The sequence below is a fragment of the Rhodanobacter panaciterrae genome (assembly GCF_014651895.1).
Lineage (GTDB): Bacteria > Pseudomonadota > Gammaproteobacteria > Xanthomonadales > Rhodanobacteraceae > Rhodanobacter > Rhodanobacter panaciterrae.
Genome location: NZ_BMXT01000003.1, coordinates 1 through 55,096, shown reverse-complemented (window position 1 = coordinate 55,096; position 55,096 = coordinate 1). Strand labels below are relative to the sequence as shown.

At 64.3% G+C, this 55,096-nt stretch carries 59 protein-coding genes and 1 tRNA gene (1 of these 60 cut by a window edge); 22 read left to right on the top strand and 38 right to left on the bottom strand.

The window, feature by feature from the left end; translation table 11 throughout:
- The 3 genes from IE071_RS13750 to IE071_RS13740 all read right to left on the bottom strand — a co-directional run.
- Positions 1–287 carry the 5' portion of an efflux RND transporter permease subunit gene (locus IE071_RS13750; RefSeq protein WP_189441963.1) on the bottom strand. 2,842 nt of this gene lie to the left of the window's left edge, so 287 of the gene's 3,129 nt are visible here — the first part of the coding sequence; it begins with the start codon at positions 285–287; the stop codon falls past the left edge of the window.
- Positions 288–464: 177 nt separating this feature from the next.
- Positions 465–3,698 (bottom strand): efflux RND transporter permease subunit, encoded by a 3,234-nt coding sequence (locus tag IE071_RS13745; RefSeq protein WP_189441962.1) that lies wholly within the window; start codon positions 3,696–3,698, stop codon positions 465–467.
- A 96-nt stretch (positions 3,699–3,794) separates the two neighbouring features.
- Entirely contained in the window at positions 3,795–5,060 is a 1,266-nt protein-coding gene (locus IE071_RS13740; protein WP_189441960.1) for an efflux RND transporter periplasmic adaptor subunit, read from the bottom strand.
- A gap of 511 nt (positions 5,061–5,571) precedes the next feature.
- On the opposite strand from IE071_RS13740, the gene IE071_RS13735 reads away from it, so the two are divergent.
- Entirely contained in the window at positions 5,572–6,093 is a 522-nt protein-coding gene (locus IE071_RS13735) for a c-type cytochrome (RefSeq protein WP_189441958.1), read from the top strand.
- A gap of 174 nt (positions 6,094–6,267) precedes the next feature.
- Here IE071_RS13735 and IE071_RS13730 read toward each other — a convergent pair whose 3' ends face one another.
- Positions 6,268–6,861 (bottom strand): acyl carrier protein phosphodiesterase, encoded by a 594-nt coding sequence (locus tag IE071_RS13730; RefSeq protein WP_189441956.1) that lies wholly within the window; start codon positions 6,859–6,861, stop codon positions 6,268–6,270.
- Positions 6,862–6,909: 48 nt separating this feature from the next.
- Here IE071_RS13730 and IE071_RS13725 point away from each other — a divergent pair, with 48 nt between their 5' ends.
- The 4 genes from IE071_RS13725 to IE071_RS13710 are packed head-to-tail and all read left to right on the top strand — an operon-like array spanning position 6,910 to position 10,126.
- Positions 6,910–7,599, top strand: a complete 690-nt coding sequence (locus IE071_RS13725; RefSeq protein ID WP_189441954.1) for an alpha/beta hydrolase — start codon at positions 6,910–6,912, stop codon at positions 7,597–7,599.
- Between the two features lie 55 nt (positions 7,600–7,654).
- Positions 7,655–8,773: a cell division protein ZapE gene (gene zapE / locus IE071_RS13720; RefSeq protein ID WP_189441952.1), complete on the top strand. Its 1,119-nt coding sequence runs from the start codon at positions 7,655–7,657 to the stop codon at positions 8,771–8,773.
- A 55-nt stretch (positions 8,774–8,828) separates the two neighbouring features.
- Positions 8,829–9,221 (top strand): peptidase C13, encoded by a 393-nt coding sequence (locus IE071_RS13715; protein WP_189441950.1) that lies wholly within the window; start codon positions 8,829–8,831, stop codon positions 9,219–9,221.
- 47 nt (positions 9,222–9,268) lie between these two features.
- Positions 9,269–10,126 carry a type 1 glutamine amidotransferase domain-containing protein gene (locus tag IE071_RS13710; protein WP_189441949.1) on the top strand — a complete coding sequence of 286 codons (858 nt, stop codon included), beginning with the start codon at positions 9,269–9,271 and terminating at the stop codon, positions 10,124–10,126.
- 9 nt (positions 10,127–10,135) lie between these two features.
- Here IE071_RS13710 and IE071_RS13705 read toward each other — a convergent pair whose 3' ends face one another.
- The 3 genes from IE071_RS13705 to gpmA form a co-directional block, all read right to left on the bottom strand.
- Positions 10,136–10,696: a CcdC protein domain-containing protein gene (locus tag IE071_RS13705; RefSeq protein WP_189441947.1), complete on the bottom strand. Its 561-nt coding sequence runs from the start codon at positions 10,694–10,696 to the stop codon at positions 10,136–10,138.
- Between the two features lie 97 nt (positions 10,697–10,793).
- Positions 10,794–11,171 carry a cupin domain-containing protein gene (locus IE071_RS13700; protein WP_229792911.1) on the bottom strand — a complete coding sequence of 126 codons (378 nt, stop codon included), beginning with the start codon at positions 11,169–11,171 and terminating at the stop codon, positions 10,794–10,796.
- A gap of 6 nt (positions 11,172–11,177) precedes the next feature.
- Positions 11,178–11,921 carry a 2,3-diphosphoglycerate-dependent phosphoglycerate mutase gene (gene gpmA, locus IE071_RS13695; protein ID WP_189441945.1) on the bottom strand — a complete coding sequence of 248 codons (744 nt, stop codon included), beginning with the start codon at positions 11,919–11,921 and terminating at the stop codon, positions 11,178–11,180.
- 162 nt (positions 11,922–12,083) lie between these two features.
- On the opposite strand from gpmA, the gene IE071_RS13690 reads away from it, so the two are divergent.
- A complete protein-coding gene (locus IE071_RS13690) occupies positions 12,084–12,749 on the top strand; it encodes a DUF4097 family beta strand repeat-containing protein (RefSeq protein ID WP_189441943.1) in 666 nt (221 codons plus the stop codon).
- A gap of 43 nt (positions 12,750–12,792) precedes the next feature.
- On the opposite strand, the gene hemF is transcribed toward IE071_RS13690, so the two are convergent.
- Positions 12,793–13,695: an oxygen-dependent coproporphyrinogen oxidase gene (hemF, locus tag IE071_RS13685; RefSeq protein WP_189441942.1), complete on the bottom strand. Its 903-nt coding sequence runs from the start codon at positions 13,693–13,695 to the stop codon at positions 12,793–12,795.
- Positions 13,696–13,783: 88 nt separating this feature from the next.
- Positions 13,784–14,476, bottom strand: a complete 693-nt coding sequence (locus IE071_RS13680) for a YdcF family protein (RefSeq protein ID WP_189441940.1) — start codon at positions 14,474–14,476, stop codon at positions 13,784–13,786.
- 167 nt (positions 14,477–14,643) lie between these two features.
- Between IE071_RS13680 and IE071_RS13675 the strand changes: the two genes are divergently transcribed.
- Genes IE071_RS13675 through IE071_RS13665 form a run of 3 tightly spaced genes read left to right on the top strand, consistent with a single transcriptional unit; the run spans position 14,644 to position 17,387 of the window.
- Entirely contained in the window at positions 14,644–15,837 is a 1,194-nt protein-coding gene (locus IE071_RS13675) for a beta-ketoacyl-[acyl-carrier-protein] synthase family protein (RefSeq protein ID WP_229792920.1), read from the top strand.
- Positions 15,834–16,622, top strand: coding sequence for a beta-ketoacyl synthase chain length factor (locus tag IE071_RS13670; RefSeq protein WP_189441936.1), 789 nt, complete (start codon positions 15,834–15,836; stop codon positions 16,620–16,622). The genes IE071_RS13675 and IE071_RS13670 overlap by 4 nt, the downstream gene beginning before the upstream one ends.
- Before the next feature lie 15 nt (positions 16,623–16,637).
- Positions 16,638–17,387, top strand: a complete 750-nt coding sequence (locus IE071_RS13665; RefSeq protein ID WP_189441933.1) for a glycosyltransferase family 2 protein — start codon at positions 16,638–16,640, stop codon at positions 17,385–17,387.
- Between the two features lie 20 nt (positions 17,388–17,407).
- On the opposite strand, the gene fabG is transcribed toward IE071_RS13665, so the two are convergent.
- From fabG to IE071_RS13625, 8 genes are all read right to left on the bottom strand, one after another.
- On the bottom strand, positions 17,408–18,145 hold the full coding sequence (fabG, locus tag IE071_RS13660; protein ID WP_189441932.1) for a 3-oxoacyl-ACP reductase FabG: 738 nt from the start codon (positions 18,143–18,145) through the stop codon (positions 17,408–17,410).
- 19 nt (positions 18,146–18,164) lie between these two features.
- Positions 18,165–18,599 carry a hotdog family protein gene (locus tag IE071_RS13655; protein WP_189441930.1) on the bottom strand — a complete coding sequence of 145 codons (435 nt, stop codon included), beginning with the start codon at positions 18,597–18,599 and terminating at the stop codon, positions 18,165–18,167.
- Positions 18,583–20,901, bottom strand: coding sequence for an MMPL family transporter (locus tag IE071_RS13650; RefSeq protein WP_189441929.1), 2,319 nt, complete (start codon positions 20,899–20,901; stop codon positions 18,583–18,585). Before IE071_RS13650 ends, IE071_RS13655 begins: the two co-directional genes overlap by 17 nt.
- A 2-nt stretch (positions 20,902–20,903) precedes the next feature.
- Positions 20,904–21,560: a LolA-related protein gene (locus IE071_RS13645; protein ID WP_189441927.1), complete on the bottom strand. Its 657-nt coding sequence runs from the start codon at positions 21,558–21,560 to the stop codon at positions 20,904–20,906.
- A complete protein-coding gene (locus tag IE071_RS13640) occupies positions 21,487–22,443 on the bottom strand; it encodes a lysophospholipid acyltransferase family protein (RefSeq protein ID WP_189441925.1) in 957 nt (318 codons plus the stop codon). The genes IE071_RS13645 and IE071_RS13640 overlap by 74 nt, the downstream gene beginning before the upstream one ends.
- A complete protein-coding gene (locus tag IE071_RS13635) occupies positions 22,440–22,763 on the bottom strand; it encodes an ApeI family dehydratase (RefSeq protein ID WP_189441924.1) in 324 nt (107 codons plus the stop codon). The genes IE071_RS13640 and IE071_RS13635 overlap by 4 nt, the downstream gene beginning before the upstream one ends.
- Positions 22,760–23,479 (bottom strand): COG4648 family protein, encoded by a 720-nt coding sequence (locus tag IE071_RS13630; protein ID WP_189441922.1) that lies wholly within the window; start codon positions 23,477–23,479, stop codon positions 22,760–22,762. Before IE071_RS13630 ends, IE071_RS13635 begins: the two co-directional genes overlap by 4 nt.
- Positions 23,480–23,579: 100 nt before the next feature.
- Positions 23,580–23,849 (bottom strand): phosphopantetheine-binding protein, encoded by a 270-nt coding sequence (locus tag IE071_RS13625; RefSeq protein ID WP_189441920.1) that lies wholly within the window; start codon positions 23,847–23,849, stop codon positions 23,580–23,582.
- A gap of 92 nt (positions 23,850–23,941) precedes the next feature.
- Here IE071_RS13625 and IE071_RS13620 point away from each other — a divergent pair, with 92 nt between their 5' ends.
- Complete coding sequence (locus IE071_RS13620; protein ID WP_189441919.1) at positions 23,942–24,934, top strand: chorismate transformation FkbO/Hyg5 family protein; 993 nt, start codon at positions 23,942–23,944, stop codon at positions 24,932–24,934.
- Here IE071_RS13620 and IE071_RS13615 read toward each other — a convergent pair.
- The 4 genes from IE071_RS13615 to IE071_RS13600 all read right to left on the bottom strand — a co-directional run bounded on the left by IE071_RS13615 (position 24,925) and on the right by IE071_RS13600 (position 28,319).
- Positions 24,925–25,161, bottom strand: a complete 237-nt coding sequence (locus IE071_RS13615; protein ID WP_189441917.1) for a hypothetical protein — start codon at positions 25,159–25,161, stop codon at positions 24,925–24,927. The genes IE071_RS13620 and IE071_RS13615 overlap by 10 nt on opposite strands.
- 58 nt (positions 25,162–25,219) lie before the next feature.
- A complete protein-coding gene (gene glmU, locus IE071_RS13610) occupies positions 25,220–26,593 on the bottom strand; it encodes a bifunctional UDP-N-acetylglucosamine diphosphorylase/glucosamine-1-phosphate N-acetyltransferase GlmU (RefSeq protein WP_189441915.1) in 1,374 nt (457 codons plus the stop codon).
- Positions 26,594–26,658: 65 nt separating this feature from the next.
- Positions 26,659–27,741, bottom strand: coding sequence for a DUF748 domain-containing protein (locus IE071_RS13605; RefSeq protein ID WP_189441913.1), 1,083 nt, complete (start codon positions 27,739–27,741; stop codon positions 26,659–26,661).
- A gap of 74 nt (positions 27,742–27,815) precedes the next feature.
- Positions 27,816–28,319, bottom strand: coding sequence for an energy transducer TonB (locus tag IE071_RS13600; RefSeq protein ID WP_189441911.1), 504 nt, complete (start codon positions 28,317–28,319; stop codon positions 27,816–27,818).
- Positions 28,320–28,336: 17 nt separating this feature from the next.
- On the opposite strand from IE071_RS13600, the gene IE071_RS13595 reads away from it, so the two are divergent.
- Positions 28,337–28,543: a hypothetical protein gene (locus IE071_RS13595; RefSeq protein ID WP_189441910.1), complete on the top strand. Its 207-nt coding sequence runs from the start codon at positions 28,337–28,339 to the stop codon at positions 28,541–28,543.
- On the opposite strand, the gene IE071_RS13590 is transcribed toward IE071_RS13595, so the two are convergent.
- From IE071_RS13590 to IE071_RS13535, 12 genes are all read right to left on the bottom strand, one after another.
- A complete protein-coding gene (locus tag IE071_RS13590) occupies positions 28,533–28,961 on the bottom strand; it encodes a F0F1 ATP synthase subunit epsilon (RefSeq protein ID WP_077444773.1) in 429 nt (142 codons plus the stop codon). The two genes, IE071_RS13595 and IE071_RS13590, sit on opposite strands and share 11 nt — an antisense overlap.
- 56 nt (positions 28,962–29,017) lie before the next feature.
- The gene (gene atpD, locus IE071_RS13585; protein ID WP_189441908.1) at positions 29,018–30,430 is read right to left on the bottom strand and encodes a F0F1 ATP synthase subunit beta; all 1,413 of its coding nucleotides are present in this window, start codon (positions 30,428–30,430) and stop codon (positions 29,018–29,020) included.
- Positions 30,431–30,508: 78 nt separating this feature from the next.
- Positions 30,509–31,426, bottom strand: coding sequence for a F0F1 ATP synthase subunit gamma (gene atpG / locus IE071_RS13580; protein ID WP_189441906.1), 918 nt, complete (start codon positions 31,424–31,426; stop codon positions 30,509–30,511).
- Between the two features lie 73 nt (positions 31,427–31,499).
- Positions 31,500–33,050, bottom strand: a complete 1,551-nt coding sequence (atpA, locus tag IE071_RS13575) for a F0F1 ATP synthase subunit alpha (RefSeq protein WP_189441903.1) — start codon at positions 33,048–33,050, stop codon at positions 31,500–31,502.
- Positions 33,051–33,111: 61 nt separating this feature from the next.
- Positions 33,112–33,645, bottom strand: a complete 534-nt coding sequence (locus IE071_RS13570; protein WP_189441901.1) for a F0F1 ATP synthase subunit delta — start codon at positions 33,643–33,645, stop codon at positions 33,112–33,114.
- Positions 33,646–33,648: 3 nt separating this feature from the next.
- Positions 33,649–34,119, bottom strand: a complete 471-nt coding sequence (locus IE071_RS13565) for a F0F1 ATP synthase subunit B (RefSeq protein WP_189441899.1) — start codon at positions 34,117–34,119, stop codon at positions 33,649–33,651.
- Between the two features lie 98 nt (positions 34,120–34,217).
- A complete protein-coding gene (gene atpE, locus IE071_RS13560) occupies positions 34,218–34,517 on the bottom strand; it encodes a F0F1 ATP synthase subunit C (RefSeq protein ID WP_072762022.1) in 300 nt (99 codons plus the stop codon).
- 81 nt (positions 34,518–34,598) lie between these two features.
- Positions 34,599–35,417, bottom strand: a complete 819-nt coding sequence (gene atpB, locus IE071_RS13555) for a F0F1 ATP synthase subunit A (RefSeq protein ID WP_189441897.1) — start codon at positions 35,415–35,417, stop codon at positions 34,599–34,601.
- Between the two features lie 3 nt (positions 35,418–35,420).
- Positions 35,421–35,741, bottom strand: coding sequence for an ATP synthase subunit I (locus IE071_RS13550; protein WP_189442089.1), 321 nt, complete (start codon positions 35,739–35,741; stop codon positions 35,421–35,423).
- A 300-nt stretch (positions 35,742–36,041) separates the two neighbouring features.
- A complete protein-coding gene (locus IE071_RS13545; RefSeq protein ID WP_189441895.1) occupies positions 36,042–36,431 on the bottom strand; it encodes a phasin family protein in 390 nt (129 codons plus the stop codon).
- 150 nt (positions 36,432–36,581) lie between these two features.
- Positions 36,582–36,944, bottom strand: coding sequence for a 6-carboxytetrahydropterin synthase QueD (gene queD / locus IE071_RS13540; RefSeq protein ID WP_189441893.1), 363 nt, complete (start codon positions 36,942–36,944; stop codon positions 36,582–36,584).
- A 56-nt stretch (positions 36,945–37,000) separates the two neighbouring features.
- Positions 37,001–37,077 (bottom strand) — tRNA-Met (locus IE071_RS13535).
- A 178-nt stretch (positions 37,078–37,255) separates the two neighbouring features.
- On the opposite strand from IE071_RS13535, the gene IE071_RS13530 reads away from it, so the two are divergent.
- The 8 genes from IE071_RS13530 to IE071_RS13495 all read left to right on the top strand — a co-directional run bounded on the left by IE071_RS13530 (position 37,256) and on the right by IE071_RS13495 (position 42,367).
- Positions 37,256–37,816: an RNA pyrophosphohydrolase gene (locus IE071_RS13530; protein ID WP_189441891.1), complete on the top strand. Its 561-nt coding sequence runs from the start codon at positions 37,256–37,258 to the stop codon at positions 37,814–37,816.
- Between the two features lie 58 nt (positions 37,817–37,874).
- Positions 37,875–38,081, top strand: a complete 207-nt coding sequence (locus IE071_RS13525) for a (2Fe-2S)-binding protein (RefSeq protein ID WP_425503465.1) — start codon at positions 37,875–37,877, stop codon at positions 38,079–38,081.
- Positions 38,082–38,229: 148 nt separating this feature from the next.
- On the top strand, positions 38,230–38,700 hold the full coding sequence (bfr, locus tag IE071_RS13520) for a bacterioferritin (protein WP_189441887.1): 471 nt from the start codon (positions 38,230–38,232) through the stop codon (positions 38,698–38,700).
- Between the two features lie 114 nt (positions 38,701–38,814).
- Positions 38,815–39,567 (top strand): DUF6776 family protein, encoded by a 753-nt coding sequence (locus tag IE071_RS13515; RefSeq protein ID WP_189441886.1) that lies wholly within the window; start codon positions 38,815–38,817, stop codon positions 39,565–39,567.
- Positions 39,554–39,976 (top strand): bactofilin family protein, encoded by a 423-nt coding sequence (locus IE071_RS13510; RefSeq protein ID WP_189441884.1) that lies wholly within the window; start codon positions 39,554–39,556, stop codon positions 39,974–39,976. The genes IE071_RS13515 and IE071_RS13510 overlap by 14 nt, the downstream gene beginning before the upstream one ends.
- A gap of 59 nt (positions 39,977–40,035) precedes the next feature.
- Positions 40,036–40,404: an iron-sulfur cluster insertion protein ErpA gene (gene erpA / locus IE071_RS13505; protein ID WP_189441882.1), complete on the top strand. Its 369-nt coding sequence runs from the start codon at positions 40,036–40,038 to the stop codon at positions 40,402–40,404.
- Between the two features lie 12 nt (positions 40,405–40,416).
- Entirely contained in the window at positions 40,417–41,391 is a 975-nt protein-coding gene (nudC, locus tag IE071_RS13500; RefSeq protein ID WP_189441880.1) for an NAD(+) diphosphatase, read from the top strand.
- Between the two features lie 106 nt (positions 41,392–41,497).
- Positions 41,498–42,367 carry a regulatory signaling modulator protein AmpE gene (locus tag IE071_RS13495; protein ID WP_189441878.1) on the top strand — a complete coding sequence of 290 codons (870 nt, stop codon included), beginning with the start codon at positions 41,498–41,500 and terminating at the stop codon, positions 42,365–42,367.
- Between the two features lie 6 nt (positions 42,368–42,373).
- On the opposite strand, the gene IE071_RS13490 is transcribed toward IE071_RS13495, so the two are convergent.
- Positions 42,374–44,248 carry an MFS transporter gene (locus IE071_RS13490; RefSeq protein ID WP_189441876.1) on the bottom strand — a complete coding sequence of 625 codons (1,875 nt, stop codon included), beginning with the start codon at positions 44,246–44,248 and terminating at the stop codon, positions 42,374–42,376.
- Positions 44,249–44,465: 217 nt separating this feature from the next.
- A complete protein-coding gene (locus IE071_RS13485; RefSeq protein ID WP_189441875.1) occupies positions 44,466–47,537 on the bottom strand; it encodes a TonB-dependent receptor in 3,072 nt (1,023 codons plus the stop codon).
- A gap of 288 nt (positions 47,538–47,825) precedes the next feature.
- On the opposite strand from IE071_RS13485, the gene IE071_RS13480 reads away from it, so the two are divergent.
- On the top strand, positions 47,826–48,386 hold the full coding sequence (locus IE071_RS13480) for a helix-turn-helix domain-containing protein (protein ID WP_189441874.1): 561 nt from the start codon (positions 47,826–47,828) through the stop codon (positions 48,384–48,386).
- A 71-nt stretch (positions 48,387–48,457) separates the two neighbouring features.
- Here the strand turns inward: IE071_RS13480 and glyS are convergent, their stop codons facing one another.
- A complete protein-coding gene (gene glyS / locus IE071_RS13475) occupies positions 48,458–50,605 on the bottom strand; it encodes a glycine--tRNA ligase subunit beta (RefSeq protein WP_189441872.1) in 2,148 nt (715 codons plus the stop codon).
- Positions 50,598–51,509 (bottom strand): glycine--tRNA ligase subunit alpha, encoded by a 912-nt coding sequence (glyQ, locus tag IE071_RS13470; protein WP_077518912.1) that lies wholly within the window; start codon positions 51,507–51,509, stop codon positions 50,598–50,600. Before glyQ ends, glyS begins: the two co-directional genes overlap by 8 nt.
- 98 nt (positions 51,510–51,607) lie before the next feature.
- Between glyQ and tfpB the strand changes: the two genes are divergently transcribed.
- Complete coding sequence (gene tfpB / locus IE071_RS13465; RefSeq protein WP_189441870.1) at positions 51,608–53,428, top strand: type IV pilus assembly ATPase TfpB; 1,821 nt, start codon at positions 51,608–51,610, stop codon at positions 53,426–53,428.
- Positions 53,429–53,461: 33 nt separating this feature from the next.
- Positions 53,462–54,190, top strand: a complete 729-nt coding sequence (locus IE071_RS13460) for a glutamine amidotransferase (RefSeq protein ID WP_189441868.1) — start codon at positions 53,462–53,464, stop codon at positions 54,188–54,190.
- A gap of 11 nt (positions 54,191–54,201) precedes the next feature.
- Here the strand turns inward: IE071_RS13460 and IE071_RS13455 are convergent, their stop codons facing one another.
- On the bottom strand, positions 54,202–54,885 hold the full coding sequence (locus IE071_RS13455) for a rhomboid family intramembrane serine protease (protein WP_189441865.1): 684 nt from the start codon (positions 54,883–54,885) through the stop codon (positions 54,202–54,204).
- Between the last annotated feature and the right edge of the window lie 211 nt (positions 54,886–55,096).

Genomic DNA, 55,096 nt, shown 5'->3' with positions numbered 1-55,096 from the left:
TTGAACATCAGGAACACCTGGGTGCTGCCCAGCGAACTGGACGAACGCATGGTGTCGATGCCGGTGACCTGGCCCAGGTGCCGCTCCAGTGGCGCGGCCACGGTGGAAGCCATCGTGCCGGCACTGGCGCCGGCCTGGCTGGCCTGCACGAAGATCACCGGTATCTGCATGTCCGGCAACGCCGAGACGCCGAGCAGCGCATAGCAGATCACCCCGACGACGAACACGCCGATCGCCAGCAGCGAGGTGCCGATCGGACGGCGGATGAACGGGCCGGAGATATTCATGGATCAGGCTTGACCAGGGTACGGATGACTTTATTGCAGATGGCGCGTGAAAGATTCATCCCCTGCTAACGCCTCAGCCGCGAAAAGGTTGAGGCGGCGCAGGGATGATTGGCCATCTGTTTCATGGTCCAGCCGAGGCGCCCGCGATGGCGAGGCCACGTCGGGACATCGGCGGCATCACGCCGCGCCCTGGCTCGCGTGCCGGAGTGCGCGCTGTTCGCGGCGCGCGGCGAGCCAGTCGGAGAAACGCTCCATGTACAGATAGATCACCGGCGTGGTGTACAGCGTCACCAGCTGCGACAGCAGCAGGCCGCCGACGATCGACACGCCGAGCGGGCGGCGCAGTTCCGAACCGATGCCGTTGCCGAGCGCGAGCGGCAATGCACCGAGCATCGCCGCTGCGGTGGTCATCATGATCGGGCGGAAGCGCAGCAGGCAGGCACGCCGGATCGCGTCGTGCGCATTCAGGCCGGTGCGTTTCGCCTCGATCGCGAAGTCGATCATCATGATCGCGTTCTTCTTGACGATACCTATCAACAGCACAATGCCGACGATGCCGTCCACCGACAGGCTCATGCCGCACAGGATTAGCGCCAGCAGCGCACCGACACCGGCCGGCGGCAGGGTGGAGATGATCGTCAGCGGATGGATGTAGCTCTCGTACAGCACGCCCAGCACGATGTAGATCACGATCACCGCGGCCAGCAGCAGCAACACCTCGTCACCGAGACTGGAGGAGAACTCCGCTGCCTTGCCGATGAATTGACCGCGTACCTGCGCCGGGAAGTTCAGCTGCTTCTCGATCTCGTGGATCGCATCCACCGCCTGCGACAGCGAATAGCCCGGCGCCAGGTTGAACGATACGGTCACCGCCGGCAGCTGCTGCTGATGGCTGACCACCAAGGGCGCGGTGGTGATCTCGGACGTCGCCAGCGAGGCGATCGGAATGATGCTGCCGCTGCCGATGATGACGCCGGTATTGGCGACGCTGATGCCGGTGCTGGTGGACGAATTGCTCGAGGCGGCCTGGCCGAAACTGGTCGCGTTGCTGCCGGTCAACGCACCGTTGCCGTTGCTCTTCACCGCCAGCTGGTTCAGCAGCGAGGTGCTGGTGCGGAACTGCGGTGCCACCTCCAGTACCACGCGGTACTGGTTGAGCTGGGTGAAGATGGTCGAGATCTGGCGCTGGCCGAACGAGTCGTACAGCGTGTCATCGATCGTCTGCACCGGCACACCGAGCCGGCTCGCCTTGTCGCGGTCGATGGTCAGCTTCAACGCAGTGCCCTGGTCGGCGAGGTTGTTGCCGACGTCGGCCAGCTCCGGGCGCTGGCGCATGGCCTGGGTCATCTGGTTGGCATAGCCGGACAGCTCGGTCGCGTTCACGTCCGACAGCGAGTACTGGTATTCCGTGGCGGACACCTGGCTGTCCAGCGTCACGTCCTGCACCGGCTTGAGGTACAGCGCGATACCCGGAATACCGGCCGCGGCCGCCTGCAGGTTCGCTACCATGGTGTCCAGGTTGGCGCGATCGCCGCGGTCCTTCAGCACGATGCTGAGCTGGCCCTGGTTCAGCGTGGGGTTGACCGAGCCGGCACCGATGAAGGCGGCCACACCTGCCACACCGTCCTGCTTGCGCAACGCCTCCGCCACCGCCTGGGTACGCTGCTCCATCTGCGGGAACGCCACGTTCTGGTCGGCCTGCACCACGCCGGTGATCATGCCGGTGTCCTGCTCGGGCAGCAGACCCTTGGGAATCGCGATGTACAGGAACACGGTGAGTACCACGGCGGCAGCCGCCACCGTGATGGTGATCCGCTGATGATCTAGCACCCAGTCCAGCGAACGCTCGTACACGCCCACCGTACGCATCCACAGATCCGGTTTGCTGCCGGCCACCTGGCGCTCGTGCGCGTCGTCGCCGGGCGGCAACTGGTCGGGCTTGAGCAGGTAGGCGCACATCATCGGCGTCAGCGTCAGCGACACCAGCATCGAGATGGTCACCGCGATCGTCAGCACCCACGCGAATTCGTGGAACAAGCGGCCGGTGACGCCGGGCATCAGCAGCAGCGGCAGGAATACCGCGACCAGCGATACGGTCAGCGACAGCACGGTGAAGCCGATTTCCTTCGCACCGATCTCGGCGGCCTCCTTGCCGTCCTTGCCCTGCTCGATGTAGCGCACGATGTTCTCGATCATCACGATCGCATCGTCGACCACGAAACCGGTGGCCACGGTCAGCGCCATCAGCGAAAGGTTGTCCAGCGACATGCCGGTGAACGCCATCACACCGAACGTGCCGAGAAGTGACAGCGGTACCGCCACCGAAGGAATGATCGTGGCCCAGAACCGGCGCAGGAACACGAAGATCACCGCGACGACCAGGAAGATCGTCAGCAGCAGGGTGAACTCGACATCGTGCACCGAGGCGCGAATGGTCACCGTGCGATCGGCGAACACGTCCAGATGCACGCTGGCCGGCAGCACGGCGCGCAGCTGCGGCAGGATCTGCCGGATCGACTCCACCGTCTGCACGATGTTCGCGCCTGGCTGGCGACGAATGTCCAGCAGCACCGCCGGCTTGCCGTTCGCCCACGCGGCGAGCTGGTCGTTCTCCGCACCATCGACCACGTTCGCCACATCGGAGAGACGTACGGGCGAATTGCTCTTGTAGCTGATGATGGTGCTCTTGTATTCCTCGGCCGTGGCGAGCTGATCGTTGGTGCCGATGCTGTAGCTCTGCGTGGCGCCGTTGAGCGTGCCCTTCGGCGCGTTCACGTTGGCCTGGGTCAGCGCGCTGCGCACGTCCTCCATGGTCAGACCGAGATTGGACAGCTGCGCCGGATTCACCTGCACCCGCACCGCGGGACGCACGTTGCCGGCGATCGAGACCAGGCCCACGCCCTGCACCTGCGACAGCTTCTGCGCCAGGATCGAATCGGCGTAGTTGTTCACGTCGCGCAGCGGCAGGCTGTCGGAGGTGAGCTCTAGCGTGAGGATCGGCGCATCCGCCGGATTCACCCGGTTGTACACCGGCGGATACGGCAGCGTGCTGGGCAAGGTGCCACGCGCCTGGTTCAACGCCGACTGCACGTCCTGCGCGGCGATGTCGATGTCGCGGTCCATGTTGAACTGCAGCACGATCGTCGACAGGCCGGCCGACGAGTCGGAGGTCATCATCGCCAGGCCGGAAATCTGGCCAAGGTTGCGCTCCAGCGGCGTGGTCACCAGCGAAGCCATGGTGGCGGCACTGGCACCCGGATACTGCGTGGTCACCACCAGGCTGGGCGCCTCGATCTCCGGCAGCGCCGACACCGGCAACTGGCGGTAACCGAGGATGCCGAGCAGCAGGATCGCGACCATCAGCAACGAGGTGGCGATCGGCCGGCGAATGAAGAGTGTCGAAAATCCCATGGCTATCCGTAACGTGTAGGAGCGGCTTCAGCCGCGATCATGGCCAGACAACGGCATGCCCGGTCGCGCCGGGCGCAAGCCTCTGCCGTACTGCCATCAACCGCCACGGCGGCCACCGCCCTTCTGACCGTTCTGCTTGGACTTCTGCAGTTCGGCCGCTGAAGGCGCCGCCGGCACTTCACCGGGCTTCAGCGCCTGCACCTTGCTGCCGGGCTTGAGCCGGAACTGGCCCTCGGTGACCACCTGCTGCCCGACGGTCAGGCCCTTGATGATCATCACGTGGCTGGCACCGACCTCGTTGGCCGTCGTCACCGGCTGCATCTTCACCGTCTTGTCGTCCTGCAGCAGGTACACATAGTCGCCATCCGGGCCGCGCTGCACCGCCTGGGCCGGAATCACCAGGCCACCGGCATCGGTGCGCACCTTCAGCTGCACGTTGACGAACTGACCCGGCCACAAGGTGTTGTCCACGTTCGGGAACTGCGAACGCAGCTTGAACGTGCCGGTGCTGGTGTCGATCTGGTTGTCGATCACCTGCAGCACGCCGCCGCTGGCGAGCGGATGGGCGTCGGTGCGATCCAGCGCCGTCACCTCGAGCTGGGCGCCACCTTTGAACGCATTGCGCACGACTTCCAGGTTCTGCTCGGGCAGATAGAAGATCACGTAGATCGGATGCACCTGGGTCAGCGTGACGATCGCGGTGGAGGTATTCACCACATTGCCCGGATCCACACTGCGGATACCGGTGACGCAATCGCAGGGCGAGATGATGCGGGTGTAGTCCAGCTGCACCTTGCTGGAGCGTACGCTCGCCTCATCCGCGGTCACGCCGGCCTGCAACTGGCCGACGTTGTTGCGGAAGGTATCCATGTCCAGTGCCGCCACATAACCGCTGGCCACCAGCGCCTGATTGCGCTTGAGCGTGCTCTGCGCGGTGGCGAGCAGGGCCTGGTCCTGCTTCTGCTTGGCGACCGCCTGGTCATAGGCGGCCTGGAAAGTGCGCGGATCGATCTGCGCCAGCAGATCGCCCTTCTTCACCGACTGGCCCTCGGTGAAGTTGATGCTCATCATCTGCCCGGCCACCTGCGGGTTGATCGTCACCGTGTTGAGCGCCTGCACCGTGCCCAGCCCGGTCAGATAGATCGGCACGTTCTGGCTCACCACCGGCTCGACCGTGACCGGCACCGGCGCATTGTCCTTGCCGTCCTTGCTGTCTTGTCCGCCGTTCTGGGCGGCGGCATTCGCGCCAGCACCACGGCGAGAGGTGCCTTCGGCAGCCGGCTTGTGCAACAGCCGGAAACCGATCCCCACCACCACGATCACCGCAATGACGATCAATGCGATCTTCCAAAAACGCGACATGTGAAACTCCTGGACTTAACTGAAACGGCGCGGCCACATGGCACACCATCACGCAGTATGCATATCTGATGTGTATGGAGTTTGTCGGTTTCACCCGCGGGGACAATGTCCGACCGACTCCTCTGGGGCGAAAGCATAGGGGCAGTTGAACGAACTTGAACAATGCCGGTTGACAGGGGTGGGGCATGACCGATGGCAGGGGCGACCGTTACATGGCTTGCATCAAGGCCTGCGGCCGGCCGTACGAAAACCGGGCGACACCGTCGGCATCCCGCATCGAGGCCTGAAACTTGCCGCGCGCTTCGTTTATAATCCGCGACTGGTTGCCTTCCGACCCCGCCACCGGGGTTGGCTGGCAAGCGATATTCGTGTCGTACCTCCAAGTACGACAATCCACGCCGGGATGAGTTCGCCAGACCGGTGCGACAGTACAGGCAATTCAGGCAGGTCGGAGCAGCCATCGTGGCGTTCCGCGCTGCCCACTGACAGGAGTACGTGCGTGAGCGGTCCCATGAGCAAATCCGATCAGAGCGTCTTGCGCCAGTTTTCGGTCATGATTGGCGGTCTGGCGGTACTGACGGTGATCCTGATCTTCACGGCACTGGCGATCTACGAGCACGAGCCGCACGAAACCAACCCGGACCAGCCGGCCAAGGTCACCGAGCGGATCGCGCCGGCCGGCGCCGTCTACGCCGGCAACACCGGTCGCGCCGCGATGCAGGCGGCCGCCGATGCCGCCGCCAAGGCCGCTGCCTCGCAGGTCGCCTACGGCGGCACCACCGACGGCAAGGAAATCTTCGATCACCTGTGCACCAGCTGCCACACTTCCGGCGTGGCCGGCGCACCCAAGGTCGGTGACAAGGCCATGTGGAGCCCGCGCATCGCCGAAGGCATCGACACCCTGGTCAAGCACGCGATCGAGGGTTACCACGGCCCGGACGGCAACTTCATGCCGCCGAAGGGCGGCAACCCGGCGCTCACCGACGAACAGGTGAAGAACGCCGTGCACTGGATTGTCGATCAAGCCAAGTAATTGGCTTGATCCAACAAGCTTTCGCCAAACGCCGCCCTGAAAAGGGCGGCGTTTTCGTTTGCCCCCTCTCCCCCGTGGAGAGAGGGTTGGGGAGAGGGAGCTCCGGCATGCGAGAAGATCAAAAGCACCCCTCCCCAGCCCTCCCCTGCATTGCAGGGTAGGGAGTACAGACGCTCACTCCGTGTGCTCCGCAACCCACTCACGCGCAAATCCCTGCAGCTGCGGAAAGAACGCCTCGAAGCGCACCTGCAGCTCAACTTCCCGTTGCACCAGCACCGGCAATGCCGAATCCAGCGGATTGGCCCGGCTCAAACGCTGGCCGATTCCCGCCAGTGCTTGCCCCAGCATCGCGCGATCGGCATACCCGGCGGGCAAGTCATGCGCACTCATATAGCCACGAAACCGCCGCAACTCCGGCGGCAACAGCGCATCGTGCCGCTGCAGCAACGCACGCAACGCTACCGAATACGCCTCCAGCGACTGCGCACTCCAGCGCGGAAAGTCCCGCGCCAGACAATGATCGAACCACATATCCAGCAGGATGCCGGCATAACGCCGGTACGGCGGCGGCAGCAACGCCTTGGCTGCCAGCACCTCGGGGTGGGCGTCGGTATACACGTCGATCGCGCGATGCAGGCGGATGCCGGTGACCGCACGTTGCGGGTACAGCTGCGGATCGGGCTGGCCGTGCACGAAGTCGCCGAGCATGCCGCCCAGTTGCAACCACTCGTCGTCGCCAGCGAGCAGCGCATGCGCCAGATGGTTCATCGACGGCGCCCGCGGCGGCAAAGCGCAGCGGCGGTTATCATCGTGTGCATGAATCCCACCGAGCTCCCCGCCGACCCTGCCAGCTTTCCGGATGTCGCCGCCAGTTTCATGCTCGACGGCCCCACCGGCAAGCTCGAAACCATCAGCGACGTCGCCGAGCCGACCGTCGCGCGTCGCGGCGTCGCGGTGATCTGTCACCCGAACCCGGTGCAGGGCGGCACCATGCACAACAAGGTGGTGACCATGCTCGATCGCTCGTTGCGCGAATCCGGACTGGACACCGTGCGCTTCAACTTCCGCGGTACCGGCTCCTCCGCCGGCGTCTACGACAACGGTGACGGTGAAGGCGATGACCTGGCCGCCGTGGTCGCCTGGGTGCGCTGCACGCGGCCGGACGATACGCTGTGGCTGGCCGGCTTCTCGTTCGGCAGCTATGTCACGATTCGCAACGCCGCCAAGCTGCAGGCCAGGGCGCTGATCAGCATCGCTCCGCCGGCCGGCCGCTGGTCATTCGCATCGCTCACCCCGCCCGGCTGTCCGTGGTTGGTGGTGATGGGCGAGGAAGACGAGGTAGTCGAGCCGCAGGCCGTATTCGACTGGATCGACAGCCTCGAGGTGCCGCCGGAACTGGTGCGCATGCCCGAGACCGGCCACTTCTTCCATCGCCGGCTGATGGATCTGCGCGGCGCGGTCAAACACGCCGTGCTCGACTGGCTGCCGCCACCGCGTCAGTCGTGAAGCATGTCGCCCAACGCCTGACGCTCGTCCATCCAATCATCCAAGACGCCGCTCCATGAGTGAAACCCCATCGCTTGCGCCCAGTGCGCGCTACCAGGAAGGCGTCGCCGCGCATCGCTGGGAGTCCGACCCGACCCAGCTGGCGCTGTTGCCCGAGTTCGATCGCTTGCATGCGGCACTGTGCGCCCAGCCTGAAACCAATGGCGGTCTGTTTGGACGGCTGAAATCCCTGCTCGGCAACGAGTCGCCCGAAGCCATACCCGGCCTGTACCTGTGGGGCACGGTCGGTCGCGGCAAGACCTTCCTGATGGATCTGTTCGTGGCCAGCCTGCCGCATGGCGTCGCGTTGCGGCGGCACTACCACCGCTTCATGGGCGAAGTGCACGCGAGCCTGCGTGCGCTGGGCGAGCGGCAGAGTCCGCTGGTCGAGGTCGCGGCCGAACTCGCCTCCCGCTGCCGCGTGCTGTGCCTGGACGAGTTCCTGGTCAACGACATCGGCGACGCGATGATCCTGGCCAACCTGCTCGATGCGCTGTTCGCGCGCGGCGTAACTTTGGTCACCACGTCCAACACCGCACCGGCGAACCTGTACAAGGACGGCCTGCAGCGCGCGCGCTTCCTGCCCGCCATCGCGCTGATCGAACAACGCTGCCACGTAGTCGAGATGGCTTCGTCGCGTGATTGGCGCCTGCGCGCGCTGACCCAGGCACCGGTGTATCTCACGCCGCCCGGCGCCGAGGCCCACCGCGCACTCGAACGCATCTTCGCCAGCCAGGCCAGCGGCACCGTGCAACAGGACGGGATGCTGCACATCAACGGCCGCGACATCCCCTATCGCAAGGGTGCCGACAACATCCTGTGGTTCGACTTCGATGCCCTGTGCGAAGGCCCGCGCGCGGTCGCCGACTACATCGCGCTAGCCAAGGCCGGCCCGGCGATCATCATCGAAAACGTGCCGCAGTTCAGCATCTACAGCGAGGACGCGGCGAAGCGCTTCGTGCAATTGGTCGATGAGTTCTACGACCGTCACGTGAAACTGGTGCTGTCGGCCGCCGCGCCGATCACCGAGCTGTACGACGGCGAACGCCTGCGCGCCGAATTCGGCCGCACCGAGTCGCGCCTGATCGAGATGCAGAGCGAGGCGTACCTGGCGCTGGGGCACCGGGCCGAATGAACCTGCGCGGCTGAACTGCTAACGTGCTCGCTGCCTCTTGCTACCGGAACTGCCCATGCCCGCCCTTCTCGCTCTTGCCCTGCTGCTGGGCGCCCCGCAGGGAACGCCCGGCGACAACTTCACCGCGCGCGTGATGCAGGGCAGGCTGGTCGAGGCCGGCAACACCGGTCCGGCGTATCAGAAGCAATTGTGGAACCACATCAACGAGCCGTTCGCCGCCGCGCTGAAGGCCTGCATCGTCAGCAACACGCCGGCGGACAAATCGCCGTTCACCGTGGTCGCCGATGTGGCGCCGGACGGCAAGCCACACCGGATCGACGTGCAACCGGCCACGCCGGTCGCCAACTGTCTCGCCACCAGCCTGGGCAAGATGACGCTGCCGGCACCGCCGAAGCTGCCGGACCACGCCAGCTATCCGATCGAGATCGATGTGAGCATCGTGCCGTGAATTCCGTCGGGGCCATGCAGCCGATCGCTGTGAGCTAACACGCCGTCATGGCCCGCATCCTGATCCCGCTGCCGCGCCGCGACTTCGATCCATCGGAAGTCGCGGTGAGCTGGCGCACGCTGCACGACGAGGGTCATCAGGTGATCTTCGCCACACCGAACGGACAGCCCGCCGCGGCCGACGAACTGATGGTCGGCGGCGTGGGCCTCGATCCTTGGGGCTGGCTGCCGGGACTGAACCGGTTGCGCCTGGTCGGCTTGCTGCTGCGCGCGAACGCCAATGCCCGCAAGGCCTATGCGGCCATGCTGCGGGACGCCGCGTTCCGCGCGCCGCTGCGCTGGGATGCACTGGACGCCATGGCGTTCGATGGCTTGCTGCTGCCGGGCGGCCATCGCGCACGCGGCATGCGCGAGTATCTGGAAAGTCCGCTGTTGCAGACGCTGGTCGCGGCGTTCTTCGCGGCGGACAAGCCGGTCGCGGCGATCTGCCACGGCGTGCTGCTGGCCGCGCGCAGCGGCTCGATGGACGGAAAGTCGGTGCTGTTCGGTCGCCGCACCACCGCGTTGACCTGGGCACTCGAGAAGAAGGCCTGGTCGACTGCGCGGATCACCCGCTACTGGGATCCGCATTACTACCGCACCTATCTCGAAGCCCCTGGTCAGCCCGCCGGCTACATGTCGGTGCAGCAGGAAGTGACGCGTGCACTGGCCGCGCCGACCGACTTTCTCGACGTACCCCGCGATGCACCGGACTACCGCCGCAAGACGAATGGTCTGGCCCGCGACAGCGAACACGACGCCTCACCGGCGTTCGTGGTGCGCGATGGTAACTACCTGTCCGCCCGATGGCCCGGCGACGTGCATCGTTTCGCGCGGGAGTTCTCGGCAATGTTCGCCGGACCGTAACCGCGGCCTTTACGCCGCCGTCGTACCCGGATGTGTACGCTGGAAACGACGGTGATGGATCAGCAGGCCGCTGAAATACACGACGTAGTAACCGACCAGCAGACCGATCACCAGCATGGTGAGTGGGCTGGAGGTATAGCCGGCCAACGGTTGCCCCTGGTAATCCGCCGCCTGCGTCGCGGCCGCCGATGCCTGCTGCATCTGCGGCAGCACCACCATCAAGCGCCAGACCAACCGACCGAGCAGCAGCACCGTGAGCAACGCACCGATCCATGGGTTCGGCACATAGCAGTCACCCTTGACCGGATCGACTTCGAAACGGGTCAACCGTATGCCAAGCAGACCCAGCACGGCGCCGATCAGCGCGCCACCCAACAATCCCTCGGCCAGTTCGATCTTGTGAAAGCCGCTGAGTGCGAGCAGGACACCGATGACCGAAAACACCGCGATGCGGAAGATCATCCGCTTGCGCTGGATCGGCTGGCGCCCGAACTGGCGGCTCACGCGCCGCCACACCATCCAGGCCAGCAGCGGCAACATGATCAGGTAATTGGTCAGATGGGCAGGCATGGACGGCACCGTGGGATGGACAGTACCCAGCTTAGTCGAGCGAAGCGCGGCTGACGACTGATGTTTGTCACCCTTCGCCAGGACCCCAGGTACGGGCTCAGCCGGCCCCGAGCTGCTCGGCCAGCGAACGCGTCCGCTCCGTCACGACGTTGCCGGTGTGCAGGGTCGACTTGCGCTCGATCAGCATCAGCAGGCATTCCTGCTCGGCCACCGGATTGTGCCGCATGCCCTTGGGCACCACGAACATCTCGCCTTCATCCAGCTCGACCGGCGCGGCATGCTCCAGCTCGATGCGCAGATGTCCCTTCAGGATGAGAAACAACTCATCCTCGTCATCGTGGCTGTGCCAGCACAGCGAACCACGGACCTTGGCCACCTTGATATAGCTGTCATCGACTTCACCGACCACTCGTGGCGACCAGTAGTCGGTGAGTGCGGCGGCCATCGCTTTCGGTGAGCTCGCACCGGACATCATGCCGACCTACTTCGCCTTGCCCTGGTTCGCCACCGCGGCCATCTTCGCCGCGATCGCTTCGGCATCGCCCAGGTAGTAATGGCGCAACGGCTTGAGATGCTCGTCGAACTCGTACACCAGCGGCACGCCGTTGGGGATGTTCAGCTCGACGATGGCCTCGTCGGAGATGCCGTCCAGGTATTTCACCAGCGCACGCAGCGAGTTGCCGTGCGCGGCCACCAGCACGCGCTGGCCGGCGCGGATCGCCGGCGCCAGCACCTCGTCCCAGTACGGCATCACGCGCGCCACGGTGTCCTTCAGGCATTCGGTGTCGGGAATTTCTTTCGGATCGAGCGTGGCGTAACGCGGATCGTGCACCGACTCGTTCGCGCTGCGCTCCAGCGGCGGCGGCGGGATGTCGTAGCTGCGGCGCCAGATCTTGACCTGGTCCTCGCCGTACTTCGCCGCCGTCTCGGCCTTGTTGAGGCCGGTCAGCGCGCCGTAGTGGCGCTCGTTGAGGCGCCAGTCGGTGACGACCGGCAGCCACATCAGGCCCATCGCGTCCTGCACACCCCACAGCGTGCGCACCGCGCGCTTGAGCACCGAGGTATGCGCCACGTCGAAGGTGAAACCATCCGCCTGCAGCAACCGCCCGGCCTCCTGCGCTTCGGCCATGCCCTGCGCAGTGAGGTCGACGTCGGCCCAGCCGCTGAAGCGGTTGTCGAGGTTCCACTGGGATTGACCGTGGCGGATCAGGACGAGCTTGTGCATCGGGGTGCCCAACTTGGATGAAATGAACCGGGAATGGTGCAGGCCCGCCCCGGCATCGTCAAATGCGGCCCCTGCCACAGGTCATGCTAAACCCGCGGCGCGGGCGGAGCATCCTACTGCCACTACCCACCCACGCCACTCAAATCACATAGGGAGATTGCCATGCGTCGTTCCCCGACGATTCTCATCCTCGCCGCCCTGGCGCTGAGCCTGCCACTGCTGGCGACCGCGCGCGACAACGATATCGACAAGGTCAACGGCACGGTGCAGGTCGAGGCCGGCCAGCAAGTCGGTGATGTCAGCACCGTCAACGGCGCCGTGCATATCGCTGGCGGCGCCGTCGTGCACAAGGCCAGCACCGTCAACGGCGCGGTCGAACTGGGCGACAAGGCGCAGGCCAGCGAGCTGGGCACGGTCAACGGTGCGGTCAGCATCGGCAGTGCCAGCCGGGTCAGCGGCGAAGTGAGCACGGTCAACGGCAGCATTCACCTGGCGCAAGGCGCCGATGTCGGCGGCAAGCTGGGCAACGTCAACGGCGGGATCGTGCTGGACAACGCCCATGTGGCCGGCGGCATCGAAACGGTCGGCGGCGATATCACGATCGGTGCGAACTCGCACGTCGAAGGCGGCATCCTGGTCGACAAGCCCGGTGGCTGGTTCCACAACAACAGCCGCACGCCGGTGGTGGTGATCGGCCCGCACGCCGTGGTGCAGGGCACCCTCGAGTTTCGTCGCGACGTGGTGCTGAAGGTCAGCGACAGCGCGCAGATCGGCCCGGTCAAGGGCGCCACGCCGGTGAAGTTCAGCGGCGCGACGCCGGCTAACTGAGTTTCCCCGACCACGGCCCCGCCGTCATGGCGGGGCCGTACTTTTACAGCCAGTCGCGCGGCTTCAAATAGTCGGTTAGCTTCGCTTCGGCCGAACCGGTTTCGGGCGTATAGGCGTATTCGAAGCGCACCCGCGGAGGCAGGCTCATCAGGATCGACTCGGTGCGCCCGCCAGACTGCAGGCCGAACAGCGTGCCGCGGTCGTAGACCAGGTTGAACTCCACGTAGCGACCACGCCGGTACAACTGGAATTCGCGCTCGCGCTCGCCGTACGGCGTGTCCTTGCGATGCTCGACGATCGGCAGATACGCATCGAGGAAACCCTCGCCGACCGCGCGGGTGAACGCGAAGCAGCGCTCGAAGCCGCCCTCGTTGAGATCGTCGTAGAACAAGCCGCCGACGCCGCGCGTCTCGTCGCGATGCTTCAGGTAGAAATACTCGTCACACCACTGCTTGTAACGCGGATAGACGTCCGCGCCGTACGGCGCGCACAGATCGCGCGCCACCGTGTGCCAGTGCAGCACGTCCTCGCCCACTGGATAGAACGGGGTGAGATCGAAGCCGCCGCCGAACCACCACACCGGCTCCACGCCTTCCTTGCTGGCCTCGAAATAGCGCACGTTCGCGTGCGTGGTCGGCACGTGCGGATTCTTCGGATGCAGCACCAGCGAGACGCCGGTGGCGATGAAACTGCCGCCGGCCAGCTCGGGTCGGTGCGCGGTGGCACTGGGCGGCAGCTGATTGCCACTGACCCGCGAGAAGTTGACGCCGGCCTGTTCGAACACCGCGCCATCGCGCAGCACGCGGGTACGCCCGCCACCGCCGGCCGCGCGCTGCCATGCGTCTTCCTCGAAGCGTGCGCTGCCGTCGACCTGCTCGATCGCGGCGCAGAGGCGGTCCTGCAGTCCGCGCAAAAAGGTTTCGGCAAGATCCGCCTGCTGGCTCATCGTCTGGCTCGTCGGTTGATTGGCGCAAGCTTAGCAAGTGCATCGGCACGCACGGCTGCGGCGCAGCGTCACGCCGACCCGCACCAGATCAGCTGATGCGCTCGTGCATCCGTCGAAGACCGATCAACTGCGCCCAGCGCAGGCCCAGGTCGGTCCACATCAGAAAACCGGATTCGATCAACAGTAGACCCAGATAACGCCCATGCCAGGAGATCGCCGGCTCGGCGGCGATCGGCACAACGTCAAGACCCAGCCGACGCGCCAACAGCAGGCAACGGGCAAGATGGTAGCGACTGGTGATCAGGGCCACCGGCGGCAACTCGGCGCCATCCGCCTGCGCCTGCAGCAACTGGCGCGCCTGACGCAGGTTCTCCAGCGAATCGATCGAATCCGGCTCCAGCTCCACCCAAACCTCGGCGGACAGTCCGTGCTGCTGCAGCCATGCATGGCCGGCCGCCGCCTCGCTGCACTGGCCGCCGCTGCAACCGCCGAGCAGCAGGACATGATCGGTCCGTCCCTGCTCGACCAGGGTCAGCACGCGTTGCAAACGCAGCTGGTAGTCGTGCTCCGGCGCATCGTTCTCCAGTCGGCGACCGAACACCAGCGCCGTCATCCGTCGCGACGGTGCCAGCGGACTGCGCGCAGCCACCCGGCAGACATGGATCAGGTAACCCAGCCAGACCAGGCCGCCACTCAACAACACCGCCAGCACGGTCACCACACCCGCATGCAGGATGTCGTGGTCACGCAGATAACGCCAGGGGCTTCGTGCTGCAGGCATGGAGTGGACTGTACTGGTGCAGGGAAGTGCATCAGCTTAGTCGCTCGACCCGGTATTCGCGGCACCTTCATGCCATCGCGATCACGCTGAATGCCCGCCTGTGCGGTGACCGCCGCAGGCTAGGCAAGTCACGGGGTGCCCGCTAGGCTTTCGCGATGCTTGACCTGATGACACCCCTCGCGATCACCGCGTACACCGCCACTTCCGCCATTGGCCACGGTCGCACAGCGCATCTCGACGCGCTGCAGGCCGCACGCAGTGGACTGCGCCCGAATGACTTCAGCAGCGCGCCGCTGGCGTGCTGGATCGGCCGCGTCGACGGCGTGGAAGAGGGCGCCCTGCCCGCCACGCTGGCGACGTGGGAATGCCGCAACAACCGGCTGGCCTGGCTCGGCCTGAACCAGGACAGCTTTCTCGACCGCGTGCAGGCCGCGCGCGAACGCTACGGCGCCGGTCGCATTGCGCTGCTGCTGGGCACCTCCACCGCCAGCATCGGCGCCACCGAAGAGGCGTACCGTCGGCTCGATCCCGATGGCGGTTTTGCCGACGACATGCTGCGTCCGGCGATCCACGCGCCGCATTCGCTGGCCGCCTTCGTGGCGGCCGCGCTGCAACTGGAAGGTCCGTGCCTGACGATCTCGACCGCCTGCTCGTCCAGCGCCAAGGTGTTTGCCAATGCCGAGCGGATGATCCGCCTCGGTCTGATCGATGCGGCGGTGGTCGGTGGCGTGGATACCCTGTGCGACAGCGTGCTGTTCGGCTTCAACGCGCTGGAGCTGGTGTCGCTCGCTCCGTGCCGGCCGTTCGACGCCGCGCGCGATGGCATCTCGATCGGCGAAGCGGCCGGCTTCGCCTTGCTGGAACGGATCGACAGCGCGCCCGACGCGCCGCAACTGCTCGGCTACGGCGAAGCCAGCGACGCGCATCACATGTCCACCCCACATCCGGACGGACTCGGCGCCGAACTGGCGCTGCGTGACGCATTGACCCGCGCCGGCCTCGACGTCAGCCAGGTCGACTACATCAACCTGCACGGCACCGCCAGCCAGAAGAACGACGAGGTCGAGGCGGCACTGGTCGGTCGCGCATTTCCGGCCCGTACGCGGGCCAGCTCCACCAAGGGTTTCACCGGCCACACGCTGGGTGCGGCCGGCATCGTCGAGGCCACCATCGCGCTGCTGGCGATCGAGCACGGCCTGGTTCCCGGCAACCTCGGCGGCGAGGCTCCCGATCCGCTTTGCGGCGCGTCGTTCGCCTGGCGCAACGAGCAGCAGCGCGTCGACGTGGCGCTCAGCAACTCGTTCGGCTTCGGCGGCAACAATGCCTGCCTCGCGTTCGCCCGTGCGGGATTCGCCGCATGAGTGCGCTGCGCGTCTATGTGGAAGGCGTCGGCCTGTGGTCGCCGCAACTGGCCGACTTCGCCGCACTCAAGTCGCTGCTGGGCGGTGCCACGCCGGTGCCGCCACCCGCCCGCCCTGCCGCCGCCAGACTGCCGCCGAACGAACGCCGGCGTGCGCCGGAAAGCGTGCTGCTGGCGGTCGAAGTGGCCGGGCAGGCGGTGGCGATGAGCGGCCGCGACGCCGCCACGCTGGCCTGCGTCTTCGCCTCCTCGCACGGCGACCAGCCGATCACCGACTACATGTGCGCGACGCTGGCGCAGGCGCCGGCCGAGCTGTCGCCGATCCGTTTCCACAATTCGGTGCACAACGCGGCGGTCGGCTACTGGACCATCGCCACCGATTGCCACACCCCCTCCACCGCGGTGGCCGCGCAGCGCGCCAGCTTCGGCGCCGGCCTGCTCGAAGCGGCCAGCCAGGCGGTGGCCGAACAGCGCGCGGTACTGCTGGTGTGCAGCGACACCGCCGGCAGTGGGCCGCTGGGCGAAGTCACCCACTGCCGCCAGCCGTTCGGCTGTGCGCTGGTATTGGCGCCCGAACGCAGCGGCGCGACACTGGCCCGGCTCGATCTGGAGCTGACCCCGGCACACCCGGATAGCGCACTGGACGAACCGCTGGCCGGCTGGCGCGACGACAACCCGTCAGCCAGTGGTTTGCCGCTGCTGGCGTTGCTGACCCGCACCGAAGGACGCTGCCAGCTGGCGGCCGCCGCTACACTGGGGCTGCAGATCGACATGGATCATGTCTGAAAGGGAGCTGGTCGCTTGAATACCGCTGTCGCGCGCTGGTGCGTGCTGATTCCCTGCCTCAACGAGGAAGCCGCGATCCAGTCGGTGGTCGAGTCCGTGCTGGCGCTGGGTGCACCGGTCATCGTGATCGACGACGGCTCCAACGATCGCACGCCAGACATCGTCGCCGCGTTGCCAGTGACCTTGCTGCGTCAGAATGAGCGACACGGCAAGGGCGAGGCGCTGCGCCGCGGCTTTCGCGAGGCGCTGCGGCAGGGCTACGACGCGGTGCTGACGATGGATGGCGACGGCCAGCACCTGGCCAGCGACATCCCGCGCATCGTGGCGGCCGCCACACAGTATCCCGAACACATTGTGATCGGTGCGCGCCTGCTCGATCGCGAGCAACAGCCGAAGGCCCGTCGCCGCGCCAACGCCGTCGCCGACTGGGGCATCTCGTGGGCCTGCGCGCAGCCGATCGCCGACACCCAGAGTGGCCAGCGCTGGTATCCGCGCGCGGCGCTGGACCTGGCCGACCTGCCGGCGGAGAATTTCGTGTTCGAAGCGGCGATCCTGATCGCAGCCTCGCGCGAGAAAAAGCTCGGCGTGGTCTCGGTACCGATCGCCTCGCGTTACCACGGCGAGTTCCGCCTCAGCCATTTCAATCCGGTCGGCGATGTCACCCGCATCACCCTCTACACGATCGGCCGGGTCTTTCATTACGGCGACGTCATGGCCAGTCATCGCCGATCGCTCGCCGCGCCGATCGTCGTCGGTCGCCCTTGAATTGACCGTCCGGCGGGATGTCAGCCCATGCCGCCGTTGACGCCGATCACCTGGCCGTTGATGTAGCCGGCAGCCTCCGAACACAGGAACGCGACCAGCGCGGCAACCTCTTCCGGCTTGCCGGCGCGCTGCGCCGGCACCACCTCGCGGATGCGTTCCGGCGGAAACGCCGCGTCGGCCATGCGCCCCTCGATCACGCCGGGCGCGACCACGTTGACGGTGATGCCGCGCGAGGCCATTTCGCGCGCCAGCGACTTGCTGGCGCCGTGCAGCGCCGCCTTCGCCGCCGCGTAATTGGTCTGCCCGCGATTGCCCAGCTGCGCCGCTACCGAACTGACCGACACGATGCGGCCGAAACGCGCGCGCGCCATCGGCAGCAGCAACGGCTGGGTGACGTGGAAGAAGCCGTGCAACGAGACATCGATCACCCGGTGCCATTGCTCCTCGCTCATCCCGGCCATCGGCGCGTCGTCGTGCACGCCGGCGTTGTTGATCAGCGCGTGGATCGGCCCTTCGCTCAGCAGCACATCCAGTGCCGCACGGGTCACTTCGGCATCGGTGACGTCGAACGCGATCGCCTGCGCGCTGCCACTGGCCGCGCGGATCGCCGCCGCGGTTTCCTCGGCCCGGGCCAGGCTCTGGTGACCATGCACGATCACCTGCCAGCCGGCGCCGGCGAGCGCGTGGCAGATCGCACCACCCAGTTCGCCGCTGCCGCCGGTGACGAGTGCGCGACGTGAACTCATGATTTCTGACATGGCGACACTCGCTCGATGCTCAGATGGCAGGATGGATGACGGCAGCACGGCCGCTGGCGAGCAGCCGGCCGCGATGCTCGACGCGGAATGCATACTGCGCGCCGCCGTCGTCGGCGTACAGGCATTCGGCATGGACGTCCAGATGGCCGTCCAGCCGATCGACGTATTCCTCGAACAACTGCACGTCGCGCAGGCTGACCAGCCGGCCGGGACGCACTTCCTCGATGCCGCGCGAACGCGCCAGCAAAGCACCGTGCACCGCCATCGCCTGTGCGCCGTACTCGGCCAGGTGCACTGCGTGCAGGCCCTGGCTTTCACGCAGCGGATTCTCGATGCGCGCATGTCCGGCGCTGACCGCATGGATTGTGCTGGCATCCCACGCCTGCACCGCATCCAGCAGGCACATCGTGCCGGCGTGCGGGATCAATGACGCCCAGTCAGTCTTCGGAAGCATGCGGCGCCATCAAGATCGACAGGCAGAAGTGGAACGCCACGCCGAGGCTCACGGTAAGCCCGATCGCACGAAGCACCGGAATCGTGGCCCACGCCAGCATGCCGAACACCAGCAGCGCGGACAGCACGCAGACGATGGTCGCGTGCAGGGTGCGCCGTTGCTCGGCCGGATCGCCGGTATCGCGTTCGAAGAACAACGCGTAGTGCAGGCCGAGGCCGCCGGCAAGAATCAGGGCGACCAGGTGGAACAGCGAGATCTCGACGCCGGCCACGCGCTCGACCGCCAGCACCAGGAACGTCGCCAGCGTCATCGGCGCCAGCACGTGCCAGGCACGACGAAGGCTTCGCAGCGAGATCGTGATGGTAAGCACCAACAAGACCGCAGCGATCAGCAAGGCCTGCAGGATGCGCGTGCGGTAATCGACCACCAGCGATTCGCTCGCTGCCTTCAGGTCGAGCAGGCGAACCGTGCCGTGGGAGTTTTCACCGAGTGCCTGCAATGCGGCCACGTCGTGCACGCCGCTGATCGTGCCCAGTCCCAGCCAGTGCCCGTCGCGCTGCACCAGCATCGCGGCGAGCCGCTGGCCAAGCGGCGTCTGTGCGTAACGCTCGGGTGTCAGTGGTGGCAGCGCACGCGCCGCCTGCACGTCGTCGAGGAACGACTGGAACAGATCGGGGCGGAACGGCAGGCCCTGCAGCGCTTCGTGCAGGGACTGCTGCAGCGTGGCGCGATCCGGCAGCTTCTGCTGTCGTGCCTGCTGCAAGGCCACCGTCGGCAGGTAGCGCGATGGCAGTTCCAGCGCGTCGACCGCATGCTTCGCCACCAGTGCATCCACCTGCGACTGCAATTGTTCCGACAACGCCAGCACGCCTTGCTCGCTCGAAGCCTGCAGCACCAGCAGGTAGCGCACGTCCGGTGCGCCGAGCGCCTCGCGCAGACGCGCGTCGTGCTGCAGCATGTCCTGCGGCAACGGCGTCAACGCGGCAAGGTTGTTCTGCCAGAACGAGCCACGCGCGAAGGCCAGCATCAGCACGATCGCCAGCGCCACCACGAGGGGAATCCAGCGCGGCCGCGGCAGGCGGTCGACGAACGCGCGCGCCTTCGCCAACCAGCGCATGTCGGCCACGTCGCGCACACGCACCGGCAACAGATGCGACAGCAGGTAGCGGGTGCTGAAGCCCGCCACCAGCAGGCCGACGATGGTGAACACCGCCAGCTGCTTTAAGCCATTCACACCCGACGCGTAGAACGCCAGATAGGCAATGCATGCCGAAGCGATCGCGGTGAGCAACAGCGGCCACAACGCGCGCACGCTCTGCACCGCATCCTCGCCGGCGCGGCGATGGCTGAGCACGCGGATCGGGTACTCCTGCGCCACGCCGAGCAGGGTGAAGCCAAACGCCAAGGTGATGCCGTGCACTTCGGAAAACGCCACGGTCAGCGCGGCGATGCCGGCCAGCGCGGCACTGGCAATCGGCAGCGCCGACAGCAGCAGCGAACTGAAGCTGCGGTACGCCAGCAGCAGCAGCGCGATGAAACCCACGGTGGAGATGCGCCCGATCCAGTCGGCCTGATGCCGCGTCTGTGCGCCGACGACCACGCTGAAATAACCCGGCCCGCTCAGCTCGAGTTTCGCGCCGGCGCTGCCGGGCAACGCGTGGAATGCCTGCTGGATGCCGTCGATCGCCCGCTGCTGTGCGCCCGGATCGAAACCCGCGGCGACCGTCTGCACCAGCAGCAAGGCTTCGTTCTGCGGCGAGAACCACACGCCTTCACGCACTTCCGGCGACTTCGCCGGCGCCCACAACTCGGCCAGCTTGAGCACTTCCAGCGTGGGATCGCGCGGCAGCAGACCCTTCAGCAGGCTCGCCGCCGGCGAGGACAGATCATCCAACCGCTGCTGCAGCTGATCGGCCAGATACGCCTCGTCCAGCGGCTGCGTATCCAGCGTCGGCGACAGCAGGTAGCGATACGGCAGCAGGCTGGCATCCAGCGCGCCCAAATCAAAACTGCCGTTGAGGATCTGGCTGTAGCGCTTGTCGTTTTTCAGCGCCGTAGCGAGGCCCTGACTCAGCGCGGCCAATTGCGCGTCGGACTGGCCACTGATCGATAGCAGCAGCAGGCGCGAACCGGGCCCGTCGCCGACCTGCTCCATCAACAGGCGCTGATCCGGCGTGGTCGGCGCCGGCATGAAGCTGCGCAGGTCGGTGCTGATCTTCAGGCGCTGGCTGACCATCCAGCCGAGCCCGGCCAGGACCAGCAGCCAGGCGATCAGCAGCGTCGCGCGGGCGCCCCGGCGCATGCTCAGGGCGTGCCCTGGCACAGCGCCTGCAGCGCCTCGCGGGTGGGCTGCGCCGGCATCTTCGCCGCCAGTGCGCCGAGCAGGTCGATCGCCAGATCGCCGTCGGCTTCCTGCATGTGCATGCAGCGCGACTCCTTCGCGTAGCCGTCGATGGTGATGCTGGCGACGGTCTTGGCCACCTTTGCGTCACGCGGCAGCAGGGTCAGCGTCCACGCCGCGGCGGCATCCCCGGTCTGCCTGATCTCGAACGCCTGCTGCAAGCGGCCGGCGTCACCACTGAGCAACGCCACGAAACTGTCCAGCAGGACCTGCAGCTGCGGCGCGCGCTTGAGCGAAAAATGGCGCGGGCTCTTGCCGACACGTTGCTGGGTCACTTCGCCGTTGGCGATGGTGGCGGTTTCCTGTTGCGGGTGATCGACACGCCGCTGCAGCTGATCGCCACCCAGCCACGACAACTGGCCGGATACCACCAGCGGCCGCGCCAGCACCTGCAGGAAGCGCGCCTCGGCGAACGCCGTATGTGCGGGCGCCGGCTGGCCCAGCGCCGTAATCAACGCTTGCGCCGATGACGATGCCGCGGCCGGCTCAGACGCCGACGCGCTCGCCCACAGCGGCAACAGCAGGCTCAGCAGCAACAGGCGCGTCTTGCCAGAAATCATAGAAATTGAACCAGTTGTAGGGAGCGACATGGATGTAGTGTTCCAACCGTTGCGCGTAGCGGGCAATCATCGCGTCCAGTGCCGGGCCGCGGTTATGCCGTGGAATCTCGACCCGATCGCTCAGTGGCTCGAAGATCAGCCGATAACGGTTGCCGCCCAGGTACAGGCCGAAGCACAGCACCACCGGCACCTGCAGCGCATGCGCAAGCAGCCATGGGCTGACCGGAAACGGCGCGGGTGAGCCGAGCAGGTCGGCACGTCGCAACACCTCATGGCCGCGGCCGCGATCGGCCAGCATCGCCACCACCGCACCACTCTGGCATGCCTCGGCCATCGCCAGCGCGATCGAGGTGCCGTCCTGCGCCGCGTCGATCACGTTGGCGCCCACCTCCGGCGCCAGCGCTTCCAGCAGTTCGGTCATCGCCGGTGTCTTCTGCTTGTCCAGCACCACCCGCAACGGCAATTCCGGCCGGCGCGCGCCGATCGCCCGCAGTGCCTCGAAGCTGCCCTGATGCGAGCCGAACAGCAGCACGCCACGACCCTGCGCGATGCGCTCGTCGAGCAGTTCCAGTCCCTGCGTCTCGATCTGGAAGGGTTTTTCGCCGTGTGCCAGCAGGAAGATCCGGTCCAGGATCGTGGCGGCAAAACAATGGATGTGCTTGATCACCTGCCACTGCGAGACCGGCCGGCCGAGCGCACGCTGCAGGTACTGCTTGGAGGCCAACCGTTCCGGCCCGCGGCGCAGGTAGAAGTACAACGTGATCGGATACAGGCACAGCCGGCCCAGCCGACGCCCGCCGTACAGCGCAATCGCGCGGATCAGCCAGATCGCGAAGCGGCCGCCGCCTTCCGGGCGGCTCTGCCAGTGTTCGTTCGCGCTCATGGCGCGCCCTCGATCATGCCGCGTGCCAGCAACATGTCGTCACGCCGAATCTCGAAGCGGAATCGTGCGCGCTCCGCATCCGCTTCCGTCAAACGCAGCGTGGCCGTCTGCTCCGGCAACAACGGCGCCATGAATTTCGCTTCCAGCACACCGGCCAGCCGTTGCCCGCGCCACGCGCGCAGCGCCAGCGCCAGCTGCTCCAGCAGGATCACGCCCGGCACCAGCGGCTGGCCCGGAAAATGGCCGGGCAACGCCGGATGCTTCGCGTCGATGCACAGCGTCTGTTCGAAACCCGCTTCATTGAAGCCCGCTCCGCTCATGACGCCACCGCGCCCTTGCCGCGCAGCAACTGCGGCCAGTGCAGGGCCAGCTGCAGCAGCATGTCGTGCAGGCCAGGATGGCTCAGGTGGCGCAACCGCCAGCGGCGATAGCCGTATTCGAGCAGGAACGCGGCCGCCAGCAATACATAACAACCCAGATGCAGCCACGTCGCTGCCCAGCGTTCGGGTACCTGCAAGGGCGAGGTGATACCGAAGCGCACCAACAAACCGCTATGTTCGGCGCACAGCAGCAACACGCTCAACAGGAGTGCCTGCGCGCCCAGCAGCAACGTCCAGAACCAGGTGACCTGGCGCGCGTAATCGGCCACACCCGCCTGCTGCAAGCGCTCGGCGCCCTCAATCGCCACGATGAAGCGCGCCACCAGCGGCTCGGCCGTGCCCAGCGTGCGGCCAAACCAGCACGCCAGCAACGCGTTGATCAGCACCGGCACGGCTTCCAGCAGCAAACCGGCAAAGCCGTACAGCGACAGCAGCAGCAGCGCGGCGAGCACGCCCAACCAGACCAGCCACGCTGCCACGCGAAAGGTGAGCAGGCGCGGCAACATCAGCACGGTCAGCAACAAGGCCAGCGCCAGCAACGGGAACACCTGCCGATGCGTCACCGCCCCGGCAATCGCCAGCAACGGGTACGCCGGCAGCAACAGCAGCGCATAGCGCCGCGGCGTGCTTTCAAGCGAAGGAGAAACAGACCTCATGCCGGGTTCCGCGATGGCTCCGTCGAAACCGGAAGCTTGCCACTGACGACGGAATGCGGCGTGACGACCACGGCGTTGACAGTGTGTGTGAGCGCCGGCCTCAGCCGACGCGGTTCAGCTCGACATGCGCCGACAAGCTGCGCAGGCTGGTGAAGATCTGCTTGTTGTCCGGGTTGTCCGAGCGCAACTGGAAACCGTAGCGCTTGGACACGGCCAGCGCGATCTCCAGCGCATCGATGGAATCCAGCCCCAGCTCGCCGCCGAACAGCGGGGCCTCGGGGTCGATCTGCTCCGGCGTCACGCTCTCGAGATTCAGGCAGGTCACGATCAACGTGGCCAATTCGTGCTGTGCCGCTGTCTGTTCCGCCATGCTCGATTCCGTACGTCTGTTGCATTGCCTCCCCCCGGTGGCACTGGGCGCGGAGTGTAACATAGCGCCCTTGTCGTTCCCGGTTGTACTCCATGGTTCAGGGATGTGAAAACCCACTGATTGACCCGCTGCCGCGCCGCGCGCCGCGGGTGTCCTACCGCTACGCCGAGGTCGCCAGCACGCTGGACGAACCCGGCACGCTGGCCTTGTTCGGTTTCGCCGCAGACGCACCGGCAAGCGCCGATCCGCGCTACCTGCAAGTCGCGCTGGAAGGCTTCGACGCACCCGCGCCGCTGGAGCTGTGGCAGGTCGATGCGCCGGTCAGTTGTGGCCGCGACGGTGCATTGCACTGGTCGTCCGGTGGCGGCTGGCTGTTCGCCGCGATCGAGCTGGATGAACGTGAACACGGGGACGCCGCCTCCACAGCGAAGCTGGCCTACGAGCAACTGCACCACTTCGTGGCGGCCCGCGGCGCGCAGCATGTGCTGCGCGTGTGGAACTATCTCGGCGCGATCAATCATGGTGAAGGTGACGCCGAACGCTACAAGCATTTCTGCGACGGCCGCGCCGCCGGCATGGGCGACTTCTTCGTCGAAGGCTTTCCTGCCGCTACCGCGATCGGCCACCACGGCGACCCGCACCGCCTGCAGGTCTACCTGCTGGCCTGCGACCAGGGCGGCTCGCGGGTGGAAAATCCGCGCCAGGTCAGCGCTTGGCGTTACCCGCGCCAGTATGGCCGCACACCGCCGAGCTTCGCCCGCGCGATGCTGCTACCGGCGCTCGATGCACTGGCGATCTCCGGCACCGCCGCGGTGGTCGGGCATGCCTCGGCGCACCACGACGATCTGGACGCCCAGCTCGACGAAACCCTGACCAACCTCGAAGCCGTGCTGGCCAGCGCCGACATGGCCGCCGGCTTCGATACCCACTCGCCGCTGAAAGCCTATGTGCGCCACAGCACCGACGCCCAGCACGTGCGCGATTTCCTCAAGCGCCGGCTGCCCGGCGTACCGGTGCTGCTGCTGCATGGCGACATCTGCCGCAGTGAGCTGCTGGTGGAGATCGATGGCTGGCGCTACGCCTGACCGGATGTGCCACGACCGGCACGGCGTGCAACCCACTCCCAGCCAAGGAAGGTGACGCCCCAATGCAGATAGATCGCGTACAACATGTCGGTGATTGAATGCGCATGCGCTGCCATCGCCAGAAACAGTTGCAGCATGTAGGCCACGGCAGCCAGCGTGATCAGCCAGCCGGCCAGGGTCACTGGCCGATGCACCCAGCCGAACGGAACAAACCAGACCTGCGCCATGTAGCCTCCTGTGCGCGAACGACACGTCCGCGTGGATCACATGATGGCAGTGGTCGACTTACTTCGGCGCCTTCAGCGGCCGCTTCCAGCCCGGAAAGGTTTGCTGCCGGCCACGCGCCACGGTCAACTCACCTTCCGGCGCGTCATGTGTGATCACCGAACCGGCGCCGATGGTGGCCTGTGCGCCGATCGTCACCGGTGCCACCAGCGCGCTGTTGGAACCGATGAAGGCACCATCGCCGATGTGGGTCACGAACTTGTTCACGCCGTCGTAGTTGCAGGTGATCGTGCCGGCGCCGACGTTGACGCCGCGGCCGATCTCGGCATCGCCCAGATAGCTCAGGTGATTGGCCTTGCTGCCTTCACCCAGGTGGGTCTTCTTGATTTCGACGAAGTTGCCCACGTGCACGCCGGCATCCAGTTCGGTGCCCGGACGCAGCCGCGCGAACGGACCGATCGTGCAGGGGCCGTGGGTGACCACGCCTTCGAGATCGCAGTGCGATTGCACGACGGTACCGACCGCCAGCTGCACGTTTTTCAGACGGGTGAAGGCGCCGATGCGTACGTCGTCGCCGAGCACCACATGACCTTCCAGGATTACGTCGATATCGAGCTCGACGTCACGGCCGGCCGCGACCGTACCGCGCACATCGATGCGTGCGGGATCGGCCAGTCGCACGCCGTCGGCCAGTAGCGCATGGGTGGCACGTTGACGATAGGCTGCTTCCAGCTCGGTCAATTGCAGCGGATTATTGGCGCCGGCGGCCTCCACCGGATCGGTGCATTCGACGCTGAGCGCACCACGGCCTTCTTCGGCCGCCATGCCGAAGATGTCGGTGAGGTAGTACTCGCCTTGCGCGTTGTTCCGATCAAGCCGCTTGATCCAGCCGCGCAGCACGATCGCGTCGGCGACCAGGATGCCGGTGTTGACCAGCTTGACGGCGCGCTGATTGGCGTCGGCGTCCTTCTCCTCGACCACCGCGCGCACCTTGCCGTTGCCGTCGCACAGCACCCGGCCGTAGCCCTGCGGATCGGCGAGCCGGGTGGTGAGCAGGCTGAAACCACCTTCGGCCTGCACCAGTTGCTGCAAGGTCTCGCTCCGGGTCAGCGGCACGTCGCCGTACAGCACCAGCACACGCGCCTCCCTGGGCACGCCGCCGAGCGCCTGCTCCACCGCATGGCCGGTGCCCAGTTGCTCGGCCTGCCGCACCCAGCGCAGGTCGGGCTGGTCGGCAAACGCCTCCTGCACCTGCTCGCCGCAGTGGCCATGCACGATATGGATGGCCGCCGGCTGCAGTGCGCGCGCCGCGGCGAGGACATGCCCCAGCAGCGGTCGGCCCGCCAGCGGCATCAGCACCTTCGCGCGTTTCGACTTCATCCGCTTGCCTTCACCGGCAGCAAGGATGATCACGTGCAAGGCTGGAGTTTCCATGTGGGCACCACGGCATCGGGAATCAGTGTACGCGCAGGATACATCGAGTTTTCACGGATCACGATTCAGTGCGTGGTGGTTTCGTCCGCGGGCTTCAGCTCCTTCAGGTGCGGGATGTATGCCTTGACGAAGGCATTGTGCAGCACGCCGAGGATCGCCTGGGACGTGTCCAGCTGCTTGTCATCGATGCGTCCGCTGATCGGCACGCGGGTGGCAAACTGCTCGGTCGCATGGCTCTCGAACAACGAGACCACGCCCTGGGCCAGCGCCTCATAGGCCAGCTTGACCGGCCCCTTCTTGTCCTGCACCACATCCTGCTTCCAGCTGAAGATCTTCAGGTCATGGAAAATCGGCTTGGCATAGCCGTCCAGCTGGCCGTTCCTGGCTTCCAGCTCCATCGTGAAGTCGCCGCTGCCGCCGGCGAAATCCAGCCCGGCATAGGCACGGGCGAGATCGTTGGCCTTGACCAGCTGGATGTTCGAGGCATGCAGCTGGTAGGAAAAATCGCCGAAGTGATTCAGCGGATCGAAGCTGGCCTGGGTCTCGAACGGCGCGTCGCCAAGGACCGTCGCGGTGGCATGCAACTCGGCCACGCGATTGCCATGGCGCCGCTGGATGTTGGTGAGGTTGGTGAGGGTGCCGTTGACGTCGGTCATCTTCAGATCGACGCGTGGGTTCAACACGAAACTCTGGAAAGTCACCGTGCCATCGCTGACGTTGATCTCATCCAGTCGCATCGGCGCCAGCAGCTTGAGCTGGGCGCGCCAGTCCACGCCCTTGCCGGTCTGGCTGTCGCTGTCGCCATGGCCTTTGACAAAATTGATCGTGGGTGCGCTGAAACTCACCTTGCCACGAAACACACCATGGCTCAGCGCGAACCAGCTGAGCTCGATATCGGCACGCCGGGTATCCAGCAGAGGCGCCGGCAGCGTGCCGGTCGTCTTGACGATACGCAGCTCATTGATGGTGTAGGCACCGCGCCAGAGATGCAGGTCGATATCCGCGATCTGGCCGTGGTAGTCACCCATCCGGTCCATGCGGACGTTGAGATAGTGCCGCACCGCGTAGGGCAGCAGCGCGCGTGCGATCACCAGCAGCAGGATGACGACCAGCAGCCGACCAAGATGTCGGCGGTGATGAGGCTTCATGAGGTCGATCCGCGGCGCAAGTCAGCGGATTGTAGATACCGGCATGTGCGCGCGGCGTGGATGACTCGCAGCCGCTACGGATACGCTGCCCCGGAGGGTTCCATGGCGACGGAGGGTTGGCCGGCGTGGCACTCGAAGCGGAACACGTAGACCTGGCGAAACGGGCTGGTCTCGCTGTCCACCTGGTGGGTGTCACCGTTGGCGTCGGCAGCCCAGTGTTCGATCTGCAGTGGAGTGAAACGCCATTGCAGGGCTGCGGCGCGCACGGCGGCAAAGAACTGTTGCCAGGGCGGCGGGGCCTCGTCTATCACGATCCCGCGCACGTCGCTGACCCTGCCGGTCCTGTCCACGACCAGCTGTGCATCCACCTCCTGCGATGGGGAACAGGCGGCGAGTTGGCTGGCCGGATAGCGCGGCGTCACCGGCTTCACGAGTGTGGCACCCATGGAAACAGCACCCAGCGCCAGGTGATAGCGCGTCGTACCCGGCGGTGGCGGCATCCGCCACGAAGCGTCGCCCCGCGACGGCGGCGCGATGCGCGGTGAACTGGCGCAACCAGCCAGCAACAGCAGCAGCATGCAACCTGCGCACCGCCATGGAACTGCCCCGCGTGCCATGCGCGTCGCCCTTCAATCGGCCAGTCGACATCGTGCCCACGCAAAAACGCCGGCACAAGGCCGGCGTCCGTTCATTATTGCTAGTCGTCAGCGAAGCGACCGATCTTATTGAAAGTGCGGCCACGGATGGCCGCTTTTTGATTCTGGTTTTGCGCTCAAGGACGAGCGCACAAATTAATGTTTGAGGTTCTTGCGCAGACGCTCCAGCGCCTGCAGCTGGGTCATCGCCTCGACCAGCTTGGCCTGGGCTTCGGCAATGTCCACCGCGTCGGTGCGGTGGGCCAGCGCGTCTTCGGCTTCCTTCTTGGCGCGCTGCGCGGACGCCTCGTCCAGATCGGACGCGCGTGCGGCGGTGTCGGCCAGCACGGTGATCACCTGCGGCTGCACTTCCAGGATGCCGCCGGACACCCAGAACTGCTGGCGCTCACCACCGGCCAGCACCACGTCGACGTGGCCCGGCTTGAGGCGGGTGATCAGCGGGGCGTGGCGGGGCGTGATGCCCAGCTCGCCCAGTTCGCCGGTAGCGACCACCATCACGGCGTCGCCGTGATAGATCTCGGCCTCGGCACTGACGATGTCGACGCGTATGGTTTGGGTGGTCATGACTCAGATTCCGAATGCGTAAGACACAGGGCGGACTGAAGGTCCGCCCTCGAGGATCAGGCAGCCTTCTTGGCGCCCATGTCTTCGGCCTTCTTGACCGCCTCGTCGATGCTGCCGACCATGTAGAACGCCTGCTCCGGCAGATGGTCGACATCGCCGTCGACGATCATCTTGAAGCCGCGGATGGTTTCCTTCAGCGGCACGTACTTGCCCGGCGAGCCGGTGAACACTTCGGCCACGTGGAACGGCTGCGAGAAGAAGCGCTCGATCTTGCGCGCGCGCGACACGGCCTGCTTGTCTTCTTCGGACAGCTCGTCCATGCCGAGAATCGCGATGATGTCCTTCAGCTCCTTGTAGCGCTGCAGCGTACCCTGCACGCGGCGGGCAACGTCGTAGTGCTCGACGCCGATCACGTTCGGGTCCAGCTGACGGCTGGTGGAATCCAGCGGATCCACCGCCGGATAGATACCCAGCGAAGCGATGTTGCGGCTCAGCACCACGGTCGCGTCCAAATGGGCGAAGGTGGTGGCCGGCGACGGATCGGTAAGGTCATCCGCGGGAACGTACACAGCCTGGATCGAGGTGATCGAGCCGGTCTTGGTCGAGGTGATGCGCTCCTGCAGCACGCCCATTTCCTCGGCCAGCGTCGGCTGGTAACCCACCGCCGACGGCATACGGCCGAGCAGCGCGGACACTTCGGTACCGGCCAGCGTGTAGCGGTAGATGTTGTCGACGAAGAACAGCACGTCACGGCCCTTGCCGGAAGCGTCCTTCTCGTCGCGGAAGTACTCGGCCATGGTCAGGCCGGTCAGCGCCACGCGCAGACGGTTGCCCGGCGGCTCGTTCATCTGGCCGTACACCATCGCGACCTTGTCGAGCACGTTGGAGTCTTTCATCTCGTGGTAGAAGTCGTTGCCCTCGCGGGTACGCTCGCCCACGCCAGCGAACACGGACAGACCTTCGTGTGCCTTGGCGATGTTGTTGATCAATTCCATCATGTTGACGGTCTTGCCCACGCCGGCGCCGCCGAACAGGCCGACCTTGCCGCCCTTGGCGAACGGGCACATCAGGTCGATCACCTTGATACCGGTTTCCAGCAGGTCGTTCGCGGCCGCCTGGTCGTCGTAGCTCGGCGCCTCGCGATGGATCACCCACTGATCCTGCTCGCCGATCGGGCCGGCTTCGTCGATCGGGTTGCCGAGCACGTCCATGATGCGACCGAGCGTGGCCTTGCCGACCGGCACCTTGATGCCTTCGCCGGTGTTGCGGGCGATCAGGTTGCGGCGCAGGCCGTCGGTGGAACCGAGCGCAATCGTACGCACGATGCCGTCGCCCAGCACCTGCTGCACTTCCAGCGTGATCTCGGTGCCGTCGATCTTCAGTGCGTCGTACACCTGCGGTACCTGATCGCGCGGAAATTCGACGTCGATGACCGCGCCGATGATCTGAACAACTTTACCCTGGCTCATGGAATGCTCCGGATGGATCTTTTAGTGTCTGTGTCGGCGCCGCTCACGCGTCGCCATGAATAATAGGTTGGGTACTGCTTAAACCGCCGCGGCGCCGCCGACGATTTCCGAGATTTCCTGGGTGATCGCGGCCTGACGCGCCTTGTTGTAGACGAGCGTCAGTTCACCGATCACCTTGTTCGCGTTGTCCGACGCGCTCTTCATCGCCACCATCCGCGCAGCATGCTCGCTGGCCAGATTCTCCAGCGACGCCTGGTACACCACCGACTCGATGTAGCGACCCAGCACGTGCTCCAGCACGGTCTGTGCATCGGGCTCGTAGATGTAGTCCCAGTCGTGGCTCGCTTCCAGCTTGACGCCGGCATAAGCCGACTCGCCGGCGGCCTGGTGCGCCTCCATTTCCGACGCCACCAGCGGCAGCGGCAACAGTGCGTCGATGGTCGGCTTCTGCGTCATGGTGTTGACGAAGTCGTTGTAGGCGAGGAACACGCGATCCAGACCGTTGGACGTATAGGCATCCATCATCACCTTGATCACGCCGACCAGCTGCTCCAGCTTCGGCCTCTCGCCGAGATGGCTGACGCTGCCGATCAGGTTGACACCTTTCAGTCGGCGGAAGAACGAGATCGCCTTCTGGCCGATCGCCACCACGTCGACCTGCACGCCCTGCTGCTGCCACTCGGCGATCGCCGGCAACAGGCGACGGAACAGGTTGGAGTTGAGGCCGCCGCACAGGCCGCGATCAGTCGACACCACGATGTAGCCGACCCGCGCCACTTTCTCGCGCTGGGTCAGGAACGGATGGCTGAAATCGGTGCTGGCCTGGGCCACGTGCGCGATCACCTTGCGCATCGAGCGGGCATACGGACGCGAGGCCTTCATCATGTCCTGCGCGCGACGAATCTTTGCCGCAGAGACCATTTCGAGCGCGCGCGTGACCTTGCGCATGTTCTGCGTGCTCTTGATCTTGGTTTTGATTTCGCGTCCGCTGGCCATGCTTTATCCGCTCGTTATGCTCGCTGGTGGGAAGGGAGAACGCTGTCCGCCCTTCCGATTCACTACTACCGACTTACCAGCTACCGGTTTTCTTGTACTCGTCCAGCGAGGCCTTGAAGGTGGCTTCGATGTCGTTGTTCCAGTCGCCGGTGGCCACGATCTTGTTCATCAGCTCGGCATGGTTCTGGTGCATGAACGCGTGCAGACCCTTCTCGAACGGCAGCACCTTGTTAACCGGCAGGTCGTCGAGGTAGCCCTTCTCGGCGGCATACACCGACAGCGCCAGCTCGGCGATCGACAGCGGCGAGTACTGCGCCTGCTTCATCAGTTCCGTAACGCGCTGACCACGGTCGAGCTGGGCGCGGGTGGCCGGGTCCAGATCCGAAGCGAACTGTGCGAACGCGGCCAGCTCACGGAACTGCGCCAGTGCCAGCTTCACGCCGCCGGACAGCTTCTTGACGATCTTGGTCTGCGCAGCACCGCCGACGCGGGACACCGAGATACCGGCGTTCACGGCCGGACGGATACCGGCGTTGAACAGGTCGGTTTCCAGGAAGATCTGGCCGTCGGTGATCGAGATCACGTTGGTCGGCACGAACGCCGACACGTCGCCGCCCTGGGTCTCGATGATCGGCAGCGCGGTCAGCGAGCCGGTCTTGCCCTTCACGGCGCCGTTGGTGAACTTCTCGACGTATTCCTCGGACACGCGCGATGCGCGCTCGAGCAGACGGCTGTGGAGATAGAACACGTCGCCCGGATAGGCTTCACGGCCCGGCGGGCGCTTCAGCAGCAGCGAGATCTGGCGATAGGCCACGGCCTGCTTGGACAGATCGTCATACACGATCAGCGCGTCTTCGCCGCGATCGCGGAAGTACTCGCCCATCGCGCAACCGGAATACGGCGCGACGTACTGCAGCGCGGCCGACTCGGACGCCGAGGCGACCACGACGATGGTGTTGGCCAGTGCGCCGTTCGCTTCGAGCTTGCGCACCACGTTGGCCACCGACGAACGCTTCTGGCCGATCGCGACGTAGATGCACTTAATGCCGGAATCCTTCTGCGCGATGATCGCGTCGATCGCCAGCGCGGTCTTGCCGGTCTGGCGGTCGCCGATGATCAGCTCGCGCTGGCCGCGGCCAACCGGGATCATCGCGTCGACCGACTTGTAGCCGGTCTGCAGCGGCTGGTCGACCGACTTGCGCCAGATCACGCCCGGCGCGACCTTCTCGATCGCCGCATTGAGCTTGGCGCCCAGCGGGCCCTTGCCGTCGATCGGGTTGCCCAGCGCGTCGACGACGCGGCCGAGCAGTTCCGGACCGACCGGCACTTCGAGGATGCGGCCGGTGGTCTTGGCGGTATCGCCTTCGCGCAGGTGCTGGTATTCACCGAGCACCACCGCGCCGACCGAGTCGCGCTCAAGGTTCAGCGCCAGCGCAAACGAGTTGCCCGGGAGCTCGATCATTTCGCCCTGCATCACATCGGCCAGGCCGTGGATGCGCACGATGCCGTCGGACACGCTGATGATCGTGCCTTCGTTGCGTGCTTCCGCGCCGAGCTTGAACTGCTCGATGCGGTTCTTGATCAGTTCGCTGATCTCGGACGGATTCAAAGTGGTGCTGGACATGGCAAGTTTTCCTGGGATTCGCGCCGCATGAGCGGCACCCGATAGGTTTTGATTCTTTGGATCAGTGCGAAAGCGCGCTGGCCAGCTGCGCCAGGCGTCCGCGAGCGGAGCCGTCGATCACCTGTTCACCGGTATCGATCACCACGCCGGCCAGCAGCGAGGCATCGACCCGGGTTTCCAGTTCGATCTCGCGCTTGAAGCGGCGCTTCAGCGACACCTTGAGCTGCTCGGCCTGCGCCGCGTCCAGGGCCATCGCGCTGGTCACCTTGACCAGCAGCTGCGACTCGGACTCACGCTTGAACGCTTCATACAGATCGGCCACTTCCGGCAGCAGCGCCATGCGACGCTGCTCGGCCATCTCGGTGAGGAACTGTGCGAACGGCGCATCGGCGGCCATATCGGCCGGCAGATGCAAGGCCACCAGCTGTGCCGGCAGCACCCGCGGATCGGTGCCGAGATCGGCCACGCGCGAATCCTTCGCCACTTCGGCGGCGAAGGCCAGCGCCTGCGACCATGCCGCCAGCGAACCGGCCGCATGGGCCACTTCGAAGGCGGCGCGCGCGTACGGACGAGCGAGGGTGATTGCCTGGGCCATCGATCAGATCTCGGCCGCGAGCTGGTCGAGCAGGGCCTTGTGCGTCGACGCATCGACTTCGCGCTGCACGATCTTGCTGGCACCCTGCACCGCCAACGCGCCCACCTGCTCGCGCAGCAGGTCACGGGCACGCTGGGCCATCGACGCGATGTCGTCCTGCGCGCTCGCCTTCAGCCGGTTGATCTCGGTGACCGCTTCGCCACGGGCCTTGTCGATGATCTGGTTGGCCTGCTGCTGGGCCTTGTCGATGATCTCGGAAGCCTGTTGACGGGCCACCTTGATCTCGGCCGCGACCTTGTGGTCGGCGTCCTTCAGCTCGGCATGCGCACGCTCGGCCGCATTCAAGCCTTCGGCGATCTTGATCTGCCGATCTTCGATGGCCTTGTTGATATGCGGCCAGATGAAGTGGACACAGAACCAGATCAGGATGGCGAACGAAATCATTTCGCCAATCAGAGTGCCGTTGGGAAGCATCGCTGCGTTACCTGTAAATGCTGAATATCACGAACAATGACGCCGGAGCGTCTTTGCAAAATGCGGCGCCGCCGAAGCGGCACCGTGGATTGGCTTGCTTAGTGACCAGCAGCGGTGGACGCCGCGCTCATCACGTTCGACAGCAGCGGGTTGGCCACGGCGAAGTACATCGCCAGCGCCACGCCGATCAGGAACGCCGCGTCGATCAGACCAGCGAGCAGGAACATGCGGCCCTGCAGCAGCGGCACCAGCTCCGGCTGACGGGCAGCGGCTTCGAGGAACTTCGAACCCATGACGCCGATACCGATACAGGCACCGAGTGCACCGAGGCCGATGATCAGACCCAGCGCGATGGCGGTGAAGGACTGCACTTGAGCAATATGAGCGATGAGTTCCACGACGGTCTCCTGAGAAATTGAAACTTGAAAGATCTAATGGTTGAAACGGATGATTCGAAAAACGCGATTCGATAAGCGTGATCAGTGGTGATCGTGTGCCATCGAGATGTACACGATCGTCAGCACCATGAAGATGAAGGCCTGGATGCCGATGATCAGGATGTGGAAGAGGCCCCACACCGTGTAACCGATGATGCCAGCGCCATACAACGCCCAGCCTGCCAGGCCCGCACCAGCACTGAACAAACCGGCGATCAGCATGAACACCAGCTCGCCTGCATACATATTGCCGAACAGTCGCATCGCCAAGCTCACCGGCTTGGACAGCAGCTCGACCAGGTTCAGCGCGAAATTGGGAAGCCACAGCAACGGGTGCTTGCCAAACGGCGCGGTGAACATCTCGCTCATGTAGCCGCTGAAGCCCTTGGCCTTGAAGCTATAGAAAATGATCAACACGAACACCGTGATCGACATCGCGAACGTCATGCTGGTATCCGCCGTGGGTACCGCACGGAAATGGCCGACGCCGAACATCTCGGTAATCCACGGAATCAGATCGACCGGCAGCAGATCCATCGCATTCATCAGGAAAACCCAGACGAACACGGTCAGCGCCAGCGGCCCAAGGAAACGGCGATCGCCGTGGAACACGTCCTTGACCTGGCCGTCGACAAACTCCAGCACGATCTCGACGAAGGCCTGGCCCTTGCCCGGCACGCCAGCCGTGGCCTTGCGTGCCTTCAGCCAGAACAGCAGGCAGAACAGCACGCCCAGCACCAGCGACACGGTGATCGAGTCGATATGCACCGCCCAGAAACCACCGTTGCTCGCATGCGGCGTGAGGTGGGTGAGGTGGTGCTGGATGTATTCGGTGAGTCCGCCTTGTGGCTCGCTTGCCATGTCTCAACCCTTGAATCTGAACGCCAGCAGATAAACCGCGTAGGCAGCCACCAACCCCGTGATGGCGGCCAGTGGCGGCAACTTGAATTGAACCAGGATCATGATCAGCCCCCCGACGATCACGATCCATTTAAGGATCATGCCCGTCAGCAAGCGGCTCAACGCCATGCCAGCCCCGCTCAGCCCGCTGAAGAAGCGCGCCGACAGCAGCGCGGTACCCAGCGCCACAATCGCCGCACCTGCAGCAGCTGACACTGCTTCGCGGCGCCCCAGCGCCAGGAAAGCAAGGCCAGCCAACATCGCCACAGCAAGCTGCAGCAGCATGATGCGCAAGGCGAGACGTCGACCAGAGGCAAGACTATTGAGCACGTAACGTCTCCGCGCGGTTTCCACCAGGCGGCACCGATACAGCTACGGGCCACGATCCAATCCGCAAAAGTATATCAGTGCGGCGAATGCAGCGACAAGCTGTGCGACCTGCGACATCCTGTCCCGTCGCCCGAAAATTCAGCCTATGCCCCGTTTCGCCGCTGCGCGTGTCCTTTTGCGGTAGCACATACAAACAGGGCCGAACACGAAGTTCGGCCCTGTTTTATCGCTGTGAAACGCGACGATGCAGCGAAATTACTTGGCGGCAGCCTTCTTGGCAGCAGCCACCGGCGCGGTGACCGCGTCGTTGGCAGCCTGACGCTGCTCCTGCACGAGCGCATTCAGCGACTCGGCGGTCTTCTGCGTGATGGCCAGGATCTCCTGCGAGACAGCCACCGAACGCTCGGCGTTGTCACGGCTCAGGCTGGTGCCCTTTTCCCACAGGCTACGCAGGCCGTTGACGTCACGGGTTTCCAGCGCTTCGGCAACGAACTCGGCCGAAACCTTGGACTGCTGCTCGAGCGCCTTGAGCTGCAGCTCGGCGACCGTCTCCAGACCCTTCAGGGCCAGCGCCTGCGCCTTGAACGCGCTGTCGGTGAACTGCTTGGTGAAAGCGAAAATCTGGTTGTTGATCTGCTGCGTCATGATCTTGTCCTCACGGAGGATTGGGTAGTGGGACGCACTCTAGCAGCAACTTTTGTGCAGTGCAATATATTTTTCCGTTCCGGCAAGACCATTAAGAAAAAATTCATGCAAACCGGTTGTTTATGACAATTTGAAAAATATCGCGTCGCGTCAAAAACTGTCCCGGCTGCAGCTGGCACCCGACGTACAGGTCTCATGCACGACCACCTTGTCCAGTCCCGGCAGGCGCGGCAGCAGCCGCTGCCAGATCCAGCGTGCCAGCATCTCGCTGGTTGGATTCTCCAGCCCCTCGATGCCGTTGAGGTAGTAGTGGTCAAGCTGGTCGTACAGCGGCGCGAACGCCGTCTTCAGATCGGCAAAGTCCATCACCCAGCCCAGCTGCGGATCAGGCTCGCCCGTCACATGGATCTCGATGCGGAACGAATGCCCGTGCAGTCGCGCACACTTGTGCCCGGCTGGCACGTTCGGCAGCCGATGCGCCGCCTCGAGCTGAAACACTTTGAAGATATGCATGGCGAACGCCTGCGTGCAGATGATGTGTCGGCGGCAGAAAACACGCACGACGCGTTTGGTGGCTATGGGTGGACTCGAACCACCGACCCCAGCATTATGAGTGCTGTGCTCTAACCAGCTGAGCTACATAGCCTTGAGGAATCCCGCCATGCCGCATCAGAGCGATACGGGCGGGGCGCGGCAGTGTAGTCGTGTAGCCCCGCCGGTTCAAGTCTGCCGCTTGCCGCTGCTTCGCGCGCTGTGGTTGAATCGGCTCAAGACTGGATGCGGTCTTGCGCGGCGAACCGCGCCGTACGACTCCAGGAGGCTACATGATTGATGTTGATGGCTATCGTCCGAATGTCGGCATCGTGCTGCTGAATGCAGCCGGCCAACTGTTCTGGGCGCGCCGGATCAATCGTGATGGCTGGCAGTTTCCGCAGGGTGGCATGCGCTCGGACGAAACCCCGCTGGAAGCGATGTACCGCGAGCTGGAAGAAGAAACCGGGCTCGCCGCGCATCACGTCGAAGTCATCAGTGCCACCCACGGCTGGCTGCGTTACCGCCTGCCGAACCGGTATGTACGCCATCACCAGCGGCCTACCTGCATTGGCCAGAAGCAGGTGTGGTTTCTGCTCAAGCTGGTTGGCGGCGAGGATGCCCTGAAGCTGGATGCGTGCGACAAGCCGGAGTTCGATCTGTGGCGCTGGGTCGACTTCTGGTACCCGGCCGCGCACGTCGTTAATTTCAAGCGGCAGGTCTACGAGCGGGCCCTGCGCCACTTCGCACCCTTGGTGGAGAGCCTGTGCAGCGTCGAACTCGGCACGCTGCCGCCACGGGATACTGCCGATACTCCGCCGACCGGGCCACGTGACGGCCGCGAAGCGGCCTGAACGGATTCAACAGCAACTGATAGCCGGATTGTTGACAATCATTCGCATTCGCGTTCTTATACGCGCCATGTATATCTGTCTGTGCAACGCCGTTACCGATCATGACATCCGCCGCGAAGCGGCCGATGGCGTGCATTCGTTTGCCGAATTGCAGGCGCGCACCGGCTGTTCCGATTGCTGCGGCTGCTGCGAGCAGGAAGCACGTGCCACGCTCGACAAGGCGGTTTCGCAGGTGCTGTGCCAGCTGCCGCTCGCTGCGGCCTGAGCCCTCCCCTCCCGCTCCATCCCAATCAGCCAGCCGGCCGCTTGGCCCATACACATTCGATGTACGGGCAAACCATTGCCATTCGCATTTCGTCCGCGGCTGCGCGGACTTTGTATAGTCGGCGTCGTTTGTCGAAGGGAGAAAGACCATGAAAGGTGATGCCAAGGTCATCGAGTTCCTCAACAAGGTGCTCTACAACGAGCTGACCGCGATCAACCAGTACTTCCTGCATTACCGGATGCTCAAGGACTGGGGCTATGCCGAGCTGGCCGAGCACGAGTACAAAGAATCGATCGAGGAGATGAAGCACGCCGATCATCTGATCGAGCGCATCCTGTTCCTCGACGGCCTACCGAACCTGCAGCATCTTGGCAAGCTGCGCATCGGCGAGAATGTGCTGGAATCGCTGCAGGGCGATCTGGATCTGGAACTGGCCGCCGTGGTCGATCTGCGCGCCGCGATCGCACATAGCGAAGGCATTGCCGACTACATCAGCCGCGACCTGTTCAAGGACATCCTGCACGACGAGGAAGAACACATCGACTGGCTGGAAACCCAGTTCAGCCTGATCAAGGACATCGGCGCGGAGCGCTACCTGCAGAGCAAGATGCAGAGCTGAGCCATATCGTGCGCGGCAACGCCGGGTGGCGCTGCCGCATTGAAGCGTGCACCGGTTCCTTGACGCTTTCCTCGCCGCAGGGCTATACCTTCGGTTTTCCCCGGAATGGCCCGCATGGCTTCACGACCACCGCCACGTTTCGTCGTGCGTCAGCACGATGACGTCGGCCATCGACGGCGCTGGTGGTGGCTTGGTATCGCGTGGCTGGTTAGTCTGTTGCTAATCGGTCTGATCGTCGGCACCTTGACTCGCCGTGCTATGCCCGCCGCTATCGACCTGCGCCAGCAACGCGTCCTGCAGGGGCGGATTGGTGACCTCGAGCAGCAGGTCGCGAATCTGCAGCGCGCTGCCCAGGTCAATGAGGTCGCCACCCGTTCGTTGCGCGGCACGTTGGCTCAACGCGAGGAAGAACTCAGCGGTTTGCGTGCCGATCTGGGTTTCTATGCGCGGTTGGTCGGTGGCGATGCCCAGCGGCAGGGCTTGAAGTTGCAGGAGGTGAAGCTGCAGCCGATTACCGGTTCGCGCGGCTGGAATCTCACCCTGAGCCTGACTCAGAACGCGAAGCGTGGCGACGAAACCACCGGCAACGCGACGATCAGCGTGGAGGGTTTGCGCGGCGACAAGGCGGTTACCCTGGCGTGGCCGGCGCTGAGCGATGCCACACAGAAAGATGGCCTGCCATTCCGTTTCATGTATTTCCAGCAGTTGCACGGCACCATCGTGTTGCCGGCAGATTTCCGCCCCACGCGACTGCGCATTCTCATTCAGCCCGCCAGCGGCGATCCGGTCGACCGTACCGTCGCCTGGGGCGCCGCACTGAGCGGCAATATCACTACTGCCGAGGGGGATCACGATGCTCAACCGTAAACGCAACGATCGCAACCACACCAGCCACGAGACCAGCCTGATTGCCCGCGGCACGCTGATCCGCGGCGATCTGCGCTTCAGCGGCGCGCTGCATCTGGATGGCCGCATCGAAGGCACCGTACTGGGCGAAGGCGACGATGCCATGTTCACGCTCAGCGAGTATGGCCAGGTACACGGCGAGATCCGCGTGCCGCAGGCCGTGATCAACGGCCACGTGACGGGTGATGTGTATGTCAGTGCCCGGCTGGAACTGGCGCCGCAGGCGCGCATCGACGGCGACTTGCGCTATCACACGCTGGAAATGGCCGCCGGCGCCCAGGTCAACGGACGCATCTCGCGCCAGGCCGAGGAGGCGCAGCGTGAGTTGCCGGCACCGGATGCCGAGCTCGACGAGGCCGTGCCGGCCTGAACGTACCTGTCTGAACCGGTATGCTTGCGCTTGTCCGTCACGACCCCATCTAGATGACCATGGAAACTCTCGTCGCGATCCCCGATTACCGCAGCAGTGGCGCGCCGCTGCTGTTCACCGCGGCCGCCGCACACAAGGTGCATGAGCTGATTGCCGAAGAAGGCAACCCGGCGCTGAAGCTGCGGGTGTACATCAGCGGTGGCGGCTGCTCGGGATTCCAGTACGGCTTCACCTTCGATGAAGCCCAGGCCGAGGACGACTTTGCGGTCGAGCGTGAAGGCGTCACCCTGCTGTGCGATCCGCTGTCACTGCAGTACCTCACCGGCGCGCAGATCGACTACGCCGAGAATCTCAGCGGCTCGCAGTTCGTCATCAGCAATCCGAACGCCAAGACCACCTGCGGCTGCGGCTCCTCGTTCTCCACCTGAGCGGATCGTTCCATGGATCGGGCCAAGCTGCCGCGTCCCAACACTTTCGCCGGGCTCAGCCTGATCCTCGACCGGATCGCCGAGCGGCGCGATGAATCTGCGTGGGTTACCGAACAAGCCAACTCGACCCAAGCGCGTTATCTGCTGCTGGATGCCGCCGGCGAAGCGTTCATGCGGCGCGATCGCGAAGGGCTGCGCTGGCTCGATACCCATGAGCGCGCGCAATGGCTAGCCGACGTACCGACGACCCTGCTCGGCATCGCCGATCAGCGGCCGCATTTTCTGCTGGTATTGGACGACGCCCATCGCATCGACGAACTGGAAAACGCGCTCGACGCGCGCCGCATGAATCTGCGCAGTGCCGGCCTGCGTCTGGCGGCAGACGAGGCAGGCCTGTTCGCGTATGCCAAGGGTCTGTCGCACTGGCAGCGCGAGACGCGCCATTGCGCCCGTTGCGGCGCGCCGCTGCAGCTGGTTGCGGCCGGCCATCGCGCGCAATGCACCAATCCGGACTGCGCGCGCCTGCATTTCCCGCGCACGGATGCCGCCGTCATCATGCTGGTCGAGCACGACGGCGCCTGCCTGCTCGGCCGCCAGGCCAGTTGGCCACCTGGCCGTTACTCGACGCTAGCTGGCTTTGTCGAGCCGGGTGAATCGCTGGAAGACGCGGTGCGCCGCGAAGTGGCCGAGGAAGCCGGCGTCATCGTCGATGAAGTGCACTATCACTCCTCGCAGCCGTGGCCGATGCCTGCCTCGCTGATGGTCGGCTTCATCGCCACCGCGGTGTCGCGCCGGATCGACATGCGCGACCACGAACTGGAGGACGCGCGCTGGTTCACGCCGCAGCAGATCGTCGACGGCATCGCCGAGGGCAGCTTCGTGCCTTCCACGGCGCTGTCGGTGTCGTACCGGTTGCTGGCGTACTGGTTGCAACAACGCGCCGGACTGGATCTGGACCAATTGGCCGCAGCTATCCCTTCGGGTTGATCCAGGTCGGAATGGCCGCCCGTCGAGCAACGTCATCCAACGCCGGCCTGTGGAATGAGCGATCCCTCGCATACAATGCAATGACTGCTTGCGAGTTCATTCCGTCATGGCTATCAGTCTGCTTGTTGCCCTCATCGCCCTTGGCCTGCTGCATGTCATGCCGCAGCTCGCACGCTGGCGCAGCGACGGCCTGTTTCGCCGCTGGGTGACGCAGCTGGCGGACACCAGCGGCAGCGGTCGTATCGTGCTGGCCCTGCTGCTGCCGACCGTGTTGTGCGCGCTGCTATGGTGGTTGCTCGGCCACACTCCGCTGGGCGGATTGCTGCAACTGCTGTTTTCGCTGGCCGTGCTACTCTACTGTTTCGGCCCGCGCGAATTCGAGGCCGACTTGGAAGCGATCCTGGGCGCTCCGGATGGTCCCAGCCGCGAGGCCGCGGCGCAGATGCTGGCCGACGATGGTTCTCCGATCGCCTGGAGCGCACCTGCCTTGGGCGTGGCGATCGCCTACGCCGCATTGCGCCGGCGCTTCGCCGTGCTGCTGTGGTTCTTCCTGCTCGGCCCGGCCGGCGCGCTGCTGTACCGGCTGGCGCAGACGCTGGCACGCAACGACTCGCTGCAACTCGATTCGAGCAGCCGCAGCGCTGCCCATTACGTGGCCAATGCGCTGGACTGGCTGCCGGCCCAGTTGCTGACTTTCACGCTGGCCTTCGTCGGCCACTGGGACGCCGTGATCGGGGCTTGGAGACGCTGGCACAGTCAGGCTGCGGCTACCAGCTGGTATGGCAGCGAGCCGGGCTTTCTCGGCGCGGCGGCGCAGGCCGATGTACTGATCGACATCGAGGCCGGTGATGGTTATGCCGAGGAACACAGCGATCCACTCGCCGAACTAGTGCGCCTGCGTGGCGTCTTGCTGCGCGCGCTGCTGGCGTGGTTGAGCGTCGCGGCGCTGATCGTGATTGGCGGCTGGGTGAGCTGACCCTGGCTAGGCGAATTCGCCGCGCAGTTCGCGTACTCGCGCCTCCAGTATCGCCACGGTGACCTGCTCCGGCGCCAGCGGCGCATCGACCACCAACTCCACCCGTGCGCGAAAACGCCGCGGCAGACGTGCCCGGCGCAGCATGGAATCGCGCCGACTCCACACGCTGCCCCACAGGCCGCGCAGCGCCATCGGCACCACCGGTACCGGGCGGCGCGCCAGGATCTTTTCAACGCCCGGGCGGAATGGCGCGATCTCGCCATCGCAGGTCAGCCCGCCCTCGGGAAAGATGCACACCACCTCACCGGCCGCCAACGCGTCGTCGATCGCGTCATAGGCCTGCTGCAGCACGGCCGGATCTTCCTTATAGCCCGCGATCGGAATCGCCTTCGCGGTGCGGAACACGAAGCGCAGCAGCGGGATGTTGAAAATCTTGTAATACATCACGAAGCGCGCCGGCCGCCGTAGGTTCGCCATCAGCAGCAGCGGATCCATGAAGCTGACGTGGTTACACACCAGCAAGGCAGCGCCTTCCTCGGGAATGTGTTGCACACCATCTGCGCGCACCCGGTACAACGTGTTCACCAGCACCCAGGTGATGAAACGCATCACGAACTCGGGCACCAAGGTGAAGATGTACACCGCCACCACTGCGTTGAGCAACGCCGTGATGAGGAAGATCTGCGGCACGCCGAACCCCAGCATGCCCAGCCCAAGACCGAAGCCGGAGGCGCAACAGATCAGCAGCGCATTGAGGATGTTGTTGCCGGCGATGATCCGCGACAACTGTTCGCGCGGTGCGCGACTCTGGATGAAGGCAAACAGCGGCACCACGTAAAAGCCGGCGAACACGCCGATCAGGGTCAGATCGAACACGATGCGCCAGTTGCCGGCCGCACGCAGGAACGCCAGCCAATCCAGTCCCTGCACCACCGAAGCCAGCGGCCGTGCGAAGAACAGATCAATGCCGAACGCGGTGAGTCCAAACGCACCCAGCGGCACCAGACCGATCTCCACCCGCTTGCCCGACATCTTCTCGCACAGCAACGAACCGATGCCGGTGCCCAGCGAGAACAAGGTCAGCACCAGCGTGTTGACCGAACCATCGCCGCCGAGATTGAGTTTGGTATACACCGGCAACTGCGCCACCAGCACGGTGCCGAAGAACCAGAACCACGAGATGCCCAGCACCGCGTTGAACACCGCGCGATCGCGATGCGTAATGCCAAGCACGCGCGCCGTCTCGGTCAGCGGATTCCAGTTGAACTTCAGCTCCGGTGCGGTGGCCGGCGCGGGCGGAATCGCCCGACTCGCGCTATAGCCGAGGACCGCCACGCCGATGGTCAACGCGGCCGAGGCCAGCGGCCCCACGCCGGCCAGCAGCATCAGCGCATTGCCGACGATCATGCCGATCAGGATCGCCAGCTGGGTCCCCATCTCCACCATGCCGTTGCCGCCGACCAGCTCGTTAGGCTTCAGCGCCTGCGGCAGGATCGCGTACTTGATCGGCCCGAACACGGTCGAGTGCACGCCCATCATGAACAGCACGACCAGCAGCAAGGCGAGATGATGCGTGTGGAAACCCCACGCCGCCAGCAACATCGCCGCGATCTCGAACAGCTTCACGTAGCGGATGATCCGCGTCTTCTCGAACTTTTCGGCCAATTGCCCGGCGGTGGCCGAGAACAGGAAGTACGGCAGGATGAACAGCGCTGGCGCGAGATTGGTGTACAGCGACACCTGCCGCTCCGGCAATCCCATCTGGAACGCCGCCAGCATCACCATCGCATTGCGGAACGCACTGTCGTTGAACGCCCCCAGCGCCTGGGTCCAGAAAAACGGCGCAAACCGCCGCTTGCCCAGCAGCGCGAACTGGCTCATGCGATGTCCTGTAGGAAGAATTTCTGCACCGGCCCCTCGGGTTTATCCGACTGAGGGGATTATTGCCGCACTGAAGTTACAGGCACAACGAACAAGAGATTGGCTCTACGTGGAAGCTCGTGACACGACGCTTATTCCGTCGCGCCACAAAAAAACCGCCGGGGAACCCCGGCGGTTTTTTCTGAAGCCTGAACAATGTACTTGCTACATCAGACCATTAGAAATCGTACGAAATACCGAAGCGGACGTAACGAGGAGTCTGTGCGCTATACGGACGCAGGTAGCTCACGTTCAGAGCTGACGGCTGCCCTGCCCCATTGAGCCTGCTGTCACCGTAAATCGCATAGGTCTGCGTGGTTCGCTGAGAATTAAGCACGTTGTAGACCGTCATATTGAAGGCCAACTTCTTGCCAGCCCACTCCGGACGGTACTCACCACCGAGGCTGAGCGTATACGTCCACGGGTTATGCGTCTTGCCCGGGGAGAATGGCACGCCATTGCACCAGTGATAGTACGGACCGTAACCCAGACTCGGATTGGTCTGATTCACGCCATATCGACCGAGGCAAGTCTGCGGTGAACCGGACAGCACCTGCAAGTTGCCTGAGACCATCCATTCCGGAGCAAGCTGGTAGGCGCCAAACGCCTTCAGCTGGTGCCGGCGATCATTGGACAGATTGCCATTTGCATAGTCCATAACCTCGGCGTAATCCCAGTCGACCGTGGCCGACACGTCAGTCTGGCCGATGTCCGAGCGCACCTGGCCTTCGCTGTTGCCGTAGCTCTTCGAGTACAAGTAGTCGACCTTGCCAAACCACTTGCCGTCAAACGGATGCTCGAGGTAGAGATCCAAGCCGTAGTACTTACGCTTCAGCGTGGTGTTGAAACCGAACTCCTTCCAGGTGACCGGTACGGTGTAATAGCCACCACCCAGCTTCGCAATCTCGAAGATGCTGGTGCTGCCCGGATTGATCAGGTAACTGCCCTGGACCGCGTTCGGATCGTAGCTGGCGGGATTGATGCCCATCGCATCCATCTTGGCCAAGATCTTGTCCGAGTCACCGATGTCATCGATTGCATTGCGCAGATTGCGGTAGGTGGCTTTGGCACCGTACGCCCACGAATCACCCAGCTTCTTGTCAAAGCCAAGGATGTACTCGTCCTGATATTCAGACCTGAGGTTCGTCGAGGTTGCCGTCTTCGGATCGCGCGGTATGCCGTATTCCAGGTTGGCCGAGATCGGGCCACCTGTGCTGGTGGCGATCGGGCTCAGACCCGTGGGATAGCCATTGGCATCGATACCGGTGTAGTTGAAGTACTCCCGGGTATATATCGAGGCACCCGCGGAGCGCAGGGCCACGGTGGAGGGCATGGCCAGGTAGTACCGGCCGGCATTGCCGTAGACCTTGAAGCTGGAGTCGCCGTTCACGTCCCAGCTGAAGCCGACACGTGGTGCCCACTGCGGGGTGGTCAGGCGCAGGTACGGTACACCGTTACCGTTGAAGTTGGTGAACTGGTCGTTGCGCAGACCCGCCTTTACCAACCAGCGGTCGGTGACCTGCCACGTATCCTGAATGTACTGGGCACGCTGCGTGGTACGCACCGACGCATTATTGCCAAAGATGTATTTGTCGACATAATAGCCGTTGGTCGGAGCAGCTACGAAAGGATCCGTACCTGGGGCACCCGTAATGTAACCGTTGCTCGCACCATACTCCCACGCGTAGCCCGGCCCTGACGTGACGGTACCGTCGTTCATATCGGCCACATTCTGATTGTCGATACCGCCGGTGATCGTGTGATCACCCAGTTTGTAGGACAGATCGATACGCAGATTGGTGTTGGTCGTGCGGTGTGCCGGGTTGGCCAGCGTCACGATGTTCTGGTTGTTGATGATCGGCCTGTTGCCATTAAGCGCCGGATTTTGGAAATTGGGCGTCAGCAGAGCGATAGTGTTCGGGTCATAGCCCGGCGTGGTGCTGTACAGGGTGCCCTTCATCTTGCCGTACAAGGCGGTCAAGCTGAGATCGTCAGTGATGTAGCTGGTGAATTTGGCCGAGTAGAGGTCGCTGCCCGTCTTGGTCGACGTGGCGTTGCTGCTGAAAGCCCCGTCGGTATGTGTGACGTAGCTGTAATTGTCGACCGCACCCTGATAGGACTGCTTGCTGGAGGCACCGGTCAGTTCAAGAATGTTGCTGTCGGTGATGTTCCAATCCAGCTTGCCGTACCACTTCGGGTTGTCGTAGCGGTAATGTGTGTCGAAACCCTTAACAACATTGGGTGAAACGGCAGCGACGCTCGTGCCTTGCTGACGCTGACCTTCAACGGCTGCGAAGAAGAACAATTTGTCTTGGATCAGCGGGCCGCCGACATAGGCGTCGACCGTCGTCGTCCAAGCCTTGTTGTCCTTGCGATACTGACGAATGGCACCCTGCGGGCCAGCTACGCTCGGATCGTGATTGGCCGACGGCTTCACATAATAGAAATTACGTGGATCGCTCTGCAGATCAGTAGGAGTCCACTGGATCTGGGCGCCGAAATGCCATTCGTTCGTGCCACGCTTACCGACTTGGCTGATCACGCCACCATCGGAACGACCATAAGCCGCGTCATAACCGCCAGTAAGAATTTCCTGCTGGTCGATGGCGCCGTACGGCAATGCCAGACCACCCAAGCCGCTAAGCGGATCGGTGGTGTTGAATCCATTAACGTAATAAGCGTTCTCTGTCACCGAAGAGCCACCGAACGAGACCAACGGCTGACCAAGGCTGCCGGTGATCAGGCTGGAGCCCGGCACAACGCCCGGCGCGAGCAGCGCAATCGCTTCGGCACTGCGCCCGATCGGCAACTTGGCCAGCTGCTCAGACGTGATGACCGTGCGGGAATCGACCGCGCTGACGTCGATGGTCGGCAGGGCATTGGCCTGGACCGTCACCGCTGTAAGATCCTTTGCACCCTGCGCGCCGAAGGAAACTTCGGTGCCCGAGCCCACGCGCAGCGTGACGTTTGAACGCGAGTCGACGGTCTGGCCGTCGCGCTGCAGGGTTACCGTATAGTCACCCAGCGGCAACGCGCTCGCCGTATAGTGCCCGGTCGAATCAACAGCGACCTGGCGGGAGATGCCTGACGTGCTCTTGATCAGCACGGTTGCGCCGGCCTGTGCTTGGCCGAAGATGCTACCCGTGGTCGACTGCGCCAAAGCGCTCGTGCCGACGATGCACAAGCCAAGTCCGATTGCCAGAGATGTACGACGCAACTGACTCGTCGTGAAATTTTTACGCGAATTCATAAAATGGTAACTCCCCAAGGTTCAGCCCGAACTATCCGGACACATGAAACTTTTTGTGTGTTCGTAACATCCAAGGACGACATCCCCAAGCAAAATGCCCAGCCCATGCCGATCCACGTGATAAAACGTACGTTCCTGCGTAAACTTTTGCGCAAGTTATTGTGACGTTAATTCAAGAAAGTGCGGAGGTCAACACTTCCATAACTTTTTTTCACGCATGCTTCACTTGACTTGTCGCATTACTTTGCGGTAAGTCGACAATGTCCACCAAACCTTCCGGCCAAAACCATGAAAACGCAAAATTTCACGAACCCACCAGCTACGGGTAGCTTCGCGGAACGCATCAAGTTGCTGATCCAGCGAGTCGGTAGCGCTACGGAAATCGCCAGGATGTGCGGCTTCTCCGAAGGCGTGGTGCGTAGCTGGCGCGATGGCAATACCGATCCATCACGCGCGCGCTGCGTCACGCTGGCACGCACCTTGGGTATTTCACTGGTCTGGTTGGTGGCAGGCGAGGGCGCGCTGCAAGCTGACCCTACGGTCCCCACGCTGGATGACCAGTACAGTTCGGAAAAGGTGACATCGCACCGATCGCACAGTCGACCGAGCACGGATGGTCACGTTGCCAGCGCAGGTGTCGATGCCCAGCGGCTGAACGCCGCCGTGCAAATCCTGCAGTCGGAACTGAGCCTGGGCGGCAGTCAGCTTCGATTGTCGGAGAACACGGATCTGCTGTCGCAGCTCTACGAAATCCTCAGTCCAGGTGGCTCGCATGTGGACCCGATCGCCATGGTGACGTTCAATCACCAGCTGGCTGAGCGGATACGCAAAGAGCGCGGCACTGCCTGACACTGAGCACGTATCCAATTACTACAAAAACGCGGCAGCCATGACGGCTGCCGCGTTTTTGTGGTCCACGCTCAGAGCAGGGCGATGTCGGCGATGGCGCTGAACTGCGCCTTCAGCTGCCCGAGCAGGGCCAGCCGATTGGCTCGCACGGCCGGATTGTCGGCGTTCACCAACACGCTGTCGAAGAACGTGTCCACCGGCGCCTGCAGTTGCGATAGGCGAGCCAGTACGGCGGTGTAATCGCCAGCACCCAGTGCTTCGGCGGTCTCCAGCCGTGCAGAGGCCAGCGCATCAGCCAGTTCGCGCTCGGCATCCGCTTCGAAATGTGCAGGATCGACGACGCGGCCGATGACTGGCGCGCCAACCTCTTCCGCCTGCTTGCGCAGGATGTTGGCGACACGCTTGTTGGCGGCCGCCAAGCTGACCGCTTCCGGGCGACGGCCGAATTCGGCGACCGCGCGCAGGCGCCGGTCGAAATCGGCCAGGCTACTCGGCTGCACGGCCAGCACCGCTTCGAACTGAGCGTTATCGAAGCCCTGTTCGGCGTAGTAGCCGCGCAGGCGATCAAGCACGAAGTCATACAACTCGTCGAGCAGGATCGCCCGCCGCTGGCCCGCATTCAGGGCCCCCGACTTGCCGTCCTTGCCCGGTTTCAGTCCCGCCGCCAGTGCGCTGTCGGGCAGTTGTTCCAGCGCTTCGACCAAGCTGCCGCGCAGATCCAGTTCCATGCCGGCTTCGATCAGCGTACGCGCCAGACCCAATGCGGCACGACGCAAGGCAAACGGATCCTTGCTGCCGCCCGGCTTCATGCCGACGGCGAAAATGCCGGCCAATGTGTCCAGCCGCTCGGCGACGGCGAGTACCTGGCCGAGCTTCCCGGCGGCGATCGCATCGCCGCCGTAGCGTGGCTGGTAATAGCTGTCGAGTGCTTCGGCCACCTCCGCCGATTCACCGTGGTGGCTGGCGTAATAGCGCCCCATCACACCCTGCAGCTCGGGGAACTCGCCGACCATGCGGGTCAGCAGGTCGCACTTGCTCAGGCTCGCTGCGCGCGTGGCGGCAGCGGCATCGACGCCGACCCGATTGGCGATCACGCGCGCCAGTTCGGCCACGCGCACGCTTTTGTCCCACAGACTGCCCAGCGCCTGCTGGTAGGTGACGCTCTTGAGCTGCTCCTGATAGCTGGCCAGCGGCGTCTTCAGATCCTCGTCCCAGAAAAATTTCGCGTCGGCGAAGCGCGGGCGGATGACTCGCTCGTAGCCTTTGCGTATTTCTGCGGGATCATTGCTGTCGATATTCGCGATGCCGATGAAATGCTCGGTGAGCTTGCCTGCGGCATCGAACACCGGCACGAACTTCTGGTTGGTCTCCATCGTGGTGACCAAGGCTTCCGGCGGCACCGCGAGAAACTCGCGCTCGAACGTGCAGGCGATCGCCACCGGCCATTCGGTGAGGTTGGCGATCTCGTCGAGCAAGGCATCATCCAGCCGCGGCACGCCGCCGGTTTGCTTGGCTGCCTGTTCGACCTGTGCGCGGATGCGCTGGCGCCGTTCCTGCGGATCGGCCAGCACGTTGGAAGCGCGCATCGCGTCCAGCCAGCTGTCGGCATCGGCCACATGCACCGGTTGCGAATGCATGAAGCGATGGCCACGCGATTTGCGGCCGCTCTTCAGGCCCAGCACGCCGCCATCGACGATCTCGGCGCCGTGCAGGATCACCAGCCAGTGGACCGGACGCACGAAGCTGTAGTCGTGGTCGGCCCAGCGCATCGGCCGCGGAATCGGCAAGCCCTTCAGCGCCTCTTCGATGATCTCAGGCAGCAACGCTGCCACCGGCTGGCCTGGTTTCACCGCACGGAACACGAACCACGCGCCCTTGTCGGTTTCGAGTTTCTCAAGCTGTTCCACGCCGACACCGCACGACTGCGCGAAACCGTGCAGCGCCTTGGACGGCTGACCGTCGGCATCCAGCGCGGCGTTCATGGCCGGGCCACGCCGCTCGATCGCCTGCTCGGGCTGCGCCTGCGCGACGCCAGGAATATGTGCCGCCAGACGACGTGGCGAGCAATAGGCTTTCGCCTGATCCAGCGCGGCGTCGATGCCGCGTTTGGCCAACCCATCGCAGATGCCACGCAAAAATGCCGAGGAAAGTTCGTCCAGCGCCTTCGGCGGCAGTTCCTCGGTACCCAGTTCGATCAACAGCGGCTTGTGCTCAGCCATGAGCCGGCTCCTTCACTTGCTTGAGGCCCGGGAAACCGAGTTTCTCGCGCTGTGCCACATAGGTTTCGGCCACGCTGCGCGACAGCGTGCGCACGCGCAGGATGTACCGCTGGCGCTCGGTGACGCTGATCGCGCGACGTGCATCGAGCAGATTGAATGTATGACTGGCCTTCATCACCTGCTCATAGGCCGGCAGCGGCAGGTTCGCGGCAATCAGCTGGTTCGCCATTGCCTCGCAGGCGTCGAACCAGTGCAGCAGATCGGCCACATTGGCATGCTCGAAGTTGTAGGTACTCTGCTCCACCTCGTTCTGGTGGAACACGTCGCCATAAGTGACCGTGCCGCGCGGACCATCCGTCCAGACCAGGTCGTAGACGTTGTCCACGTTTTGCAGATACATCGCCAACCGCTCGAGACCGTAGGTGATCTCGCCAGTCACCGGACGGCATTCGAGTCCGCCAGCCTGCTGGAAGTAGGTGAACTGGGTCACTTCCATGCCGTTCAACCAGACCTCCCAGCCGAGACCCCAGGCACCCAGCGTGGGCGATTCCCAGTTGTCCTCGACGAAGCGCAGGTCGTGCACCAGTGGGTCGAGGCCGAGTTCCTTCAGTGAACCGATGTACAGTTCGAGGATGTTTTCCGGGTTCGGCTTCATCACCACCTGGTACTGGTAGTAATGCTGCAGGCGGTTCGGGTTCTCGCCGTAGCGGCCGTCGGTGGGTCGACGCGACGGCTGCACATAAGCGGCGGCCCACGGCTCGGGACCGAGCGCGCGCAGGAAAGTGGCGGGGTGGAATGTGCCTGCGCCGACCTCGGTATCGAGCGGCTGCAACAACACGCAACCCTGCGCCGCCCAGTAGCGGTTGAGGGTCTGGATCACATCCTGGAAGGTACGCGCGGACATGGCTTTCCGTGACCTTGGGTAAAGCGCGCTAGTATAGCCGCAGCTCGCTTTCCCACTGGATTACGGGTCTGAAAAAGCACTACGGGGGTTACATCCGGATGGCCGCATCACCACAAATCGCATCCCTGCTGGGCCGCCGTGGTCGGCTTGAACTGGACGATCTGCTGGCCGCCCTGGTGGTCGACGGTTATCTGCTGGCCGACGACGCCAAGCAGGTGCGCATGGGCGCGCGCGCCGGTCGCAGCATGGTGGAATTGCATCCATTGGTGTTGATCGCCAACGCCAAGCTGACGAACCAGCACGGCACGGGGCGTCCACTGAGCCTGGAAATCCTGACCGAATGGCTGGCCGGTCACGCCGGACTGCCGTACCTGAAAATCGATCCGATGAAGATCAATGTCGCTTCGGTCACCCAGTCGGTGAGTCATGCCTACGCCAAGCGTCACCGGATCCTGCCGATCGCGGTCGCACCAGGCGAGGTGACGTTTGCCACCTGTGAACCGTTTGATGCGGGCTGGGCTCCCGATCTGGCGCAGATGCTGCGCCGGGATATCAAGCGGGTCGTGGCCAGTCCGGTCGACATCAACCGCTATCTGCAGGAGTTCTACGGCGTCCAGCGCTCGATCCAGCTGGCACAGGATGCCAAGACCGGCAGCGACAGTTCCGCCGCCATCCTCAACTTCGAGCAGCTGGTCGAACTGGGCAAGAGCGGCGAGGTCGGTGCCGACGACCGCCACGTCGTGCATATCGTCGACTGGTTGCTGCAATACGCGTTCGAGCAACGCGCGTCGGACATCCATCTGGAACCACGTCGCGACACCGGGCACATCCGCTTCCGCATCGACGGCATCATGCAGAAGGTGTTCGAGTTGCCGGCGCCGGTGATGACGGCGGTCACTGCGCGCATCAAGATTCTCGCGCGCATGGACGTGGCCGAGAAGCGCCGGCCGCAGGACGGACGCATCAAGACGCGCTCGGCTTCCGGCCGCGAGGTCGAATTGCGCATCTCGAACATGCCCACCGCGTTTGGCGAAAAAGTGGTGATGCGCATCTTCGACCCAGACCTGGTGGTCAAGGATTTTGCCCAGCTCGGCTTTTCCCCGAGCGAGAGCGCCAACTGGCGCAGCATGGTCGAACGACCGCACGGCATCGTGCTTGTCACCGGCCCGACAGGCTCAGGCAAGACCACCACGCTGTATTCCACGCTGAAGCATCTGGCCACGCCGGAACTCAACGTGTGTACCGTGGAAGACCCTATCGAAATGGTCTCACCCGAATTCAATCAGATGCAGGTGCATGCCGCGATCGACCTGGATTTCGCCGCCGGCGTGCGCACGCTGCTGCGGCAGGATCCGGACATCATCATGGTCGGCGAGATCCGCGACCTGGAAACCGCGCAGATGGCGGTGCAGGCCTCACTCACCGGCCATCTGGTGTTATCCACCTTGCACACCAATGACGCGCCTAGCGCAGTCACTCGACTGCTCGATCTGGGCGTGCCGCATTACCTGATCCAGTCCACCCTGACCGGCGTGGTCGCACAGCGGTTGGTGCGCACGCTGTGCCCGCACTGCAAGCGGGCGACGACACAGGACCCGCAGGCATGGATCGTACTCACTCACGGTTGGACAATACCGGTACCGGAGCAGGTGTTCGAGCCGGTCGGTTGCCTGGAATGTCGCAACACCGGTTTCATGGGGCGTACCGGCATCTACGAAATGATGAAGTTGTCGCCGCGGTTGCGCGGACTGATTTCGGCCCAGCTCGATTTGAGCGGTTTCGGTCAGGCTGCGCTGTCCGAGGGCATGCGGCCGCTGCGTATCTCCGCCGCCGACCAAGTGGCTGCCGGACTGACCACCGTGCAGGAAATCCTCACTGTATTGCCGCCGATTGATGCATTCGATGATGCCAAGCCGTAAAGACGTCCAAATTATTTACTCCCGATTTCCCGCATGAAGCCCGTATTAATCATCCGCACCGGCCGCGCGCCGAATGCCATTCGTGCCCGCCACGGTGATTTCCCCCACTGGTTCCGACTTGGTGCAGGTTTACACGCGCAGCAGTTGCGGATCGTCGATGTCGCGGCTGGCGAAGTGCTGCCGTCGCCACACGAAGTCGCCGGCGCCATGATTACCGGTTCGGCAGCCATGGTCACCGAGCGCGCAGCATGGAGCGAACGCACCGCCGGCTGGATTCGTGATGCGATGGACGTTGAACTACCGCTGTTCGGCGTCTGCTACGGCCATCAGTTGATGGCACATGCGCTGGGTGGGCGGGTCGATTACCTGCCCGGTGGTCGCGAAATTGGCACCCAGCCGATCGAACTGGCGCCCGATGTCACGCACGATCCGCTGGCCCGCACGTTACCAGCCAGCTTTCGTGCGCACACCACGCACGAACAAAGCGTGCTCGAACGGCCACAAGGGTCCGCCATATTGGCCCGCTCAGCGCGGGATCCGCATCAATTGCTGCGCTACGGGCCAAGCGCAGTCAGCGCGCAGTTCCACCCTGAATTCAATGCCGACGTGATGCGCGCCTATATCAAGCGCAAGCATGCCGATATGCAGCGTGAAGGCACAGATCCGCAACAGATATTCAGCGCGGTGGCAGCGACGCCATTCGCCCGCCGGCTGCTACGCCAGTTTTCCCGACGGCATGGCTGGAGCGTCGCCGCCGGATGATGCTTTCGCGTTCAGCCGCGCAAACGGCGGGCAATCGCCTCACGTGAAAACAGCGCAAACACCACGCCGAACAGAAAGCCGCCTATGTGCGCCCACCACACATAGGCGCCATAGCTCGGCCCGGCGTAGCTAAACAGCAATTGCAGCAACACCCAGATACCGATCAGCAGAAACGCCGGCACCCGCACGAATTCCAGATAGAGCCCAAGCGGTAGCACCAAGCCGAGTTTGGCGCGCGGAAACAGCGCCACGTAGGTGCCTACCACCGCTGATACTGCGCCACTGCAGCCGATGATCGGCAGCCGTACGCCTGTCAGCGACAATGCACCGATCAGGTTCGCCACGATTCCGCCGAGCACGAACAGCAACAAGAAGCGCAGCGAGCCCAAGGCGCGCTCGCCAGGCAGGCCAAAGATCGCCAGAAACAATAAATTGCTGAGCAGATGCAGCCAGGTCACATGGATAAACAGCGCCGTGAACAGTCGCAGCAGGGCAGGGTCGGCCAACTGCGGCAGCAACGCCTCATGCGGGTTGAAAATATTGGCTGGTACCGTGCCCCATTCCAGCAACAACGGTCCGCGTTGCGGTACCGGTGTCAGCGCCAGTCCAACAAAACAAGCCACACAAAGCGTAACCACGAGCAACGTAGCCCAATGCCAGCGCGGGCGGCGGCGTGTTTCGACGTGAACAAACAAGAGCGCGCTCCCTCCAACACCGACCGGATCGCGGTGTGTTGTCCATCATAAGGGATCGCGGATCATCGACAGTGATCGATGCCTCGGCCATTTCACCGCACGCGGCAACGCACACATCGTCGCCGCAGCCGACGAATCGTCCAAAAGAAAAAACCCCCACCGTTTCGGGTGGAGGTTTTTGGGATAAAGCCCCTGGCGGTGACCTACTCTT

Coding starts and splice junctions, on each gene's coding strand:
- IE071_RS13745 (WP_189441962.1), bottom strand. CDS start 3,698: ATGGGATTTTCGACACTCTTCATTCGCCGGCCGATCGCCACCTCGTTG.
- IE071_RS13740 (WP_189441960.1), bottom strand. CDS start 5,060: ATGTCGCGTTTTTGGAAGATCGCATTGATCGTCATTGCGGTGATCGTG.
- IE071_RS13735 (WP_189441958.1), top strand. CDS start 5,572: ATGAGCAAATCCGATCAGAGCGTCTTGCGCCAGTTTTCGGTCATGATT.
- IE071_RS13730 (WP_189441956.1), bottom strand. CDS start 6,861: ATGAACCATCTGGCGCATGCGCTGCTCGCTGGCGACGACGAGTGGTTG.
- IE071_RS13725 (WP_189441954.1), top strand. CDS start 6,910: ATGAATCCCACCGAGCTCCCCGCCGACCCTGCCAGCTTTCCGGATGTC.
- zapE (WP_189441952.1), top strand. CDS start 7,655: ATGAGTGAAACCCCATCGCTTGCGCCCAGTGCGCGCTACCAGGAAGGC.
- IE071_RS13715 (WP_189441950.1), top strand. CDS start 8,829: ATGCCCGCCCTTCTCGCTCTTGCCCTGCTGCTGGGCGCCCCGCAGGGA.
- IE071_RS13710 (WP_189441949.1), top strand. CDS start 9,269: ATGGCCCGCATCCTGATCCCGCTGCCGCGCCGCGACTTCGATCCATCG.
- IE071_RS13705 (WP_189441947.1), bottom strand. CDS start 10,696: ATGCCTGCCCATCTGACCAATTACCTGATCATGTTGCCGCTGCTGGCC.
- IE071_RS13700 (WP_229792911.1), bottom strand. CDS start 11,171: ATGATGTCCGGTGCGAGCTCACCGAAAGCGATGGCCGCCGCACTCACC.
- gpmA (WP_189441945.1), bottom strand. CDS start 11,921: ATGCACAAGCTCGTCCTGATCCGCCACGGTCAATCCCAGTGGAACCTC.
- IE071_RS13690 (WP_189441943.1), top strand. CDS start 12,084: ATGCGTCGTTCCCCGACGATTCTCATCCTCGCCGCCCTGGCGCTGAGC.
- hemF (WP_189441942.1), bottom strand. CDS start 13,695: ATGAGCCAGCAGGCGGATCTTGCCGAAACCTTTTTGCGCGGACTGCAG.
- IE071_RS13680 (WP_189441940.1), bottom strand. CDS start 14,476: ATGCCTGCAGCACGAAGCCCCTGGCGTTATCTGCGTGACCACGACATC.
- IE071_RS13675 (WP_229792920.1), top strand. CDS start 14,644: ATGACACCCCTCGCGATCACCGCGTACACCGCCACTTCCGCCATTGGC.
- IE071_RS13670 (WP_189441936.1), top strand. CDS start 15,834: ATGAGTGCGCTGCGCGTCTATGTGGAAGGCGTCGGCCTGTGGTCGCCG.
- fabG (WP_189441932.1), bottom strand. CDS start 18,145: ATGTCAGAAATCATGAGTTCACGTCGCGCACTCGTCACCGGCGGCAGC.
- IE071_RS13655 (WP_189441930.1), bottom strand. CDS start 18,599: ATGCTTCCGAAGACTGACTGGGCGTCATTGATCCCGCACGCCGGCACG.
- IE071_RS13650 (WP_189441929.1), bottom strand. CDS start 20,901: ATGCGCCGGGGCGCCCGCGCGACGCTGCTGATCGCCTGGCTGCTGGTC.
- IE071_RS13645 (WP_189441927.1), bottom strand. CDS start 21,560: ATGATTTCTGGCAAGACGCGCCTGTTGCTGCTGAGCCTGCTGTTGCCG.
- IE071_RS13640 (WP_189441925.1), bottom strand. CDS start 22,443: ATGAGCGCGAACGAACACTGGCAGAGCCGCCCGGAAGGCGGCGGCCGC.
- IE071_RS13635 (WP_189441924.1), bottom strand. CDS start 22,763: ATGAGCGGAGCGGGCTTCAATGAAGCGGGTTTCGAACAGACGCTGTGC.
- IE071_RS13630 (WP_189441922.1), bottom strand. CDS start 23,479: ATGAGGTCTGTTTCTCCTTCGCTTGAAAGCACGCCGCGGCGCTATGCG.
- IE071_RS13625 (WP_189441920.1), bottom strand. CDS start 23,849: ATGGCGGAACAGACAGCGGCACAGCACGAATTGGCCACGTTGATCGTG.
- IE071_RS13620 (WP_189441919.1), top strand. CDS start 23,942: ATGGTTCAGGGATGTGAAAACCCACTGATTGACCCGCTGCCGCGCCGC.
- IE071_RS13615 (WP_189441917.1), bottom strand. CDS start 25,161: ATGGCGCAGGTCTGGTTTGTTCCGTTCGGCTGGGTGCATCGGCCAGTG.
- glmU (WP_189441915.1), bottom strand. CDS start 26,593: ATGGAAACTCCAGCCTTGCACGTGATCATCCTTGCTGCCGGTGAAGGC.
- IE071_RS13605 (WP_189441913.1), bottom strand. CDS start 27,741: ATGAAGCCTCATCACCGCCGACATCTTGGTCGGCTGCTGGTCGTCATC.
- IE071_RS13600 (WP_189441911.1), bottom strand. CDS start 28,319: ATGCTGCTGCTGTTGCTGGCTGGTTGCGCCAGTTCACCGCGCATCGCG.
- IE071_RS13595 (WP_189441910.1), top strand. CDS start 28,337: ATGGAACTGCCCCGCGTGCCATGCGCGTCGCCCTTCAATCGGCCAGTC.
- IE071_RS13590 (WP_077444773.1), bottom strand. CDS start 28,961: ATGACCACCCAAACCATACGCGTCGACATCGTCAGTGCCGAGGCCGAG.
- atpD (WP_189441908.1), bottom strand. CDS start 30,430: ATGAGCCAGGGTAAAGTTGTTCAGATCATCGGCGCGGTCATCGACGTC.
- atpG (WP_189441906.1), bottom strand. CDS start 31,426: ATGGCCAGCGGACGCGAAATCAAAACCAAGATCAAGAGCACGCAGAAC.
- atpA (WP_189441903.1), bottom strand. CDS start 33,050: ATGTCCAGCACCACTTTGAATCCGTCCGAGATCAGCGAACTGATCAAG.
- IE071_RS13570 (WP_189441901.1), bottom strand. CDS start 33,645: ATGGCCCAGGCAATCACCCTCGCTCGTCCGTACGCGCGCGCCGCCTTC.
- IE071_RS13565 (WP_189441899.1), bottom strand. CDS start 34,119: ATGCTTCCCAACGGCACTCTGATTGGCGAAATGATTTCGTTCGCCATC.
- atpB (WP_189441897.1), bottom strand. CDS start 35,417: ATGGCAAGCGAGCCACAAGGCGGACTCACCGAATACATCCAGCACCAC.
- IE071_RS13550 (WP_189442089.1), bottom strand. CDS start 35,741: ATGCTGCTGCAGCTTGCTGTGGCGATGTTGGCTGGCCTTGCTTTCCTG.
- IE071_RS13545 (WP_189441895.1), bottom strand. CDS start 36,431: ATGACGCAGCAGATCAACAACCAGATTTTCGCTTTCACCAAGCAGTTC.
- queD (WP_189441893.1), bottom strand. CDS start 36,944: ATGCATATCTTCAAAGTGTTTCAGCTCGAGGCGGCGCATCGGCTGCCG.
- IE071_RS13530 (WP_189441891.1), top strand. CDS start 37,256: ATGATTGATGTTGATGGCTATCGTCCGAATGTCGGCATCGTGCTGCTG.
- bfr (WP_189441887.1), top strand. CDS start 38,230: ATGAAAGGTGATGCCAAGGTCATCGAGTTCCTCAACAAGGTGCTCTAC.
- IE071_RS13515 (WP_189441886.1), top strand. CDS start 38,815: ATGGCTTCACGACCACCGCCACGTTTCGTCGTGCGTCAGCACGATGAC.
- IE071_RS13510 (WP_189441884.1), top strand. CDS start 39,554: ATGCTCAACCGTAAACGCAACGATCGCAACCACACCAGCCACGAGACC.
- erpA (WP_189441882.1), top strand. CDS start 40,036: ATGGAAACTCTCGTCGCGATCCCCGATTACCGCAGCAGTGGCGCGCCG.
- nudC (WP_189441880.1), top strand. CDS start 40,417: ATGGATCGGGCCAAGCTGCCGCGTCCCAACACTTTCGCCGGGCTCAGC.
- IE071_RS13495 (WP_189441878.1), top strand. CDS start 41,498: ATGGCTATCAGTCTGCTTGTTGCCCTCATCGCCCTTGGCCTGCTGCAT.
- IE071_RS13490 (WP_189441876.1), bottom strand. CDS start 44,248: ATGAGCCAGTTCGCGCTGCTGGGCAAGCGGCGGTTTGCGCCGTTTTTC.
- IE071_RS13485 (WP_189441875.1), bottom strand. CDS start 47,537: ATGAATTCGCGTAAAAATTTCACGACGAGTCAGTTGCGTCGTACATCT.
- IE071_RS13480 (WP_189441874.1), top strand. CDS start 47,826: ATGAAAACGCAAAATTTCACGAACCCACCAGCTACGGGTAGCTTCGCG.
- glyS (WP_189441872.1), bottom strand. CDS start 50,605: ATGGCTGAGCACAAGCCGCTGTTGATCGAACTGGGTACCGAGGAACTG.
- glyQ (WP_077518912.1), bottom strand. CDS start 51,509: ATGTCCGCGCGTACCTTCCAGGATGTGATCCAGACCCTCAACCGCTAC.
- tfpB (WP_189441870.1), top strand. CDS start 51,608: ATGGCCGCATCACCACAAATCGCATCCCTGCTGGGCCGCCGTGGTCGG.
- IE071_RS13460 (WP_189441868.1), top strand. CDS start 53,462: ATGAAGCCCGTATTAATCATCCGCACCGGCCGCGCGCCGAATGCCATT.